Raw genomic sequence first — 56,342 nt, 5'->3', positions numbered from 1 at the left:
CCGACCGTTACTACGGGGTTTAAACACCACCGACGACTGGTGGCGATGGTAGGAAGCCACAAAGCGCCTCGCCATCCCTACCTCTCAGATCTACGACAACGGTTCAAGCTTGTACCGCGTCCCTCGCCCCGTCCCCGTCTGCACCAGCACCCCCATCTCGCACAGCGCCGTGAGTTCGCGGTAGGCCGTAGCACGCGACACGCGGCAAAGGTTCACGTATTTCTCTGTGCTGATGCCGTTGACAAACCCTTCAGGTCCAACGTCATACAGCTTGTTGATCGCCTTGGTTTGCGTGGGCGTGAGTTGCGGGTGTTGCTCGCGCAGTTCGGCCCAAAAGCGGGTTTTCTGCATAGCCGTTTGCATGTGCGCCCAAGTGGCATCGGCAGCTTTGTGTATGCATCCTGCGAACCATTGCACCCAGTGCGTGACATCCATGTTCGCTTGACCCGTGGCCGCTTGCAGTTGGGCGTAGTAGCCCACCCTGTCCAACCACATCTGCTGCGACAAACTCCACAAACGTTTGTCAGTTTTCAGGTCTTGGGCCAAGGCCATTTCGACCAGCGCCCGCCCTACGCGACCATTGCCATCTTCAAACGGGTGAATGGCCTCCAGCCACAGGTGTGCCAACGCAGCACGCACCAAACCATCGGTTTTGCCTAGGCTGCTGTTGAACCAGTCAATCAACCGTGTCATCTGCGCATGCACATCGACTGAATCTGGCGCCTGATAGTGCACGGTGTCGGGCTTGCCCAAGCGCAGCGTGACGATCTGCATGGGCTCGGCATGATCGCGATAGGCGCCCGTGCGTATTTTTTGAATGCCGCTGCGCCCATTAGGAAACAAGGCGGCTTGCCAGCCATGCAGGGTTTCGTGACACAAAGGCTGATGGCTTTGCGCAATGGCTGCTTGCAGCACATCCAGCGTGGCTTCAGTGCGCGCATCGCGCTCCATGGCCTTCGCATCGGCCAACCCCAGCCGCCGAGCGGCTGAGGCACGCACCGAGTTGATTTGTAGGATCTCCCCCTCAATCTGGGCAGTGGCCATGGCCTCGTCGGCCCATCCTTGCAATTGCAAGTCCCCGAAGTCCATCAATTGCAGATGGCTGGCCAAGCCCATGGCTCGCCCTTGTGCATAGCGTGCGGCGGCCAAGACCGGTTGCAGCGCGGCCAGATCAAATTGAAATTCGGGCCATTGGGGGGATTGCCAGATGTACATGAAGCGTATTTTATGGATTTACGCTCCATTTGTGAAGCGCAAATTATGTCCTTGCGCATCTCGCCACGGTCACGGCCAGCTGGGTGACTTGCTACACATGGACTTCGTAGACACTTCACCTTTGAACTGCCAAATGCATTCGCCGTCGCTCTCTTTCGGTCTTTCAACTAGAAGCAAACCATGACTCAAACCACCTTGATCCTTGTGCCCGGCCTGATGTGCGACGACGCCTCATGGGGCGCTGTGCTTCCCGCCTTGTCGGCCCACATGCCTTGCCACGTGGTGTCGCACGGCAACGCCGACTCGCTGGTGACGATGGCGCAGCAAATCCTAGACAACGCGCCTGCACAATTCAACTTAGCTGGCCACTCCATGGGCGGACGCGTGGCCTTGGAAGTGCTGCGTTTGGCGCCCGAGCGCGTGTTGCGTTTGGGCTTGCTGGGCACGGGCTTTCGCCCCAAAGAAGCGGGTGCAGCGGGCAAAGAAGAAGTCAAAAAACGCCAAGCGTTGCTTGACATCGCGCACCACCAAGGCGTGCGTCACATGGCACAGACTTGGGTACAAAACATGGTCGCGCCCTCGCGCCTACAAGATGCGGCTTTGATTGAAGACATCGTGCACATGTTCGAGCGCAAATCGGAAGACGTTTTCAAACGCCAAATCAAAGCCCTGCTAGAACGCCCCGATGCCAGCGATGTGCTGGCACAAACGCAAGTGCCCACGCTGGTGATGGCCGGTGAGTTCGACGCGTGGGCCAGCCCACAACAACACCAACAGATCGCAGACTTAGTGCCAGCGCGCCCCACCGTGGATGTGGTGGCGGGCGCGGGGCACATGATGATGATGGAAAAGCCAGAGGCGGTGACGGCTCGCTTTTTGAGTTGGCTGTCCTAACGGCCACACACGGGGACGTTCTCGCCCCAGCCGTTTGCGTTACTTCACCCCATACCGCTCGCGATAAGCCTGCGTGCGCGCCAAGTGCTCGCCCATGGCGTTGCCGTCTTGCGCATTGAGGTACGTCAGCAAATCGCTCAGCTCGGCAATCGCGCACACCTGCAAGCCCACTTGCTCGCGCACGTATTGCACGGCGCTGTAGGGCACATCTTGGGTGGTGCCATCGGCTTGTTTTTCGGTGGCCATTTCTTGGCGGTCGAGGGCGATCGCCACGGCATGGGGCGTAGCGCCTGCGGCTTTGATGAGGGCGATGGATTCACGGGCAGCGGTGCCTGCGCTCATCACATCGTCGACGATCAAGACGCGGCCTTTGAGCGGCGCGCCCACCAAGCTGCCGCCTTCGCCATGGTCTTTGGCTTCTTTGCGGTTGTAGGCAAAGGGCACGTTTTTGCCCAAACGGGCCAACTCAATCGCCACGGCTGCGCCCAAGGGAATGCCTTTGTAGGCGGGGCCAAAAATCATGTCGAACTCGATGCCGCTTTGCATCAAGCGCTGTGCGTAAAAGCTGGCGAGCTTGCCCAGCTTGGCGCCATCGTCGAACAAGCCGGCGTTGAAAAAGTAAGGGCTCATGCGGCCCGCTTTGGTTTTGAACTCGCCAAATTTCAACACGCCGCAATCCAGCGAAAATTGCACAAACTCTTGCGCCAACGCGTCGTTGGCTGCGGCACTCTTACTCATGGGGAAATTCCTTGTTCAAACTAACCAGCCTCAACCTCAACGGCATTCGTTCGGCCGCCCGCAAGGGCGTGGAAGCTTGGCTCGAAAAAGCCAGCCCTGATTGTATTTGCGTGCAAGAAATCAAAGCCCAAGCGCCAGATGTCGAAGGCGCCTTCGACACCTTGGCGGGCTTGAAAGGCCACTTTCACTACGCCGAGAAAAAAGGCTACTCCGGCGTGGGCGTGTACACCAAGCATGAGCCCAGCGACGTGATCGTGGGCTTTGATGGCGACGAGTTCGATGCCGAAGGCCGCTACGTCGAGCTGCGTTTTGACACGCCGACCCAAAAGCTGTCCATCATCAGCAGCTACTTTCCCAGCGGTTCGTCCGGCCCTGAGCGCCAAGACGCAAAATTTCGTTTCTTGGCCGCCATGTACCCGCACCTCAACGCCTTGAAGCAAGCGCGCGAGTTTGTGCTGTGCGGTGACATCAACATCGCGCACAACGAGGCCGATTTGAAAAACTGGAAAGGCAACAAAAAGAACAGCGGCTTCTTGCCCGAAGAGCGCGCGTGGATGACGCAGCTCACCACAGAAGGCGGCATCGTCGACGTGTACCGCCAGCTGCAGCCCGACACCACCGACGCTTGCTACACCTGGTGGAGCAACCGCGGCCAAGCCTATGCCAACAACGTGGGTTGGCGTTTGGACTACCACTTGGCCACACCCGCCGTGGCGGCCAAGGCGCTTGCGGAGCACATCTACAAAGACGAAAAGTTCTCAGACCACGCGCCCATCACCATCCAGTACAACGGTTTGATGTGATGGCTGCAGCGACAATCGCTGCAATGACTGACTCCACCCAACCCCAAGTCGCCATCATTGGCGCAGGCCCAGCCGGCCTCATGGCTGCTGAAGTTTTAAGCGCTGCAGGCGCCAACGTGCATGTGTATGACGCCATGCCCTCTGTCGGACGCAAGTTTTTGCTAGCCGGTTTGGGGGGCTTGAACCTCACCCACGCCGAGCCGCTGGACTACTTTGTGCAGCGCTACGCCGAACGCAGTGAAGCTTGTGCCGCGTGGCTCAACGCCTTCGGTCCACAAGCTGTACGCGATTGGGCGCAAGGCTTGGGGCTTGACACTTTTGTGGGCAGCTCGCAGCGCGTGTTTCCCACCGACATGAAAGCCGCACCGCTGCTGCGCGCGTGGCTGCACCGCTTGCGCCACCCCACGCAAGGCACGCCCGTCACATTTCACATGCGTCACCGCTGGAATGGCGCCTTGACCCAAACGACAGCGGCCACCGCGCCATCGACGACTGGGTTTGAACTGAGTTTTGACACGCCCAACGGCCTACAAACCACACAAGCCCACGCCGTGGTGTTGGCGCTGGGCGGCGGCAGCTGGGCCAAGCTGGGCTCTGACGGCGCGTGGCAACCGTGGCTGAAAGCCGTTGGCGTGGATGTGGCGCCGCTGCGCCCCGCCAACTGCGGCTTTGACGTGCAAGGTCGCGCCAGCGCAGATGGCAGCGCCACCACCGGCTGGAGCCAGCATTTGGCCAGCCAATTTGCAGGCATGCCCTTGAAGTCGGTGGCGCTGTCGTTCACCGACACGCAAGGCCGCAGCTTCGAACGCAAAGGCGAGTTTGTGGTGACCGCCACAGGCATTGAAGGCAACTTGGTTTACGCCGCGGCGGCCTTGCTGCGCGACGAGATCGAGGGCCACGGCCACGCCACGCTGCACCTCAACCTCAAGCCCGACTTCACGCCAGAGCGTCTGTTGACCGAGGTGAAGCACCCACGCGGCTCACGCTCGCTCAGCAGCCATTTGAAAAGCCGCCTCAACCTCACGGCCTTGCATTTGGCACTGCTGCACGAAGTGCTGAGCAAAGACGCGATGAACGACCCTGCCCAACTCGCAGCGGCCATCAAACACCTGCCCATCACCTTGACCGCGGCACGCCCGATCGACGAGGCCATCAGCAGCGCAGGCGGTGTGCGCTTGGAAGCCTTAAACGACACGCTGATGAGTACCGCCCTACCCGGCGTATTTGTGGCCGGTGAAATGCTGGACTGGGAAGCGCCCACAGGGGGCTACTTGCTCACCGCCTGTTTGGCCAGCGGCCGCTTGGCAGGTCAAGGCGCGAGCGCGTTTTTGTCGAAATAAGCGGGGTGAAAGCGCGCTAGAACCGCGCCTCAAACGCTCAGCACCGGAGGCTTAGACCCGCTTTAAGTAGGCCGTTTAGCCAGCAACTCTGCATTCACCGCTTCGTAAGCGGCAGCCACTTGCAGCAACGCCGCATCGCCTTGCGGGCGGCCCATCAGTTGCAAGCCCATAGGCCACGGCTGCGTGGCATGAAAACCGGCCGGCACGCTGATGGCCGGTAAGCCGCCCAAGGTGGCGTAAATGGTGGACTCCATCCAGCGGTGGTAGGTGTCCATCGTGCGCTCACCAATCTGTTGGGGCCAACGCTGCGCCAGCGCAAACGGCCATACCTGAGCGACGGGTAAAGCGATCACGTCCACGTTGTCAAACAAGCTGAGCAGGTGGTGGTAGAAGCTGGTGCGGGTTTGGCTGGCTTTGGAGAAATCGGTGTAGCTCAAGGTCAGCGAGTGGTCGTACTCCCACAAGGCCTCGGGCTTGATGTGCGCACGCGCATTGGGCAAGGCCATCAGCGCGCCGACACGCGGGCCCACCAAGGCGCGTCGCCACGCGAGCCAGCATTGCCACAAACGGTCCGTGTCAAACCCCAACGACAGCGGCGTGACGATGGCACCTTGGGCTTGCATGCGCTGCAAGGCTTGCTCGCACACCGCCAAAATGCCGGGCTCCGTCGCCAAATAGCCATTCAAGTCCCCCAGCCAACCAATGCGCACGCCTTTCATGCGCGACGCATCGCACACCAACCCGTCGGCACTGAACGACGACGAGAGCGACAACGGCACCCGCGTGTCGTGGCCCGCTTGCACTTGCAGCAAATTGGCCAAGTCGGTGACGGTACGAGCCATCGGGCCTTCGGTGCCGAGTTGGTCCAGCCACACATCGGCGCTGGGGCCAAACGGCACGCGGCCTTGGCTGGGCCGCATGCCGAAAATGTGGTTCCAACCGGCGGGGTTGCGCAGCGAGCCCATGAAGTCTGAGCCATCGGCCACGGGCAACATGCGCTGCGCCAACGCCACGGCGGCACCGCCACTGCTGCCGCCCGCAGTCACTTGGCGGTCCCACGCGTTGGGGGTTGCGCCAAACAAAGTGTTGAAGGTGTGCGAGCCCAAAGCCAATTCGGGAATATTGGTTTTACCCACCACGATGCAACCGGCAGCCTTCATGCGAGCGGACATCACACTGTCTTTTTGCGCCACCGCCCCTTTCAACAATGGACTACCCAAAGTGGTCGGAAAGCCCTGCGTCGCGCCCGTGTCTTTGATGGCTTGGGGCATACCGTGCATCCAGCCGCGTGAGTGGCCCGCTGCCAACTCTGCATCGCACGCATCGGCCTGCGCCAACAACGCCTCATCAGGCGCCATGTTGACGATGGCGTTGTAAATGGGGTTGAGCCGGTGGATGCGCTGCAAATACGCCTGCATCACCTCGCGACACGACACCTGTCGCGCATGAATGGCTTGCGAGAGTGCGTCCGCAGAGAGATCGGTGATGGCGTCGTGTGGGGTCATGAACATTTAAACCTGTGAATGATTCGCACATCGTAGAGGGCAGACCGGCCTTTGCCTGTCACTTCTGAACCAGCGCATCACCCCCGAGGGCGCACTATGATGGCGGTATTGCTTAGTTTCAAACTGTTTTTGCCATGTTTCGTACCCTGCTCAAATCCAAAATTCACCGCGTAGCCACCACCCAGTGCGAATTGCACTATGAAGGCTCCTGCGCCATCGACGAAAACCTGCTGGACGCCGCCAACATTTGTGAGAACGAACAAGTCCACATCTGGAACATCAACAACGGCGAACGCTTCATCACCTATGCCATCAAAGGCGAGCGTGGCTCGGGCATGATTTCGGTCAACGGCTCTGCCGCACGCCGCGCCAGCGTGGGTGACTTGTTGATCATTGCGTCATTTGCGCAAGTGCATGAAGATCAAGTGGCCGGTCATGAGCCGCAACTGGTGTTTGTGGACGAGCACAACCAACAAGTGGGCTTACGCCACCATGTGCCTACGCAAGCGGCACCTGGTCATGGGACGGATGAGTGTTGAACTGAATTAACTCTCTCCCACATAAAAACGCACGATTACAAGATCGTGCGTTTTGCTTTGTGGGCTGCGTAAAAGCTAGTTTGCAAACTAGTTTTGACTGGCGCTGGGTCTAAACTCGCAATTTTGGTAAGCGTAGATTAAATTTACGCTTACTATATTGAGATGAAAACATCTCGTTCATTTTCACTAGCCTTGGTAATCTTGTCCTTGCGCTATCTGGACTTACCGCGGAAGCCAAAGGTGACAGAATTTGCAGCAGACTCCAAGATGACGGGAGTAAACATTCGTCTAGTCACGATGGTCATTACCAAGGTGGCTCTGGAAGAGCTCAGATGGTGCGATGTACGATTTTCCGATGCACGGCTGACTAGCAATAGTTGCAGAATACAAGCTTGATTGCGAGATATAAATGAATATTTTTCTTACTGAATTAAATCTGTGGATTGCATTGATACTAATAACCCCCATAGCATCATTCCTAAACCATCACGGCACAGTAAGACTTTTTTATGGCAAAGCTATAGCCAGTGAGGAAATGCTGGCGATTACGCCAAGAGGACTACAAGATACTCTTTCTGACCCCAATTACAACTGGTTATTTTTTCTTATCCAAATAACTAGGGCTCTTGTAATCTTTGGCCTTTTTTATATTGGAACCATTACACAAGGATTGTTAGCGCTTTTTATAGTATTTATAGTGGCGTTAATTCTTCAAAAGAAAGTACTTCCATCTCCTAACAGTAGGTTTTGGGCATATGGACTGCTAAGAACTATTTCAAATAGAGAGGCCAATTACAAGCTTAAAGGAGATTCGATGCGGAGCGAAGAAATGAAAGCAGCTAAAGAAGCGTTAATTGATTATTTGGAGCGATCTAAACCATAACGATATTTTCCGAAGGAAATGCATCGCATGCGAAAATATAATTGGAACTTTTCTTAGAATACCATATATAAATTTCACCGAAATAACTTCTAAAAATAGCTGATAAATCAGCATCATTCAACTGTTTATCACAGGATCAAAAAATCTAGTTTAGAAGCTGTATTTCTATTGCAAAGATTACCCTAGAAGTTTTCTTTTATGCAATTAAGTTCATTCAACGAAAATCCACTATTGCATGGCAAGAGCTAATTTTCTTATTTAAGAACTACCCCTGCTCGTACTGTTTCGCCTTGGCAAAAAATCAATGGCTTCATCTTCAAACTATAGCCGCTCTTTAAATGATCATTTATCTCAGCAACGGACCATGTACGAAAAACTCCATCACTCATCAGACAGCGCTCCCCGTTGGTTTTATTGATACGTACAGTAACGAAATCGTCGGAAATGAATTGATATTCAGGCTTCGTTCTACTAATAAAGGCAGCAATCAGTATAGAAAATGCGATGACCATACTGGCTTTGAAAATCTCACTAGACATAAAGGCATCCTCATTTCAAAAATTTTTGCTCGAAGAATCTATGGAAATTATTTTATTCGAAGCCAGTATAGGATTTCCGATATTTAACATTTCACATGACACATTTTTTTCTTCCCCAAAATCTAGTGTACTTTTTACCAAGGCTACTACTGTTAATCATGATGGCGCTTGGTAGCGCAGCACAGGCTGAATACAAACCCGCGTTCACCACAGTACAAAACCTCACTCACTTTCATGTGTATTCCAATGGCAGTACCAGCCAAACGATGGAAAGTGCCATCCGCATTGAAACCGAACTTGGCGTCCGCCTCCATTCAGAGCGCGGAATTTACTACAACAGTACTTATGAAACCGTCGATGTCATTGAGGCGTATACGTTGCAGCCAGATGGAATCAAAGTACATCTAGAAGCTGACAAAATTCGTACCCAAGACGAGTCAGCGGATGGCAGCAAGGTTTTAACCGACGAAAAAGTCAAGTTGATGATTTACCCGAAGGTACAAGTTGGCAGCGTGCTTTATTACAAAATAAAGTCACATCAACACACACCAAATTTCCCCAACCACTTTGCTTGGTCAGAAACATACTCCCCTTTTTACGGTCATGAAAACGTTGAAATCGTTATTACCCACGATCCAGCAATAGCACTTCGATTTGCCCACCGAGGCATGCAGGGCGGCGGCGAAGCACTACAGCCAAGTGATATTCCCGGCAGCATTCGGCATCGCTACACCTATCGCCAAACCAATTTTGTGCCGACTGAGAGTGGCGTGGTTGCATTGGATGACTTTGCACCACAATTTTCAGTTAGCAGTTTCAAAAATTATGCCGAGGTGGCGCAGGCGTACCAATCGCGGGCAAAACCTAAAACGGAGATGACACCTGCAATTGAGGCATTAGCCCGAAGCCTGACTCATACGGATCAGACAACAGAGCAAAAAAGCCGACGGCTATACAACTGGGTAAGCAAAAACATTCGTTACTTGGGCGTGTATGTAGGCGCAGGTGGGTATGTACCTCACAGTGCTCAAAGCATCCTTGACAACCGTTACGGTGACTGCAAAGACCACGTAGTGCTTTTAGAAGCTCTGCTGCGGGCTGTCGGCATCGAAAGCAGCCCCGTTCTGATCAACGCAGGTAATTCACATCGTTTGCCTGACTTGGCTACACCTTATGCGTTTAATCACGTTATTACCTTTATTCCTGAACTGAACTTATACCTAGATACGACAGCTGAATTTGCACCATTTGGCATGCTGCCAGAAGCGGTGATGCAACAACCTGCCTTAATCACGGCCACAGGCAATGTAAGCGAAACACCAGCTGTTAATTCGCACCATCAATATTCAGAAACGCATACCCGTTTCGATTTACAAAACGATGGCTCAATCATCGGTACATCCGTAACGCAAACTTTCGGGCATTTGCAAGTTCGCTCACGGGCAACTCAATCAAGGCAAAAAGATAAAGACCCTAATGCAGTTGTTAATCTTCTGCTAAACCGATACCTAGAATCTGGCAGCGGAAAAATGACTGTCCCTGACCCCAAAGACCTAGATGCCCCGTGGGTAATTACAAGTAGCTTTGTACTCGCCCCCATGATCAACTTACCTGGCCCGAGTGCACTAGTCATTCCGGTAGGGCTAGCCCCAGGCAACATTAAGGGCATATCTATGGCCCCCGCTAATCTGAATCGCAAGTTTCCAGAAACTTGCATAACTACACGTCTTGTTGAGCACGCGACCCTCGTTATTCCACGCGGCATTACTATCCGCGCCATTCCTCAAAACGTGAACTTCAAACTTGGTGAAGTGCACTATTCAGCCCACTACAAGCGCATAAGCAATTCTGTCAATGTACGCAGGGAGTTGTATGTGCAGCGAACAAAGCGATTTTGTCAACCTAACAACGAAAAAGAGTGGCAGGCTCTCACCGATGTGATGAAACGAGACTTGCGGGGACAAGTGCTCTTGCGGTGAGGGCGATTGATAACCATAAACACGATCATGTATTGCAGGTCTGCCCTGCTGATAATTATTTTTCACGGCCATCTTGACTTCACCCTCGGTCATCGTGCGCAGCACCGTGAACTAGCCCATGAATTTGCTGTTGTTTTTCTACGCTGTTAAAGCCAACTTTGTCGCGGCGCTGACCATCTGCGACTGTGCTCAAAAAGTCGTGGGAGCATTGACGGAACAGTCACGATATGGTGTCGGAAAGTTCTAAAAATAGCGTCAATCCCCAATGTGAGCTCCATTACGAAGGCTCCTGCGCCATCGACGAAAACCTACTGGACGCCGCCAACATTTGTGAGAACGAACAAGTCCACATCTGGAACATCAACAACGGCGAACGCTTCATCACCTACGCCATCAAAGGCGAGCGTGGCTCGGGCATGATTTCGGTGAATGGTTCAGCGGCTCGTCGCGCGAGTGTGGGTGACTTGTTGATCATTGCGTCATTTGCGCAAGTGCATGAAGATCAAGTGGCCAAGCATGAGCCACAACTGGTGTTTGTGGATGAGAAGAACCAACAAGTGGGCTTGCGCCACCATGTGCCCACGCAGGCTGCGCCGGGGCATGGGACGGATGAGTGTTGAGCTGATTTAGCTCTATTTCTCAACAGCGCACGATTTAATCCATCGTGCGTTTTGCTTTGTGGGGGTAAATAGTCTTGGTGCCTAAATAATTTTCAACGCGTGGCACCCCAAGCCAACTTAGCCGCTAACGCCATCAGCACCACGCCCACCGCGCGGTCTAGCCACACCAGCTTGCCCTTGATCCATGCCAGCACACGGGTGGATGAAAACACCAGAGCCACCAAGCCAAACCACAGCAAAGATTCGCACACCAGCAGCAGCCAAATGGTGGCTGTGTCTGTGGTGCTGAGCTCTGGCGTGAGCACTTGTGACAACACCGAGCTGAAATACAGCATGGCTTTAGGATTGAGCAAGTTGGTGAGCAAACCTGTGACGAACGATTTCGCACTGGGCGCTGTTTGCGTCGCTTCTGGCAGTGCGCCCGTCGAACGTAAGCATTGGATACCCAGCCACGCTAAATATGCGGCACCCACATAGGTCAGCACGTGCGACAAATGAGGCAACGCCGTGATGACGAGTGACAAACCAAATGCGCACACCAGCACGTAAATGCCAATTGAAGCAGCCACACCCGCTGCCGCCCACAAACCCGCGCGTCGACCTGAAACCAACGACATACGCGTGACCACAGCAAAGTCAGGGCCGGGTGAAATCAAGGCCACCGCATGGATGGCCAAGACTATGGCCAATGATTCCAACGTCATGCACATCTCCTAAATGAAGACATGCACTGTGCCACAAAATAGTTACTGAGCCACGGCTTCGATGGCGATGTCGATGCGCACGGTCTAACCCATCGTGCGTTTTTTGTGGGCGATGTAAAAAGCTAGTTTCCAAACTATTTTTGTTTGGCGCATTGGGCGAGTGTCGATTTAATCTACGCTCATAAACCTTAACTTAAGGCTTTGTGCGGGGTTAAAACTGAGCGTTACTGCGGTAACGTTTCTTATCGCGCCTCAGTCTTGAGACTTCTTGCTCAACAGCAAGGTGGCCGTATGAAACAACGAAACCACAACAAAGCAGCCAAGAAAATCACCCAAGGCCATGGCAGCACTGTTGCCCCACTGCGCGTCAATGGCGGTCACGCCCTCCATCAAGTAGGCCACGTTATGCACGATGCCGTTCAGCACACTAGCAACCAATGACAACACCACGATGTGCCAATAGCGCAAGTTGTACAGATCACGGTTAATGCCCAGCAACTTCATCACGCAATAGGAGGCCGTGGCGTAACTGAGCACGCTAGCGATGGCAAAGAAGTACAGCGATACAGTTTGCAGCTCCGTCCACAAACCTATTGATGTGTAAATGCTGGCGATGAACAAGCCCACAATGGCGGGCAAGCGCCCCACCAAAATCGCCAACAATTTGAAGCCCGCGGGTATGAAGATCAAGCTGACACCTGGCGCATACAGCATGTAGCTGTCCAAGTGCTGGTTGAGCTGAAACGAACCCACAAACATCAAAAATGCCACGCCCACCATGGCTAGGTCTGATGGAAGGGGCTTGGGTAGGTTTGGCATAAGTTATTGCTTTTGACAATTTTCCGTCAAAAACAATTCCTTCTTGTAATGACCCCTGTTTTTGTTTGTGTGCAGATGTTCAAAATGACCTGACCTCTGTCAGCCGTACCAAGGCAATGGCAGTAAGTCCGCAAATTTTGGAGAATTTCGGATATGAAGACCACACGATTTACCGATGAGTAAATCATCGTTTTCCTCAAGCAAGCAGAAGCCGGCATGTCTATCAAGGAGCTTTGCTGGTGCAGTCATGGCAGGGTCGCAGCAAGTTAAAGAATTAGCGTCAAATCCAGTGCGAGGGCTCGTGCGCCATCGACGAAAACCTGCTGGACGCCGCCCACATTTGTGAGAACGAACAAGTCCACATCTGACACATCAACAACGGCGAACGCTTCATCACCTACGCCATCAAAGGCTAGCGTGGGCATGGGACGGATGAGTGCTGAGCTGATTTAGCTCTATTTCTCAACAACGCACGATCTAACACATCGTGCGTTTTGCTTCATAGACTGCGCTGCGTGGCCGTCATCAGCTTCGCCATTCCCATCTGTGACGCAGCCGCTGTTCGCTCTTTCACGATGCCAACTCTGCCAACGCCGTAAACCCATTCAAGACATTTGAATGCATGGAAGATATTCTTGCCTTGAATAAGCGCCTTGACTTTGACACCCGTACAAAGCGTCACCTCAGAGGTATAAATTCTTTGGTCGTCCATAGGTCAACTCAACAAGACATAGCCTTTGAGGATCAAGCAATGTCTCAAGTCTGTGATGGCGTTGTTGGACACATACCTATCCCCGTATTGCTTGATGATTTGCTTTTGACAAAGCGCAACATCTGCATGGTATTGACGCAGTTCATCGCCTTCAAGGCGAACATCTGGCATGTAGTTGCCGTTTTGAATAGGCATGCTTGGCTGCCAAGCGTGGCTGCAAGCGGTCAACGTGATGACCAAACCCACGATGACGAGGACCAATGGTTTATGAAATGTGCGCATACAAATTATCAGTTTGATCAAATCATATCATTAAAGTTGTTTATTTGATAACTCGATAAACTTGTCATTTCGGCCTAAGTATTTGGCTTTTCGGTTCGTCACTTAGCATAGCCATGACAGCCTCAGATTTAATTTAACGACTCGCCGCGCATGCATCTTGATACACAGACCACCATCTTCATGATCTGCTTCGTGTACTTGATGCTGCACGGTGCCATTTGGCTTGCGCTCTTGGAGTACCGAAGCTTCCAAGTCAAGCTGTGGTGCGCCTCTGGTTTGATCAGTGGCGTGGCGGTGATCTTGCTGGCCTTGCGTGGCACCGTGCCAGAAGTTATCTTTTTTTATGTTGCGCAGTTTTTGATGTTGATTGGCAACTGGGGGCGCATGGTGGCTTTGCGCTTGTACTTGCGGCCGGCCTCACAAAGTAAACCGTTTCTGGCTTACACCTTGGCGAATGCAACTTACTTTGCCGTCTTTTGCTATCTGATTTATTTCCACCAAGCCGAGTGGGAAGCTTTGCTTTTGTTCAACGGTTTTTACGCGGTGTTGTGCTTTGACTATTTCCGCATAGGCCAAAAGCTCAATGAACGTCAAGCATCACTCGGCTCCAAATTATTAATGTGGGCAGGCCTGAGCTTCACGGTCACGCTGGCCACTCGCACCTTTGGCGTTGCCTTGATTGGTGACATGCACGATATTTATGCGCCGAGTTGGGACCAAGGTGTCATGGTCGCAGGCCAGTTCACCGCCATCACCTTGAGCAACATCGCGTTCTTGCGAATCTTTTTAGAGATTGCAGAGCGCCAAAAGATTGCCATGACGCATGAATTGGCGGTCACCAATGAAAGGGCCGACGCCATCCGACGCACCAGCTTGGAATTGCAAAACCTGCTGCAGGAGCGAGAAGAGATCATTCGGCAACTCGCCATCTTCAACAAAACGGCGGGCATGGGCGCCTTGGTGGCCAGTTTGGCGCATGAGCTGAACCAGCCGCTCACGGCGATGCAAATTAATGCAGAGTTAATTGACTCCGCCTTTTTGAGCACTCAGACTGCGGCCAATTCTGACCATGCGATCAAAGAAGCGATGAGCGACTTGTTGAAGGACAACCAGCGCGCGGCAACCATCATCAAAACGCTGCGAAATATGTTCGGCAATGGCCGCAAGTCTGTGACGACGTTCGACATGAATGAGCTCGTGAACGATGTGTTGCTGATCTGCAAATCTAGACTGCTCAACCAAAACATTGCATTGAAGATTGAATCGCATCCGGATGCAATAAATATCACCGCTGATAAATCTCAACTGCAACAGGTTTTTCTTAATCTCATTAACAATGCGGCGGATGCGTTTGCCAACAAATTATCAAAGCAAAAACACATCACCGTACGCACAGAACTACAAGACAACCAAGCACGCCTGACCGTGGCAGACAATGGCTCAGGCATCAGTCCCGAAATCGTCGAATCGATTTTTGTATTGCTGCGCACCAACAAAGATGAAGGCATGGGCATCGGTTTATGGCTCAGTAAAACCATTGTGGAATCGCATCAGGGCACGATTGATTTTGAAACCAGCGCCAGCACAGGCACCACGTTTACGGTCACGCTCCCCTTCAGCCAAGAGACCTTGATTTATTAACGATTGGCTCGCGCCTCATAGCCAACTTGTCTTCGATGAAATTTGAAGATGTTGGGTATTTTTCGCGAATTCAGTAACTTAGTAAATACACTGACTGGCGTATGAAGCACACGCAGATTCAAGCCGACTAAGCACAGATCAACAGGTACGCCATCGTTTAGCGTTAACACCAACTCAAAAAAACACCCACATCAATTAAATTAATCAGATTAAATTTTTGATGAATGGATGGCACATGACCGCGCCTCAGATACAAAACCTTCTGATCGTGTTACTTCTCATAAGTTACGCCGGCATGGAGTACTTCAGCGGTCGATACAAAGCCACCGTCAAGGCCACGGCCAACGACACCAAGTTGGAACTCTTCATGTTCTTGAGCTTGCTGGCCATCACACAGCCCTTGGCTATTTTGGTCACCAACAAATTGGGCACTTGGCTAGCCCCCGACCTCAAAGGCGCGCTGACAGACTGGCCTTGGTGGGCCATGGTTGGTTTGCTTTTGTTGGTGGACGACATGACCCAATATTGGTGGCATCGCTTGTCGCATTCGCCACTGTTTTGGCCTTTGCACCGTGCGCACCATTCGGCCGAGTACATGAGCATTCGGGTCACTTTCCGGAATAACTTTTTCTATTACCTGATGATGCCGGGTCTGTGGTTTGCCGGCGCCTTGCTGTACTTGGGCGTGGGCGGCTTGGTGTATGCCTTGTACATCGTCGTCAAACTCACAGTGATTGTGGGCGCGCACTGCGCATGGCGCTGGGATGAAGCGCTGTACCGCATACCAGCCATGCGTCCCGTGATGTGGGTCCTTGAGCGAACCATCTCGACACCCGCCACACACTGGGCGCATCACGCCATCACCAACGAAGACGGTGTGGGGCATTACAAAGGCAACTTTGGTAATTTGCTGTTCATTTGGGACATGATTTTTGGTACCGCCAAGATCACACGCCAATACCCTGCACAGGTGGGGTTGATCGATGACAAATTGTTTGGTCAAGAGCGTTGGCAAGAACAGATGTTCTACCCCGTGATGCAGTCTCAGCGCGAGCACTCGGCCTTGAAATTTGGGGGCACCATTTACGAAGAAAACAAGACGCCATCGACGAAGCCCAAAGCAAGGCAATGATCGCCCTGATAATGTTTGCGTACTTGCGGCCCGACCGACCGTGAATCAGCGGCAAGCGTCAGTCGCTGAGATTTCGAAACTTTGTGATCAACCCCTTCTACGCCCCGACATGCTCCATTACGAAACCGTCCCCGTCACGCCCTTCCAACAAAACTGCTCCATCGTCTGGGACGACGAGACGATGCAAGGCGCCATCATCGACCCCGGTGGTGACTTAGAGTTGCTGCTCGGTGCGTGCAAGCAGCTCGGCGTCACGCTTGAGCAAATTTGGATCACCCACGCACACATCGATCACGCGGGTGGCACTGCCGACTTGGCCGAGCACCTGAAGCTGCCCATCGTCGGCCCCCATGTGGGCGACCAGTTTTGGATTGATGGCTTGGCACAAGCCGCTGCCAACTACGGCTTCCCGCCCTCACGCGCCTTCATGCCCACACGCTGGTTGCAAGACGGCGACACGGTGACCTTGGGCCAACACACCCTGCAAGTGCGCCACTGCCCCGGCCACACGCCTGGCCATGTGGTGTTTTACTCACCCGAGATCAAACGCGCATTTGTGGGCGATGTGCTGTTTGCAGGCAGCATTGGCCGCACCGACTTTCCGCAAGGCAACCACGACGACTTGATCAACAGCATCACCCAGCGCCTGTGGCCCATGGGCGACGACACCGTGTTCATCCCCGGCCACGGCCCTGAAAGCACCTTTGGGCGCGAGCGTCGCAGCAATCCCTATGTGGGTGGGACCTGAAGAAGCCACGGCGTGGCCTCAAAAACTTACTTGCTACCTTTACCCCGCTCATACAGCGGCATGACCTTGGGCAAGTTGGTTTGAATCTCTTGAATTCGTGAAGTACCCGATGGGTGGGTGCTGAGCCACTGGGGCGGCGCACCTTTGTTGGCGTCGCTCATTTTTTGCCACAGCGTCACGCCTGCGCGCGGGTCGTAACCAGCACGGGCCGCCAACTCCATGCCCACCAAGTCGGCCTCGGTTTCATCGTCACGGCTGAACTTCAGGTTCAACAAACCGGCGCCTTGCTTGGCCACCAAATCGGTGAGTTGCGGGTTGACGCCAAAAAACACCGAGGCCACCGTGCTGCCAATGGCCGCGAGTCCATTGGTGGCCGTGGCCTTGCCCATGCGCTCACGGGCGTGCTCGCGCAAGGCGTGGGCAATTTCATGACCCATCACCATCGCCACCTCATCGTCGGTGAGTTTGAGCTGGTTCAAGATGCCGGTGTAGAACGCGATCTTGCCGCCGGGCATGCAAAACGCGTTGATCTGGTTCGAGCCGATCAGGTTCACCTCCCACTTCCACTCGCGGGCGCGGGGATTCCATTCGTAGCTGTGCGGAATGATCTCTTTGGCAATGCGGCGCAAGCGCTGCACTTGCGGATGGTCATCGGGGCCGAGTGCATTTTTGCCAGCCGCCTCTTTCAGCATCTGGCCATATTGCTGACGCGCCGATTGCTCCACTTCACCCGCAGGCACCAAACTGGCAAACGCCGATTCTTTGCCCACCTCCACGCCGTCACGCGCCAACAACGCGCCCGAACCGAGGCCGCAGGCGCAGCCAACACAACCATAAAGAAACGCACGTTTGGTGAGCATGAAAAGTCTCTGCTTGAAAGCCTGAAAATAGAGACATGAACGATACAACAAGTCAGCTCGCTGACACGTCCGCGCCCGATAAATCAACACCGCAAACACCCAGTTGGCTGGCTGCGTTCAAGGTGTACTTGGAACCTGCGTCTTGGCGCATGTTGTGTTTGGGGTTTTCGGCAGGTTTACCACTTTTGTTGGTTTTGGGAACACTCAGTTTTCGACTGCGCGAAGCCGGCATCGACCGCAGCACGATTGGCTTTTTAAGCTGGGTCGGTTTGGCCTACGGCTTCAAGTGGGTGTGGTCGCCCTTGGTCGACCGCTTGCCGCTGCCGCTGCTCACGCGGTGGTTAGGACGGCGTCGCAGCTGGTTGCTGTTGGCGCAAGCGTGGGTGGTGAGTGGCTTGGTGGGCATGGCGCTGCTGGACCCGCAACAAGCGCTGGAGCCCGTGGTCTGGTGCGCGCTGCTGGTGGCCTTTGGCTCAGCCACGCAAGACATTGCGCTCGACGCCTTTCGCATTGAATCTGCCGATGCGCAGCACCAAGCCGCGCTCGCCGCCACCTACCAAACCGGTTACCGCCTCGCCATGATTTGGGCCGGTGCTGGCGTGTTGTGGATCGCCGCCCGTGCCGCCACCGGCCCCGAAGCCGACACAGCCTACCAACACGCAGCGTGGCAAGCCGCGTATTTGACGATGGCCGCGTCCATGAGTTTGGGCGTGTTGACCGTGCTGCTGTCGCCCGAACCTGTGCAACGGCCCATGGCCCCCGCACGCAACGCCCGCGAGTGGTTGCAAAGCGCCTTGGTCGCACCGTTTGCCGACTTCATTGGCCGCTACCGCTGGCAAGCCGCCATCATCTTGGGGCTGATCGCCATCTACCGCATCAGCGACGTGGTGATGGGCATCATGGCCAACCCGTTTTACGTGGACATGGGTTACACCAAAGACGAAGTGGCCGCCGTGACCAAAGTGTTTGGCGTGATCATGACTTTGCTGGGCGCGTTCATTGGTGGCGTGTTGTCCATGCGTTTGGGCGTCATGCGCATCTTGATGCTCGGCGCGGTGTTGAGCGCGCTGACCAACCTGTTGTTCGCTTGGCTGGCCACACGGGGGCACGATTTGACGGCCTTGGTGTGGGTCATCTCCGCTGACAACTTGGCCAGCGGCATTGCCTCGGCCGCATTCATCGCGTATTTGTCCAGCCTGACCAACGTCAATTACTCGGCCACGCAATACGCGCTGTTTAGCTCCATGATGCTGCTCGCGCCCAAATGGCTGGCCGGGTTTTCGGGCGTGTATGTGGATGCACACGGCTACGAAGCCTTCTTCACCCACACCGCGTGGTTGGGTGCGCCGGTGTTGCTGCTGGTGTGGCTAGCGTCACGGGTGTTGCCGGTGCAAGAACGTCCGCACTAACGGCACTAACGGCACTAACGGCATGAACGGCATGGGTGCCAGCGCTGAAGCCCCGTATTTACACCGTCTTTACGCAGCAGATAAGTTCAGGCCTAAGTTCACCCCGCATGATCGAAACACCATGAACACACTCTTATTGATTGAAGACGACCACCGCTTAGCCCACATGGTGGGCGAATACTTGCGGCAGTCAGGCTTTGACGTGCAACACGCCGCCAACGGGCTGACCGGACTGCGCATGTTGCAAGAGGCAGACAGCCAAAATCAAGCCATGTCGTTGGTGCTGCTCGACTTGATGCTGCCCGACATCGACGGCTTGGAAGTCTGCCGCCGCATCCGCGCCCTGCCCAGCCACTTGGCACAAACCCCCGTTCTGATGCTGACCGCCAAAGGCGACCCGATGGACCGCATCGTGGGCCTAGAAATCGGCGCAGACGATTACCTGCCCAAGCCCTTTGAGCCCCGCGAGTTGTTGGCTCGCATCCGTGCGGTGCTGCGTCGCCACGGGCCCAACGAATCACCAAGCGGTGTATCGGGCTCAGTGCATCAACAGCTCAAATTCGGCTCGCTGGAGCTGGACCGCGATGCCCGTCTTGTCACCGTTCACGGCAAAGCCTGCGAACTCACGTCTTACCAATTTGACTTGCTGTGGGTCTTGGCCGAACGCGCGGGCCGCGTGCTCAGCCGCGATCAAATCATGGAGGCGGTGCGCGGGCGCGAACTCGAAGCGTTTGACCGCTCCATCGACGTGCACATGGGCCGCATCCGTGCCGCCATTGAAGACGACGCAAAAACCCCCAAACGCATCTTGACCGTGCGTGGCGTGGGCTACGTATTTGCCAAGCAACAAGACTGACACCATGCCCTTTTCTTCCACGAACAGCCGTGCGCTACGCCTGCCTTTGTACGTCCGCCTTTGGCTCGCTGTGGTGTTGGCCGTGGCCACGCTCACGCTGCTGGCCGGTTGGATCATGCGCATGACCGCCGAACCTCCTTTGCGAGAGGTGGTGGTGCGCAACGTAGCAGGCGACATGGTGGGTAGAGGCCAAGCGCGACTGCGCCCACACGATGGTTTGCCCATCGAAGCGCCACCACTACCGCCGCCCGGCATGCCGCACCCGCCAGGGCACTTTGGCACAGGCCCAGAATTCATGGTGCACATGCACAACGGCGAGTTGATGCACATCCATTTGCCGCGTCCACCGCGCAGCTTTTGGAGCCGTCCGCCCTACGGCTTTTTCTGGACCCTCGGGCTCGTGGGCCTGGCGGTGGCGCTGGGCACCTACCCCATCGTGCGACGACTCACGCGGCGCTTGGAACATTTGCAAAAAGGCGTGGAGCAATGGGGCACGGGCAACTTGTCAGCGCGCGTGGCCGAAGAGGGCAACGACGAAGTGAGTTACCTCGCCCAACGCTTCAACCATGCAGCGGCGCACGTGGAGCAACTGGTGACCTCGCACAAATCGTTGCTGGCCAATGCCTCGCACGAGTTGCGCTCACCACTGACACGCATCCGCATGGGCTTGGAGTTGATGGGCGACACGCCCTCGCCCGCCATGAAGGCCGAAATCTCGCGCAGCGTGGGCGAGCTCGACCAATTGATTGACGAAATTTTGTTGGCCAGCCGCCTTGACGCCAAAGAGGTGGACGTGGGCACCATCGAACAGGTCGACCTCACCGGCTTGGCCAGCGAAGAGTGCGCCCGCTTCAACGCCTCGCTGGATTTGGGCGACAACCCCCAATGTCTGAGCGTGCCGGGCGTGGCCAAGCTGCTGCGCCGCATGCTGCGCAATTTGCTCGAAAACGCGCGGCGCTACGGCACCTCAGACATTCAGGTGGGGCTCGCACATGTCACCCGTGACGGCCAAGCTTGGCTGCGACTGAACGTGGCCGACCGTGGCCCCGGTGTGCCGGTGGATTTGCGCGAACGCATTTTTGAACCGTTTTACCGCCTGCCCGGCGCCAGCGAACGCGAGGGTGGCGTGGGCTTAGGCTTGGCGCTGGTGCGCTCTATCGTGCAACGCCATGGTGGTGAGGTTCACTGCGAAGACCGTGCAGGTGGCGGCGCTAACTTTGTGGTGATGCTGCCGGCTTAAAGCATTGGCACATCGGTTGGCGCAAGCTCAGAGCAGTTTGTAAACGCGCTCGGCGGACACGTCTTCCAAGCAGCGCATGTGGCCTAACGGGCAGGTGCGCTCGTAGCAAGGCGCACAGGCCAACGGCGGCTGATAGTTCGCGTCCACGCGCAGCCACACCACGCGGGCACGGTCGTTCAACGGCGGGGTGTGTTCTGGGCTGGACGAGCCATACACCGCCACTTGCGGCACGCCGAAGGCGGCAGCCACATGCATCAAACCGGAGTCGTTGCTGACCACGCGGTGCGCATTGGCGATCAAGGCAAAGGCCTGTACCAAGTTGGTGTTGCCTGCCAAGTTGTGGCAATGACCGGGCTGCTGCGCGTTGGCGATGCGGGTGATTTCTTCGGCGATGTCGTGCTCTTTGGCGGAGCCCAACACCAACACGGGACGGTCAATTTTGAGGGCCAATTCGGCAAAGTGCTTGGCGGGCCAGCGCTTGGCAGGACCGTACTCGGCACCTGGCGCAAACACCACATAGCTGTTGCGCGCCAACACCGGCAAGCTGGGGATGCGGCTCAGCTCCTCCAGCGCTTGGTCCATCAACTGCGGTGGCATTTTGAGGACGGGGCGCAAATCGCCGGTCAGCTGCATGGGCTGCTCGGGCTGCGCATGGGTCTGGCCGACCAAGCTCAGCGCGGCATACCACTCCACCATGGGCGGGCGCTCTTCAAGTTGGGGGTTGTCCAGCCGGTCGGTCAACAAACCAAAGCGCATTTCGCCGGTGTAGCCCATGCGCTTGGGGATGCGGGCTAACCAAGGAATCAGCGCGCTTTTGAGCGAGTTGGGGCACACATAGGCCGCCTCAAAGCGACCGCGCAGTTGGCGAGCCAACTTCCAGCGGCCCTTGAGCTGCAAGCCGCCGTGTTGGAACGGCATCTCAATCACTTCCGCCACACCGGGCATGGCGCGGTAGACCGGTGCAATCCAAGGCAAAGCGGCGACGGTGAGGCGCTCACCGCGCGCTGCCAAGCGGCGCAGCAAAGGCTCTGTCATCACGGCATCCCCAATCCATTGGGGGGCGATGATCAGGGCGTTTTTGGCCAGTGCTTTTTTAATGGTGCCCGCCAACGTGTTCGCCGGCTTTGAGTTTGTACACGGTGCCGCAATACGGGCACTTGGCTTCACCGGTTGAGGCCACATCCAAGTAGACCTTGGGGTGGCTGTTCCAGAGCTTCATGTCGGCTTTGGGGCTGGGGCAAAACACGCCGCCTTGACCGTTGAGGTCGCTGGCCAAGAGTTCAATGGGTTGGCTCATTGTCTGATCCTGAAAAATTTCAATCCGCGGCTTAAACCAAGGTCAACCAGTGGGCGTACTTGGGGTTGCGGCCGTTGACGATGTCAAAGAACGCGGCTTGGATTTTCTCGGTGATCGGGCCACGGCTGCCTTCGCCCAACTGGATGCGGTCGAGTTCGCGGATAGGCGTCACTTCAGCGGCGGTGCCGGTGAAGAAGGCTTCATCGGCGATGTAGATTTCGTCGCGGGTGATGCGCTTTTGCACGATCTCCAGGCCCAAATCTTTGGCGATGTGGAACACCGTGTTGCGGGTGATGCCGTTTAAAGCGCCAGCCGACAAGTCGGGGGTGTAGATCACACCGTCTTTGACGACAAAGATGTTTTCGCCAGCGCCTTCGGACACAAAGCCCGAGGTGTCGAGCAACAGGGCTTCGTCGTAACCCTCGTCGGTCACTTCCATGTTGGCCAAGATGGAATTGGTGTAGTTGCTCACCGCTTTGGCTTGCGTCATGGTGATGTTGACGTGGTGGCGTGTGTAGCTAGAGGTCTTCACGCGGATGCCGCGCTTCATGCCTTCTTCGCCGAGGTAGGCACCCCAAGTCCAAGCCGCGACCATCAAGTGGATGGTGTTGCCTTTGGGCGAAACGCCCAATTTCTTGTCGCCAATCCAAGTCAAGGGGCGGATGTAGCCGCTTTCCAGCTTGTTCTCACGCACCACATCGCGTTGCGCTTGGTTGACTTGGTCTTTGGTGAAGGGGATCGCCATGCGCAAGATCTTGGCGCTGTTGAACAGGCGGTCGGTGTGCTCTTGCAGGCGGAAGATGGCGGTGCCTTGCTCGGTTTTGTAAGCGCGCACGCCTTCAAAAGCGCCGCAACCGTAGTGCAGGGTGTGGCTCAGCACATGGATCTTGGCGTCGCGCCAATCGACCATCTGGCCGTCCATCCAGATTTTGCCGTCACGGTCAGACATGGAAGAGGGAATCACGACGCTCATGGGGTTTCCTTTGGACTTGTAAGTTAGGTCGCCAATTTGGCTGATCGACACATTTTAGCGAGCCAGCCAAGGGGTTTGGCTGACGGTCAATCGTTGGCGGACACGGTGGTGGGTTCCACGTCTTCGGCTTGGAACGGGCGATCCAGCGTCCAGCTTTGCAGCTTGCCACTCACCAAGGTGCAGCGCACCACCGATTGGCTGCCATCGCGCCAGCTGAAAATTTCGGGTTGCGCATCTTTTTCGGTCTCTGGCTGCCCCAGAGCGCGCGTCATCGCCACGATGTGCATGAGGCTCATGCCCGGTTTGAGCTTGGCGTTGAGCATGACCGCGCTGTCCACAAAGCCAATCGGGCGGTTGTTGGCGCGCTTCAAGATTTGCACCAAACGGGTGAAATACATCAGCAGCCACATGACGCCGCCGGTGAAGACCATGATGACGCCCATCCAACCCCAGCTTTGCCACGCCCAAGCGGTCAGGCCCACGGCGCCAATGGGCACCAAATATCTTTGAAAGTTCATGGGCCTTATTGTCTCAGGCTCTGCACACGATCTTCAGCGGTGTGGGTAACGCAAGGTCACCTGCAAGCCGCCCAAGTCAGCCGATCGACCCACTTGCACATCGATGTGCTGCAGGGCCGCGATGTGGCGCACGATGGACCAGCCCAAGCCACTTCCGGTGGCGACGGTACCCAACACGCGGAAAAATCGCTCGCCCAAGCGTGCGGTGTCTGCGGGGGAGAGGCCTGGCCCACTGTCTTGAACTGTCACCGTCACTTGACCCCTCGTCATGCGCTCGATTTGGATACGCACCACAGCGCCATCGGGGCTGTAACGCAAGGCGTTGTCAACGAGGTTGCGCAGCAAGATGTGCCACAAAGTGCTTTGACCGTTGACTTGCAAGGCATCAGGCGCCAGCAGCTCTAAAGTTTGGCCGCGCCGCAGGGCCTCGGGGGCAAGGTCGGCCAAGATGTGTTGTGCCAACTGGTCCAAACGAAACGGCTCAGAAGCCACATCTTGCGGACCGTCCACACGCGCCAAGGTGAGCAGCTGCTCAACCACGCGGGAGGCACGGTCACAGCCCAGCAGGGTGTCTTGCAAGGCGTGTTGGCGAACTTGATCGTTGCTGGCCGATGTGAGCGCCACTTGAGCTTGGGCGCGAATGGCGGCAATGGGTGTGCGCAGCTCGTGCGCGGCATCGGCGGTGAAGCGCCGCTCGGTTTCCATGCGCTGAGCCAAGCGTTGCAGCAAATCGTTGAGCGCATCCAACATGGGCTGCACCTCTTGCGGCGTGTCGGGCAGGCTGACGGGCGTGAGGGTTTGGGTGTCGCGCTTCAACAGCGCTTGGCGCAAGCGCTGCAAAGGCTGCAGGCCTGAGCGCACGTTCCACCACAAACCCAACAACAAAAGAGGCAGCGCAACAGTGAGCGGCGGCAAAAAGCCGCGCAGCACCGCCCGCAAAATTTCGTCACGGCTGTCTACTCGCTCGGCCACATAAATTTGCACATCGCGAGCGCGGCCCGGTGCCGCAAAGATGCGCCACGATTGGCCATCGGCCAAAGTCAGGGTGTCAAAGCCTTGCGTGTGCTTCGCCATAGGTGTGTGCGCCACATTGGGCGAATGCATGACCAAACGGTCTTCGTCAAACACTTGGTAGGCCACGCGGTGTGCGTATTTGTGCAGCGTAGGCGCTTCGAGCAAGGGCTCGTCATCGTCGGGCGTGGCGTTTTGTTGCACCACCAGCAAAGCGGCCGATTGGGCCAAGTGGGCGTCTAGCAGCTCATCTACTTCGTGTTGGGCTTCAAACCACACATACGCAGCGGTGATGACCCAGACCACCAATACCGCGCCCAAGGTGCGTGTGAGTAGGCGTTGTTGTAATGAAAATTTGGGGGGCATGGTGCTCAAACGGTTGATGTTGGCATCACGATGTAACCCACACCGCGCACGGTGTCGATCAAGCCAGCGCCCATCTTGCGACGCAGGTGGTGAATGTGAACTTCAATGGTGTTGCTCTCAACCTCGTGGCCCCACCGGTACAGATGCTGCTCCAGTTGCTCGCGCGAGAGGACGCGACCTGCGTTGAGCAACAAAGCTTGCAGCAAATCAAATTCGCGGGTGGAAAGGCTGATGGCTTCGCCCGCGCGGGTGACTTGCCGCGCGCTGGAGTCCATGATCACCTCACGCACTTGCAGCAGCGTTTGTGTTTTGCCATGGGCGCGGCGCACCAGAGCATGCAGGCGGGCAGCAAGCTCGTCCAAGTCCACAGGTTTGACCACGTAGTCGTCGGCGCCGAGGTTGAGGCCCTCGATGCGTTGGGCCACGGCATCGCGTGCCGTCAACACCAACACAGGTGTGTCGATGCCGCGCGCACGCACGGTCTTTAAGACCGCCAAACCGTCTTGGCGCGGCAAGCCGATGTCCAGCACAGCGGCTTGGTGTTGTGCGCTGAGCAACTCGCGCTCGGCAGCTATGCCATCGCGCACCCAATCGACTTGGAAGCCGCGCTGGTCTAAGCCCGCACGCAGCCCGCTGCCTAGCAGCTCATCATCTTCGGCCAGAAGTATTCGCATAACCTCGCCACATAGGTCGCAGGGCTTGTGGGCCGCGCCACACGCGCAACATCACCACCAACCCCACATGCACGCACACCACAGCCATGGCCGCGTTGCCCAAGCCTTCGTGCAATTCTTGCAGGGCATCGTTCAACCAACCATCGCCTAACAGTTCATTGTAGGTAGCCCACCCGCTGGCGATGGCCACCGCACAAAACGCATAGATGCACAGCACCGCAACGCTCAATACCCAACTGCTAGCACCCACCCAAAAGTTGCGACTCAGCCATTCGCCCTGTTTGAGTTTGTTCAGCCACACGCGCCACATCGCCACGCGTCGCAATAGCAGACCCCAGCGTGCCGAAGCCGGCCCTACCCAACCCCACACCCAACGAAATGCCAACACAGCTGCCAAGCTGTAGCCGCTGTACACATGCACCAAACGCCAATACTCTGACTCAGACGTGACATACGAAATCAAAAACGCCAACGCCATGCTGGCGTGCGCCATGCGCGTGCCCAAGTCGACCACGGGCTTCATTTTGGAATCCTCACGCGGTCTTCTTCAAAGTCGCCTTGCGCGGCATCGCGGTGGCATGCCGTGCAGTTAGCGGGGCTTTTGATGGACACACGTTTGAACGTGGCTGCACTCACCTCGCGGTGCTTGCGCTCGAACCAAGCTGAGCGGGTGATGCGGTCTTGCGGCGGTTCTTCGCGGGCGCGTTTGCCTTGCCCACCGTAGGTTTGTAGCCAGGTGTTGATTTGCTTTTGTGTGGCGGCGTCTAACGAGGCATCACTGCCGTAATGTTTGTCCAGCCCATTCATCACGCGTTGCCACGACGCCTTGGGCAACAAGTTAGGTGAGAAGGCCAAGTGGCAGCCGCCGCACTCTTGGGTGTACACCGCAGGCGGTGTGGGGCCTTTATAGCTGTCGGCCCAGACGGGTACAGCCACCCACAAGCTGGCGGCGACCGCACAGCGTATGAGGGGTGTGAAACGTGAATGCATATGAACTCCCATCAGCGTAAAGAAATGAGCCACGCCAACACATCGGCTTTTTCAGCCGCCGTGCACTCACGCGCCAGCACATCTTTGCAATTGCGGCGAAACCACTTTTCGGATTTGGCGCTGTCGGTGAAACGTTTGGCGTTGGCCGCAGGCGCGAGGGGCTCAATCGCCTTGTCGGTGCTGGCATGACGCCCACCCGACATGGGCGCTTTGCCGTGACAACTGGTGCACTCCCACTCTTGGCCGTGGCTGGCTTTGAACAACGACTCACCTTTGGCAGCATTGGCTGGCTGGCCGGCTTGGGCGGTGTAGCCCGCCAGCAACTCGGCAGGTGTGGCGGCCATCGCGTGGAGCGATGCAAAGAGCAAGAGCGCGAAGAACTTGTGAAGCATGGGTTTGTGCCTTTCAAAACCGATGCTAGTGAGCGCGTCTTAGGGTTTTCTTAAGACTGCTTCGCTTTGTCTTAAGGCTGTCTTAATGTGAGGCAGCCACACTTTCACCATCCTTTATGAATGGAGCTCGTATGTCACATGTCATCTTTAAACCCAAATTACTTGCATGGCTCATGGCTGCAACAGGTCTGTTGTCAGCCTGTGGGGGCGGCGGCACAAGCGCCAGCATCACACCCAATACAGCCGCGCTCAGCGCCGGCACCATCAGCGGACTGGGCTCCATCATCGTGAATGGCGTGCGTTACGAAACTGTGGGCTCGCAGGTGTTAGATGCAGACGATGACAGCACAGCCATCACCACCCCACTGCGCATTGGCATGACGGTGAGCGTTGAACAAAATGGCATCGACAGCGTGACCCTGCGTCCTATTGCAGGAAAAATCTGGGTGCAAAGCGGCATCCAAGGCGTGGCGAGTTACGCAGGCTCAGCGCTGACCGTGGCAGGCATGCCCATCACCACCGACACGTCCACCATCTTGCTGGACACCACCGGTGCGTTGACCAGCTTGGCTGCGCTGAACAACCAAGCTGTGGAGGTTTACGGTTTGCCGCAAGCGGATGGTTCATTCTTAGCCACCTTGGTTGAGGTCGAAACTGGCGCAACGAATGTGCAAATCGTCGGCACCGTGCAAAGCATGGACAACACCGCCAAAACGTTGGTGCTAGGCACTGCAGCCGTGCCCATTACGGTGAACTACGCGAGCATCACCCCTCCCCTCGGATTAGCAACTGGGTCTGTGATTGTTGTGAAGGCCGCCACCAGCAGCACGGCCAACGCTTACACCGTCAGCAGCCTGCAAATTCGCAGCGGGACGGCCAGCACTTACACCAGCTATGCCAGCAACTACAGTGGCACCACCCGCGTCCACAACGAACGCAATGAGTTATACGGTGCAGTGTCGGAAAAATCCTTAATTTCTAACGGCGGCAACGTCACCGGTTGCACACTGAAAGTGCAAGGCATTCAAGTGCAAGCCACCAGCGCAGCCCTGTGCGCCAGCATCATCAACGGCACCTACGTAGAAGCCAAGGGCACGCTGACCAACGGTGTATTGAACGCAACAAAAATTGAATTTGAGGGCAGCCAAGCCAATGGCTATTCAGACGATTGGAACGACAACGATTCGGACGGTTTGCACCACCGCAGCCTGTCCACCCTCAGCACGCCCACAGAGCTTCAAGTCTCTCGCAGTTTTGAAATGTATGGCGCACTCAGTTGCTCTGCTGTGAATGTGGGTTGCACGCTCACACGCGGCGCCATCACTTACAGCGCTGACATGTCGACTGCACGTTGGGATGAACATCAAGCCATCACCAACGGCTATGTAGAAGCCAAAGGCTACTTGACGGGCAACACGTTCAAAGTCATCAAGATCGAATCCAAAGACCGTCGCTACGGCGCCGGCCATGGGGACGACGACTGATCGCGATCGCGATTGCGAGAACGTTAAAGACCGCGCACCAAGTTGATGGCCTCATCCACGCGCTCCACGGCATGCACGGTCATGCCCTCAATCGGTTTTTTGGGCGCGTTGGCTTTGGGGATCAAGGCCACGGTGAAGCCCAGCTTGGCGGCCTCTTTCAAGCGCTCTTGCCCGCGCGGTGCAGGCCGCACCTCGCCCGCCAAGCCCACTTCACCAAAGGCGATGAAGCCTTGGGGCAGCGGCTTGCCGCGCAAGCTGCTTTGGATGGCCAGCAGCACGGCCAAGTCAGCGGCCGGCTCACTGATGCGCACACCGCCCACGGCATTCACAAACACGTCTTGGTCCATGCACGCCACGCCTGCGTGACGGTGCAACACGGCCAACAACATGGCCAAACGGTCGCGGTCCAAGCCCACGCTCAAACGACGGGGCGACGGGCCACCACTGTCCACCAGCGCTTGAATTTCGACCAGCATCGGGCGCGTGCCTTCAAGCGTCACCAGCACGCAGCTGCCGGGCACGGGCTCGGAATGTTGGCTCAAAAAGATGGCGCTGGGGTTGGTCACGCCCTTCAGGCCTTTTTCGGTCATGGCAAACACGCCAATTTCGTTGACGGCACCAAAGCGGTTTTTGATGGCGCGCACCAGTCGGTAAGTGGAATGCGTGTCGCCTTCAAAGTACAGCACGGTGTCGACCATGTGCTCTAACACACGCGGCCCCGCCAACGCGCCTTCTTTGGTGACGTGGCCCACCAACACCACCGCTGTGCCGGTGGACTTGGCCATGCGCGTGAGGTGGGCCGCGCATTCGCGCACCTGCGCCACAGAGCCCGGTGCGCTGGTGAGTTGGTCGGAATACACGGTTTGGATGGAGTCCATCACCACGATGGAGGGTTGCAGTTTGTCCACCGTGGCCAGCACTTTTTCGAGCAAGGTTTCGGCCAGCACCTGCACTTGGCTGTGGTCCAGCCCCAAGCGACGCGAACGCAGTGCCACTTGCGCGGCCGACTCTTCGCCCGTCACATACAAGGTGCGCATGCCGCTGCGCTGCAAACCGTCCATCGCCTGCAACAACAAGGTGGATTTGCCAATGCCGGGGTCGCCACCGATCAGCACCACACCCCCTTCAACCATGCCGCCGCCCAGCACGCGGTCTAACTCTTCTTGACCCGTGGGCGTGCGTGGCACTTCGGCTGCTTCAATGTCCGACAGCGTGGCCACTTCGGCACTGGGCGCGAGGGCCGCCATGCCTGCGTAGCGGTTTTTGGTGGGGCCGGTGGCGTCCACCACGCTCTCGACCAAGGTGTTCCAAGCGTTGCAACTCGGGCATTTACCCAGCCATTTGGGGCTGGTGCCGCCGCATTCGGTGCAGATGTAATGTGTTTTTTCTTTGGCCATAGGGGCTCAAGTGTGCCTGATTGCCACAACTTTTCCCCTCTCCCTTAGGCGCCGCTGTTCCCCTCAGAAACCAGATCCAAGGCCGAGGCCTGAGGCACGGGCTTGGCATTGGGCTCAGGCGTCATGACGCCTTGAATTTCCAGTCTGAGCGCGTCAAACGAAATGGGCTTGGACACATAGCCATCGACGCCCGACGCCATGTAATGTTCGCGGTCGCCTTTGAGCGCATTCGCCGTCACGGCAATGATGGCTGTGCGGGGTATCTGACGTTCCGTCTCCACATCACGAATGATCTGCGCGGCCTCCAAGCCACCCATTTCTGGCATCTGAATGTCCATCAAAATCAAATCAAACTCACCGCCTCGAAAGGCCTCAACCGCCTCCAAACCGTTGTTGGCAATGGTGACTTCGTAGCCCATGCGGTTGAGCAAAATGGTTTGCAAGGTTTGGTTGATCGGCGTGTCTTCTGCCAGCAAAACGCGCTTGGTGTCCATCTGCCCAGACTCATCGGGCGCACCTGCCGACGTCAGCGCAGGCGTCGCCTCAGTCACGCTGGGCAATTCGTTGGACTGACTCAACACCGCCACCAACTCTTGCGAATCCACCGGCTTGACCAAAAAGCCTTGGATGTCCAAACGATCTAGTTCGTCTTGTCCCAGCTGCTCGCTCAAAGCCCCCAACATGATGATCTGCAACTGCTCCGCCGTTCGCGTCTGGCGCAATTGGGCGGCAAACGCATAGCCATCAATGTCGGGCATGTTCACATCCACCATCACAAACCGCGCTTGGGCCAGTTGCGGGCTGTGCAAAGCCTGGGACGCGCTGTCGCAAGCGACGGCATGCATGCCCGCACACGTCAATCGTTTGGTCAACACCAAACGGCTGCTGGCGTTGTCATCGACCACCAAAACCGTCTGTCCGGCCAAACGCGCAGGCACCTGAGCTTGCGGTGTCTGTGAACTTCTCACACCTTGCAATTGAATGTCGAAGCTGAAGTTGCTGCCCTGCCCCAACTTGCTGGTCACCGAAATATCGCCGCCCATGAGTTGCACCAAATTGCGACTGATGGCCAAGCCCAAGCCTGAGCCACCAAAACGACGTGCCGTGCTCGAATCGGCTTGGGTGAACACGTCAAAAATCAGGGCTTGTTTGTCATCGGGAATACCGATGCCCGTGTCTTTGATCTGAATCGCCAACAAAACGCCCTCGTCGTTCGGTGGGTTTTTCATGCAAGCCACCTTGAGCATGATTTCGCCCTTGGCCGTGAACTTGATGGCGTTGCCCAGCAAATTGGTCAGCACTTGTTGCAAGCGCAAAGGATCGCCCACCACTTGGTCGGGCACATCGGGTGCCAAATCGCACACCAGCTCCAACTCTTTTTCGGTGGCCCGCAACGACAAGGTGCGCGTGGCCTGACGCAGCAAGGCATGCAACGAAAACTCATGCGGGTCTAAATGAAGTTTTTGCGCCTCGATCTTGGAGAAATCCAAAATGTCGTTGATCACTGCCAGCAAGGAGTTAGCCGACAACGACACCATTTCTAAGTAGCTGCGTTGTTCGACCGTCATTTGGGTCTGCAAACACAGCTCGGTCATGCCCAAGATGCCGTTCATGGGCGTGCGAATTTCATGGCTCATGTTGGCCAAGAAATGGCCCTTAGACGTGTTGGCCGCTTGCGCGGCATCGCGGGCCAGCAGCAGCTCGCTTTCGGCATGAATTCGGGCATCCACAAATTCATTAAAAGCCAGCACCACCGTCTTGATTTCTTTGCCCCCCACCTCCGGAATGGGCGCTACCACTTGGCCCGCCTTCATGCGTGTCGCTGTGTCCAGCATGGCGTTGGCGAGTTGTCCCAAAGGCCAAATTAACCGAGAAATAAAGCCCCACATCAAAGGCGCGAGGGTCATCATCAGCAACACGGTGACCAAGGCCATTTTTTGGTACAGATCAGTAATCGGGGCAAACGCTTCAGCGGATGGGATGACCGACGCCATGATCCAGCCCGTGGTTTCAAGCTGTTTGAAAGTGAACAGCCCCTTCAGCCCGCGCGCCGTCACACCCTCTTGCGTCCCCTCAAAACCAGCTAACGCGTTTTCAAGCGGTCGGTTGGCGCTGGCTGGGGGAATGACCTTCAAAATCAAACTCGGATCAGGATGCGAAATGCGAACACGGTCTTTCGTCACCAAGTAGAAATACCCGTTTTGGCCATTTTTCTGATTGGCAATAGCGCCCAGCAGATTGGCTTTGAACAGATTCAACACCCCGCCCATGATGCCCACCAGCTGGTTGTTTTGGTCAAAGATGGGGGCGGCCACAACCACAATCGGTTGTTTGGTCGCTTTGCCCAGAATAGGGCTTGAGATCACGGCTTCGCGGGTATCAATCACACCCTTGATGTAATCGCGCGACGACATATCCAACGTGCGACGTCCCGGCTTCATGGGCCAATCGACCTGCAACACGCCGTTGGCGTCAAAGATATACAGGTCGTCAAACACCGTGAGCAAGGCATGCTCGCGCTGCAAAAAGCCCTCTAACTTCGCCAGATCACCCATGTCTTTCACGGGTGCATTCAACGCGACCGTCGACAGCATGCCCATGCTTTCTTGCAGTTTGTCGTCCAAGTGCGCGGCATATTTGGACAATTGCGCGAACTCATGCTTTTCAATGCGTTGAACAATGTCACTGCGCAGCACGTAGAACTGCAGCCCCAATTGCGCCAGCAAGAGCACAAACCCCATGGCCAGGGCGGTCAGTGACAACTGCAGCTTGATACTCAAATTTTTCATGGGAGGGGCGGTCTACGCGGCAAAGCCCATGCACCGAAAGGTGGCGTATCCAAAACGTCAAAAAGAACGATATGGTAAACCTTTTTACTAAATATATGAATACTTAGATATTCACTTTACTTAGTAATTACGGGAAAGTGATGTAGTACTCAAAAGGGTAAACCCCGAAAAATCTGGCGTTGCAAGCATTTAACATGTTAAATAAATGAGCGCCAATACCCCCTTCATTCACCGCAATTTGCCGCGTCTGTTGCTTCAAGCCCGTGAAGCAGTGATGGCGCACACCCGCCCCAGCCTGCGCGATCAAGGCTTGAGCGACCAGCAATGGCGCGTGCTGCGCGTGTTGGGCGAAGACCACGGCAACGGTGGCACGGGGGTCGAGACCGGCCGCATCGCCCGCGAAGCCTTCATCATCGGCCCCAGCCTGAGTGGGGTGTTGACACGCATGGAGCGCGATGGCTTGATTCAACGTGCGCGCGCTGCCACCGACCAGCGCCGCACCGTGGTGCAAGCCACCGAACTCGGCCTCGCACGCGTCGCCACACTGTCCGCCACCATCGAAGCGCATTACCAGTGGATGGAACAGCACTTGGGCAAAGCCAAGCTGCAAGCCCTTTACGAACTGCTCGACGGCGTGATTGCGCTAGAAGCCCCTGCTGACAGCACCGCCACCGCCCTCACCGAATAACTCACCCGCCCGCCTATGACCACTCACGAACTCCCCATTCACGGCACCGTCTATGGCGTGCTGTTGAATTCAAACGCCGAATGGCAAAGCGCCAGCCCACACATGCACGAGGCGCCCTACAAAGCCCCGCCCGCCGCGCCCGTGCTGTACGTCAAAACCGCCAACACCTGGTCGATCAACGACAGCACCATCCCCGTCCCCGCGGACGTGCCCGAGGTCGAAATCGGGGCCACCTTGGGCGTGGTGATGGGCGCGCCCAATGCCGCAGGCACCCCGCATCTGCGTGGGTTTGTGTTGCTCAACGATGTTTCGGTGCCGCACAGCGTGCAAGGCCAAGGCTTTTACCGCCCCCCCGTCAAATACAAATGTTTAGACGGCTTCTTGGGCGTCGGCCCCGCGCTGGTGCCCGCCAGCGATGTGGCGCACCCCAACGCCTTGCAACTCGAAGTGCGCATCAATGGCGTGCTGCGCCAAACCGTTCACCTCGCCGACATGCGCCGCCTGCTGCCCGACTTGCTGGCCGATGTGAACGACTTCATGACCCTGCAAGCCGGTGACGTGTTGATGCTGGGCCTGGGCATTTGCCAAGACGGCCCCGAGGCTGGCCACCGCCCTCTCGCCCGCGTGGGCGATGTGATCGACATTCAAGCGCAAGGCCTACCCGGTTTGGGTGTCTTACGCCACGCGCTGGTGACCGCCCCCGCTTTGGAGATGCCCGCATGACCCGCCCAGCCGCCAACACACCCACAGCCACGCAAAAACCCACGCGCCACGCCCGCGTGCAGTTTGAAGGCCACACCTTCGACGCCACCGAACACGACGGCCAACTGCTGCTGGCCGATGGCCGCTTGGTCGCCTTTGACCGCGTGCAATGGCTGCCCCCCTTGGCCCCCGTCGCGCGGCCTCGCACCGTCATTGCTTTGGGCCTGAACTACGCCGACCATGCCAAAGAACTGGCCTTCAAAGAGCCGCCCAAAGAGCCTTTGGCGTTTGTCAAAGGCGAAGCGTCATTCATCGGTCATCAACAGCTCACGGTGCGCCCCGCCGACGTGGCCTACATGCACTACGAATGCGAGTTGGCGGTGGTCATCGGTCGCACAGCACGCCGCGTGAACAAAGAAGACGCCTACGACTACGTGCGCGGCTACACCGTGGCCAACGACTACGCCATCCGCGACTATTTAGAGAACTGGTACCGCCCCAACCTCCGCGTGAAAAACCGCGACACCTGCACCCCCATCGGCCCTTGGCTGGTGGACGCCGTTGACGTGCACGCCCAATACGGCGGCCCCATGAACTTGGCGCTGCAAACCACCGTCAACGGCAAAGTCACCCAAAGCGGCAACACCCGCGACATGATTTTTGACGTGCCCACCCTCATCGCCTACTTCAGCCGCTTCATGACCCTGAACCCCGGCGACGTCATCTTGACCGGCACCCCCGACGGCGTGGTGGACTGCCAGCCCGGCGACGTCATCGTCACCGAGATCGAAGGCCTTGGCGCGCTGACCAACACCATCACGCTGGCCCCCCGCTAAGCAGTACGGCCACCCTACACCGACATCCCACAAACACGACCACCTCAGACGGACACACCGCCATGTCACACATTCAACACCTCATCAACGGCCAACACGTCAGCAGCAGCCAGACGTTTGAGACCATCAACCCCGCCACCCAAGAAGTGCTGGCCAACGTGGCCGCGGGCGGCACGGACGAGGTCAACGCAGCCGTGGCTGCGGCCAAAGCAGCGTTTCCAAAATGGGCCAACACCCCTGCGCCCGAACGCGCCAAACTGATGCACAAACTCGGCGACTTGATTGCCCAGCATGTGCCCGAGATCGCGCAAACCGAAACCAACGACTGCGGCCAAACCATCTCGCAAACGGGCAAGCAACTCGTCCCCCGTGCGGCCGACAACTTCCATTACTTCGCCGAAATGTGCACCCGCGTGGACGGCCACACCTACCCCACGCCCACGCACCTGAACTACACGCTGTTTCATCCCGTGGGCGTGTGCGCGCTGATCAGCCCGTGGAACGTGCCGTTCATGACCGCCACGTGGAAAGTGGCCCCCTGCTTGGCCTTTGGCAACACCGCCGTGCTCAAGATGAGCGAGCTGTCGCCCCTCAGCGCCGCCCGTTTGGGCGAGTTGGCGTTGGAAGCCGGCATTCCCGCCGGCGTGCTCAACCTCGTGCACGGCTACGGCCAAGACACGGGCGAGCCGCTGGTGGCACACCCCGATGTGCGCGCCATTTCGTTCACCGGCTCCACGGCCACGGGCAACCGCATTGTCAAAACCGCAGGCTTGAAAAAGTTCAGCATGGAGTTAGGCGGCAAATCGCCCTTCGTAATTTTTGAAGACGCCGATTTGGACCGCGCCTTGGACGCCGCCATCTTCATGATCTTCAGCAACAACGGCGAACGCTGCACCGCGGGCAGCCGCATCTTGGTGCAACAAAGCATCTACGCCGACTTCGTGGCCAAGTTCACCGAACGCGCCAAACGCATCACCGTGGGCGACCCGTTGGACGAAAAAACCATCGTCGGCCCCATGATCTCCAAAGCGCATTTGGCCAAAGTCAAAAGCTACATCGAGCTCGGCCCCAAAGAAGGCGCCACCTTGCTGTGCGGCGGCTTGGACCGCCCCAGCTACGCACCCGAGTTGTCAGCCCGCGTCAAAAACGGCAACTTCGTGTGGCCCACCGTGTTTGCCGATGTGGACAACCGCATGAAGATCGCGCAAGACGAAATCTTCGGCCCCGTCGCCTGCCTGATTCCGTTCAAAGACGAAGCCCACGCCATTGAATTGGCCAACGACATTGCCTACGGTTTGAGCAGCTACGTGTGGACCGAAAACATTGGCAAAGCCCACCGCGTGGCCGCCGCGGTCGAGGCGGGCATGTGCTTTGTGAACAGCCAAAACGTGCGCGACCTGCGCCAGCCCTTCGGCGGCACCAAGGCCAGCGGCACCGGCCGTGAAGGCGGTACGTGGAGCTACGAGGTATTTTGCGAACCCAAGAACGTCGCGGTCAGCTTGGGCGACCACCACATTCCACACTGGGGAGTTTGAACATGGGCCACGTTGCACTCGCCGCCAAAATCACCCACGTTCCGTCGATGTACCTCAGCGAGTTGCCGGGGCCGCGCTTTGGGTCACGCCAAGACGCGATTGACGGCCACCACGAAATCAGCCGTCGCTGCCGCGCACTGGGCGTCGACACTCTGGTGGTGTTTGACACGCATTGGTTGGTGAACGCGAGTTACCACATCAACTGCGCGCCCCACTTCAAAGGCACGTACACCAGCAACGAGCTGCCGCACTTCATCAGCAACCTCGGCTACGAATCACCGGGCAACCCCGCGTTGGGCAAGTTACTGGCCAAAACCTGCAACGACTTTGGCGTAGACACCTTGGCCCACGACGCCACCACGCTCGCGCCCGAATACGGCACGCTGGTGCCGCTGCGATACATGAACGCCGACCAGCACTTCAAAGTGGTGTCGGTGTCGGCCTTGTGCCAAGCGCATTACTTGAACGACAGCGCGCGTTTGGGCTGGGCCATGCGGCAAGCGGTGGAGCAGCATTACGACGGCACGGTGGCGTTTTTGGCCAGCGGCTCTTTGAGCCACCGCTTCGCCCAAAACGGCTTGGCGCCTGAATTTGCCTTCAAGGTGTGGAGCCCGTTTTTAGAACAGCTCGACCGACGCGTTTTAGAAATCTGGGAACGCGGCGACTGGGCCACCTTCTGCGAGATGCTGCCCGAGTACACCAGCAAAGGCCACGGCGAAGGCTTCATGCACGACACGGCCATGCTCCTGGGCGCTTTGGGCTGGAAGGGTTACGACGCGCCCGCCGAAATCATCACGCCGTACTTTGGCGCGTCGGGCACGGGGCAACTCAATGCGGTGTTTCCGGTCACGCCACAAAGCGGCGAACACATTCCGGCGGCGCAAGCCAGCGCGGCCCAAGGTTTTCAAGCGGTGAACCGCCTTTAACAAGGAGACGCACATGCCGCACTTGGTCATTCTCTACACCGGTCAACTCGACCGCGAAACCGACATGGGCCTGCTGTGTCGCCGCTTGGCCGACGCCATGCTCACCATCAAAGACGAGGCGGGCAAGCCCGTATTTCCCACCGGCGGCACACGCGTGCTGGCCTACCCTGCCGCGCACTACGCCGTGGCCGATGGGGGTACAGCGGGACGGGAAGCCGCGCAGTTCAACAGCAACCCACACAGCGGCCCCAACGGGTCGGGCGACTCCAGCGACTACGCCTTTGTGTACCTCAACCTGCGCGTGGGCCGAGGCCGCACAGAAGCCACGCTGCAGCGCGCAGGCCAAACGCTGGCCGACGTTGCCCATGCGCACTTGGCCGACGTGTTTGGCCAACGCCACATCGGCATCACCTTCCAAGTGGACGTGGGCAACGAGGTGTTCGACAACAAGCACAGCAACCTGCACCCGCTGTTCAACAAGTCCTGATTCCTTCTTTGCAAAGGCTTTCCATGTTTGCTGATTCCTTGATCCAACAACTCGCCGCTGAGTTGAACCAGTCCGAAAAATCGGGCGTACAAATTGAGCACTTCTCCAAGCGTTTTCCTGGCATGACCATCGAAGACGGCTACCGCATCAACCGCGCGTGGATGGAGCTGAAGCTGGCCGAAGGCCACCAAGTGATGGGCCACAAAATAGGCCTGACCAGCCGCGCCATGCAGCAGGCCAGTCAGATTGACGAGCCCGACTACGGAACCTTGCTGGAGCACATGCGCTACACCTGCACGCCCGGTCAAGTGCTGAACATTCCGGTGAAAAACTTCATCGCCCCACGCGTGGAAGTGGAGCTGGCCTTTGTGCTCAAACACGAACTGCGCGGCCCCAACGTCACCGTGGCCCAAGTGCTGGCCGCCACCGACTACGTGACGCCCGCGATCGAGATCATCGACTCGCGCATTGAGCAATTCGACCGCCACACGAAAGTGATGCGCAAAGTGTTCGACACCATCAGCGACAACGCGGCCAACGCGGGCATCGTGCTGGGCGGCGCGCATGTCGACCCCAACACCACCGACCTGCCGTGGTGCGGCGCGGTGCTGCGCCAAAACGGCGTGGTGGAAGAAACCGGACTCGCCGCAGGCGTGCAAGGCGACCCCGCCATTGGCGTGGCCTGGCTGGCCAACAAACTCGCGCCCTGGGGTGAACACCTGCAAGCCGGCGAGGTGGTGCTGGCAGGCTCGTTCACGCGTCCCGTGGGTGCCAAAGTCGGCGACCTCTTTGAGGCAGACTACGGCCCCTTGGGCTGCTTGCAATTTCGCTTTGTTTAATCCCTCTTCAACCCTCTTTTATTCAAACGGTCACACCATGCAAACACCTGTCAACGCTTTCAAACAAGCCCTTCACAACAAGCAAGCCCAAATCGGTTTATGGATGGGCTTGGGCAACGCCGTCGCCGCCGAAATTTGCGCCGGCGCTGGCTTTGATTGGCTGGTGCTCGACGGCGAGCACGGCCCCAACGACCTGACCACCTTGCTCTCGCAGCTACAAACCGTGGCTGCCTACCCCGGCGCCAACCCCGTGGTGCGCGTGCCGCACGACCACCCCGCGTTGCTGAAACAAATCTTGGACATTGGCGCGCCCACCGTGTTGGTGCCCATGGTCGACACGGCCGAGCAAGCTGCGGCCATCGTCAAAGCCTGCCGCTATCCGCAAGACGACGGCAAAGGTGGCATCCGCGGCATGGCGGGCACACGCGCCGCACGCTGGGGCCGTTACCCCAACTACGGCAAAGAAGCCAACGCACAGGTGTGCGTGCTGGTGCAAGCCGAAACCCGTGAAGCCCTGAAAAACCTCGACGCCATCGCCGCCACCGAAGGCGTGGACGGCGTGTTCATCGGCCCTGCCGATTTGTCGGCCTCCATGGGCCACATCGGCAACCCCATGCACCCCGAAGTGCAAGCGGCCATTGAAGACGCGATTTCGCGCATCCGCAAAGCGGGCAAAGCCCCCGGCATCTTGATGGGCGACGAAACCTTGGCTCGCCATTACCTCTCGCTCGGCGCTTTGTTTGTCGCCGTGGGCGTGGACGCGGTGATCTTGGCGCGTCAAACCTCGGCGCTGGCCGCCAAGTTCAAAGACAGCTTGCCAACGGCCAACCCCGCCAACGACAAAGGCCGTGTGTACTGATTGCACGGCACACCACGCATTGCATCGCTAGGAGTTCGCCATGACACAACACCGCTTTCACCCTGACGAGTGGGCTGCCCGCGTGCAGCTCGCGGCCTGCTACCGCATCTTTGCCATGCTGGGCTGGACCGAGATGATCTACAACCACATCACGGTGCGCGTGCCGCACAGCGTGAGCGGCGATGACAAGCAGTTTTTGATCAACCCGTTTGGTTTGCATTACAGCGAAGTGACCGCCAGCAACTTGGTGAAGATCAACCTCCAAGGCGAGGTGCTTGACGGCTCCACCCACCGCGTGAACCCTGCGGGCTTTGTGGTGCACGCCACCTTACACGCGGGCCTCGACGGCGCGCACTGCGTGATGCACACCCACACCACCGCGGGTGTGGCGGTGGCCTGCTTGCAAGGCGGCTTGTCGCAGAGCAACTTTTACTCGGCGCAGCTGCACAACATGGTGGCGTACCACGACTTCGAGGGCATCACCATCCACGCCGACGAGGGTCCGCGCGTGCTGCAAAGCATTGGCCGCAAACAAGCCGTGATCTTGCGCAACCACGGCCTGTTGGCGTGGGGCAGCACCGTGCCCGAAACCTTCGCCATTTTGTGGACCCTACAACGGGCCTGCGAAATTCAACTGGCGACCTTGAGCATGGGCGCGCCTATTGCGGTGCCCGAGCCCGTGGCTGCCAAATGCACCCGCGACTCGCTGCAATTCGACAACCAACACGGCGGCGCAGGCGTGGACGTGTTTGACGCGCTCGTGCGTCAAGTCAACCGCATCGACGCGAGCTACCAACAATGACGTTTTCCAAAGTTTGTATTTACGGCGCAGGCGCCATTGGCGGCTGGATCGGTGCCCGACTGGCGCAGCAGCCTGGTGTGAAACTCTCGGTGGTCGCACGCGGCGCGACGCTGGCAGCGTTGCAGCAGCATGGGCTGCGCTTGCACATGGCGACACCCAATGCGGCGGGTGCTGTTGGTGCAGCTGGCAACGCTTCAGCATCGCCAGCAAACACGCTTCCCCTCTGCGTGCCCGTCAAAGCCAGCGCGCAGCCTGCCGATTTGGGCGTGCAAGACCTCGTGGTCATTGCCGTCAAAGCGCCCGCGTTGGCCGAGGTCGCGCAACACATCGCACCGCTGATTGGCCCGCACACCGTGGTGCTGACGGCGATGAACGGCGTGCCGTGGTGGTTCTTGCAAGGCTTTGGTGGCGCCTATGCCAACACGCCCCTCGCCAGCGTGGACCCGCAAGGGCGCATCGCCCAAAACATTCCCGCACAACACATCATCGGCTGTGTGGTGCACGCCAGTTGTTCGCTGCGTGGCCCCGCCGAGGTGCAGCATCACTTTGGCAACGGCCTGATCGTGGGTGAGCCTTCGGGTGAGGTCAGCCCACGCGTGCAAGCGCTGCATGCCCTGCTGCAAAGCGCAGGCTTTGACGCCACGCTGTCGCCGCAGATTCAAAAAGACACTTGGTACAAGCTGTGGGGCAACATGACGGTCAACCCCGTCAGCGCTTTAACCGGCGCCACCACCGACAAGATTTTGAATGACCCGCTGGTACGCGGCTTCATCTCGCAGGTGATGTTGGAGGCCAAGGCGATTGGCGCGGCCATCGGCATTCCCATCGACCAGCAACCGGAAGACCGCCACGCCGTCACCCGCAAGCTGGGCGCGTTCAAAACCTCGATGCTGCAAGACGTGGAAGCCAAGCGTGCTGTTGAGCTGGATGCGTTGGTGGGGGCGGTGCGGGAGTTGGGGCAGATCGTGGGGGTGGCAACGCCTTTTACCGATGCTCTGCTGGGGTTGGCTAGGTTGCAGGCACAGGAGCTGGGGCTTTATCCGGCTGCTTGATTCTTTGCGCTGGCCTTGGCCCCGCGAAGGGGCGCAGCCGGCGCTCGCTGCGATGTTTGAGTGGCTGACTGTTCGTGTGACGGAGTGTTCCGTTTTCTTGCTTGCTTGTTCGCGTGTTGGTGCACTTGCGCTGTTTAACGTGCGTCAATTTTTGACGGCTTGGCGTTCTTGCCAATGCGGCCACAACACGTTCAGCGCCAAGCCGGTCATGACCAAGCCTGCGGCGATGAGTTTCCAGGCGGGCAAGGGTTCGGCGAGCAACAGGGCTGAGGCGCCCATGCCAAAAACGGGCACGAGCAAGGCCATGGGGGTGATGGTGGAGGCGGGGTTACGGGCGAGTAACCAGCCCCAAGCGGCGTAGCCAAAGAGGGTGTTGCCAAAGGACTGCCAAGCCACGGCCAGCCAAGTGCCCCAGGTGGCGCGGGCGAGTCCGGCTTGCATGGCGGGGGCGCCTTCGACCAGCCACGACAAGACGAACAAGGGCAGCACGGCAAAGCCGCTGGACCAGACCACATAGGCCAGCATGTTCACTTGGCCGGCTTGCTTGCCCACCATGTTGCCGATGGACCAACCCAAGGCAGCGAGGAGCACGAGGCCCAAGCCAAGAACGGTGGTGCTGGCGTCGGTGTGCGCGCCAATGACGGCAATGCCTGACACCGCCAACGCCAACGCCACCCACTGAAAACGGCGCAAGCGCTCTTTGGCCACATACATGGCCAAGCCAATGGTGAAAAACACCTGCGTTTGCACCACCAGCGACGCCAAGCCAGGCGCGATGTGCCCATTGATGGCCATGTACAGCGAACCAAACTGCACCAAGCCAATCAGCAAGCCATAGGCGGCCAAATTGCGCCACGGCACATTGGGTTTGGGCAAAAAGAAAGCGGCGGGCACGAAGGCCAACGAAAACCGCAAGGCCGCAAACAGCAGAGGCGGCAAATCGGCCAAGGCATTTTTGATGACTACAAAGTTGCTGCCCCACACCGCCACCACGGCAAGCGCCAGCAGACCGTGACGCAGGGGCAGGTGTTGACTCATGGTCTCAAGCTTTCGACTCGGTTTCAGCAACAAAGCCCACGCGGGCAGACACGGCACACATCAGCTCGTAGCCCACGGTGCCTGCGGCTTGAGCCACCTCGTCGATGGGCAACACGGCGCCGTTGGCAGCGCGGCCCCACAGGGTGACCTCGCTGCCAAAGTCAGCGTCGGGGCACGGGGTCAAGTCGACGGCGATCATGTCCATGCTGACGCGGCCCAAGGTGCGGGTGCGCACGCCGTTCACCAACACAGGCGTACCCGTCGGGCAGTGGCGGGGGTAGCCGTCGGCGTATCCGCAGGCCACCACGCCCAAACGCAGCGCAGATTCCGCTTTGAAAGAAGAGCCGTAACCCACGGTGTCGCCCGCTTGCAGCTGCTGCACTGCGATGATGCGGCTGCTCAAGGTGAGCGTGGGCTGCAAGTCCCAATGCATGATGTCGTGTTCAGGAAAATCGGGCGAGCTGCCGTACAACGCAATGCCGGGGCGCACCCAATCTGCGGCGACGACGGGGTCGGTGGCGTGACGCAGCAATGCCGCGCTGTTGCAGGTGCTGCGCTCGCCAGGTAAATCTTGGGTGGTGCGGGCAAACACAGCCATTTGCTCGGCCAAGCCTTTGGGGCCATCGGCGTCGCTGAAATGGGTGATGAGCGAAATTTCGTCAACTTGGGGCAACAGGTTCAGCCGCGTCCACGCCGATCGGAAGCGCACGGGTGTGAACCCCAAGCGGTTCATACCACTGTTCATTTTGAGAAACACCCGGTGGGGCACTTGGGTCTTGTGACGGCTGAGCATGTCAATTTGCGCGTCGCAATGCACGGTGTGCCACAGGTCGAGACGCGAGCACAGCTCCAAGTCACGGGGCTCAAACACGCCCTCTAGCAAAAGGATGGGGCCGCGCCAGCCCAAGGCCCGCAGGCGCTGTGCCTCGTCAAGGTCAAGCAAGGCAAAGCCATCGGCAGCCCGCAAGCCCTCAAACACCCGCTCAATGCCGTGGCCATAGGCATTGGCTTTGACGACGGCCCACATGCGTGCATCGGGTGCTGCAGCGTGCATGCGCTGCAGGTTGTGACGCAGAGCGTCGGTATGGACATGGGCTTGAATCGGGCGGGGCATGGCCAATATTGTGGCACCCGCGTGATATAACCTTGGCCGTTATCACTAGAAAGAAGTCACGGCAACGCTACTCCGCACATTCATGTGCGCGTCTTGCTCCACTCCCCCCATGAAGCGCGGTTTCTACACCATCATGTCGGCTCAATTTTTCAGTTCGTTGGCCGACAACGCACTGTTTGTCACAGCCGTCGAATTACTCAAATCAGACGGCGCTGCCGAATGGCAACGCGCGGCTCTGGTGCCCATGTTTGCCTTGTTTTACGTGGTTTTGGCCCCGTTTGTTGGCGCCTTCGCCGACTCGCGCCCCAAAGGCGAGGTGATGTTCATGAGCAACTCCATCAAAGTGGTGGGCTGCTTGATGATGCTGTTTGGCGTGCACCCTTTGGCGGCTTATGCCGTGGTGGGCTTGGGTGCTGCGGCGTATTCGCCAGCCAAATACGGCATCTTGACCGAGCTGCTGCCCTCCTCTCAGCTGGTCAAGGCCAACGGTTGGATCGAAGGCTTGACCATTGCCTCCATCATCTTGGGCGTTTTGCTCGGCGGCCAACTGGTGGGTCACAACCTCTCCGCTTGGCTGCTGTCGTTTGACTTGCCTTTTGTGACCACAGGCATCGACTCTTCGGCTGAAGCCGCCATCTGTTTGCTGATCCCCTTGTATGCCTTGGCCGCGTGGTTCAACACCCGCATCCCCAACACCGGCGCTACCTTGACGCCCATGCAAGCCGATCCCGAGAAAAGCATGGCGCACAACCTGTTGGCCTTGGTCCCCGACTTTTGGGATTGCAACAAGCGACTGTGGCAAGACAAATTGGGCCAAATCTCGTTGGCCACGACCACCTTGTTCTGGGGCGTGAGCGGCAACTTGCGCTACATCGTGCTCGCGTGGAGCGCCGCAGCTTTGGGCTACAGCACCACCCAAGCCTCAAGCTTGGTGGGCGTGGTGGCCATTGGCACAGCGGTCGGCGCCGTGGTGGCATCGATGAAGATGAAGCTCGACCACGCCACCCGCTTGATGCCCTTGGGCATCGCCATGGGCGTGTTTGTGGTGGGCATGAACTTCATTGACAACCTGTGGCTGGCCGTGCCTTTCTTGATCGTTTTAGGTGGCTTGGGTGGTTTCTTGGTTGTCCCTATGAACGCGTTGCTGCAACACCGTGGCCACAACCTGATGGGCGCGGGCCGCTCCATCGCCGTGCAAAACCTGAACGAACAGCTGTGTATTTTGGGACTGGGTGGCCTCTACACCTTCTCCACCAGCATCGGCCTGAGCGCATTTGGCGCCATCACCGCCTTTGGCGTGCTGGTGGGCTATGTGATGTGGCTGATCAAACTCTGGCATGCCCACAACCATGTGCACCACCGCGAAGAACTCGCGCGCTTGATGCACATCGCCCGCAACGACGACTTGCACGGCTAAGGTGAACAAGCCTTTGCTACCTGCGTTGGGCTTGGTGCTCAATGCCTTGGTGTGGGGCTTGTCTTGGTGGCCTTTGCGCCAACTTCAGATCGAAGGGTTACACCCTTTGTGGGCCACCGCCGCGGTCTTTGCCGTGGCTTGGATGGGCCTCATGGTGGCCTACCCGCGCGCTTGGCAACACCTCCGAACACACCCCGAACTTTGGTGGCTGATGGCGGCCTCGGGCCTGACCAACGTGGGCTTCAACTGGGCCGTCACCACCGGCGATGTGGTGCGCGTGGTGTTGCTGTTTTATTTGATGCCCACTTGGGCGCTGTTGTTGGCGTGGTGGCTGCTCAAAGAACGCCCCACCCGCGGCGCTTTGGCGCGCATGGGTTTGGCATTGGCGGGCGTGGTGCTCGTGCTCAAAACCCCCGACACGCCGTGGCCCATTCCGCAAGACTTGCCTGACATGTTGGCCCTGCTGGCGGGCATGTGCTTCGCGTTAACCAATATTTTGTTGCTGCGTTTGCAGCACACGCCAGACGCGACACGCATGGTGGCCATGTTTGGCGGCGGGGCCTTGATGGCTGTTGTATGCGCCACATTGGCAACGGTCACGGGCATCGTGCCTGCGTTAACGATGCCCTTGGCGCACGCGCCGCAATGGGCCCCTTGGGTGCTGGGCTTGAGCGTGGCGTTTTTGGTGTCGAACTTCGCCTTGCAATATGGTGCAGCCCGTTTGAGCGCGCACACCACCGCCATGCTGATGATGTCGGAGGTGGTGTTTGCCAGCGTGTCCTCGGTCGCAGCAGGGGCATCGGTGCTGACGTGGCGCTTGGGGCTGGGTGGGGGCATGATTGTGTTGGCTGCGTTGCTGGCATCACAAGTGCACACGGACAAGCCCCCCGCTTGATGAACTTTGACGTGCCAAGCATTCACACGTTGGCACATGCTTTGAAAGACACCCCCCATGACCACGTTGACCGACTTCACCGCCACCCGCATCGACGGCACGCCCTTGGCCTTGGCCGACCTGAAGGGCAAAGTTTTGCTCATCGTCAACACCGCCAGTGCCTGCGGCTTCACGCCGCAATTTGAAGGCTTAGAGGCGCTGCACAAAACCTACGGCCCGCAAGGCTTGGTGGTGATGGGCTTTCCGTGCAACCAATTCGGTGCGCAAGACGCGGGGACAAACGCCGAGATTGGCGCGTTTTGCCAAAAAAACTACGGCGTGAGCTTCACGATGATGGAAAAAGTGAACGTCAATGGCGCAGACGCCCACCCGTTGTTTCAGTGGCTCAAAGCAGAAGCACCGGGGCTGCTGGGCAGTGAAGGCATCAAATGGAACTTCACCAAGTTCTTGGTCGGCAAAGACGGACGCGTGATCAAACGCTATGCGTCGATGGATGCGCCAGCCAAACTGGCGGGGGATATTGAGGCGGCATTGGGAGCTTGAGATTGACGACTTAAAAGCTGCACACAAAGTCGCATTTAATCTCGCAAAAAATCTCTCAAAAATTGAAAAATCCTTTGCGTGACATAGCGTTATGCCAATCTTCAATCTCGCACAATTTTCAGTTCAACGCCGCGTCCAACACCTCCACCCAATGCTTCACCGGCACATCGGTGCCGCTTTGCAAGTGGGTGATGCAGCCGACGTTGGCGCTCAGGATGGCTTTGGGTTGCAGCGCATCTAAGTGGCCCAATTTACGGTCGCGCAAGGTGGTGCTGATCTCAGGGTTCAACACGCTGTAGGTGCCCGCCGACCCGCAACACAAATGCGCTTCGGTGTTGGCCACTTGAATGGCAAAGCCCAATTCGGCCAGGTGCTTTTCAACGCCGCCCTTGAGTTGCTGGCCATGCTGCAAGGTGCAGGGCGGGTGGAAAGCTTGCATGCCCGCGTTGGCCAAGGCTGCAGGATTGAGTTTGGGTTTGAGCACGGGCACCAAGTCGGGCAAGAGCTCGCTCAGGTCTTGGGTGAGTTCGCTGATGCGCTTGGCTTTGGCGGCGTAGGCAGCATCGTCTTTCAGCACATGGCCGTAGTCTTTGACCATCACGCCGCAGCCTGAGGCGTTCATCACGATGGCCTCAACTTCATTAGGACTACCTTGTTCGACAAAAGGCCACCACGCGTCGATGTTGGCGCGCATGTGGGCCATGCCGCCGTCTTGGTCGTTCAAGTGGAATTTCACCGCACCGCAACAACCCGCTTTGGGGGCGACCACGGTTTGAATGCCTGCGGCATTCAACACGCGTGCGGTGGCGGTGTTGATGTTGGGCAACATGGCGGGCTGCACGCAACCAGCCAGCATCAACACTTTGCGGGCGTGCGTTTGCGTCGGCCAGGCGCCAGCAGCTTGCGGCGCAGGCACTTTGGCTTTGAGCTTGGCCGGCAGAACGCCGCGCACGGCTTGGCCCAACTTCATGGCAGGGGCAAACAGCGGCGAGGGCAAGCCTTCTTTCAGGGCCCAACGCAGCACGCGTTCGCCCAAGGGGCGCGGCACTTGCGCATCGACCACTTTGCGGCCGACATCCACCAAGTGGCCGTATTGCACGCCGCTGGGGCAGGTGCTTTCGCAGTTGCGGCAGGTGAGGCAGCGGTCCAAGTGCTGTTGCGTGGCGCGTGTGGGCGTGGCACCTTCAAACACTTGCTTCATCAAATAGATGCGCCCGCGTGGGCCGTCTAACTCGTCGCCCAAGAGTTGGTAGGTGGGACACGTCGCGGTGCAAAAACCGCAGTGCACGCACTTGCGCAAGATGGCTTCGGCTGCTTCACCTTCGGGCGTGCCGACGTATTGGGGGGCCAGGTTGGTTTGCATGTGTGGCTCTGAGGTTTGGTCTGGGTATTAAGCGCGACCGGGGTTGAAGATGCCCGCTGGGTCAAACTGTTTTTTGAGTTCGTTTTGAATGCGTTGTTGCACGGCATTGAGCGGGGTGTAGACGCCCACTTGCTTGTCGACATCGCCCAAAGTTTGTCGGCTCGCAGCGCTGGTGCGGAACAAGGTGGCATGGCCGCCCGCCTTTAGCGCAGCCTCGCGCACGGAATTCACAGCGGATGCCGGTGCCCACAACCACCGCTGCGCGCCGTGCCATTCGATGTATTGCGCGCAGGTTGTGCCGTTCACACGCACGTCGAGCACAGGGGCGGTTTGCGGCACGCTCAAGCGCCACAAGCAATCTTGCTCGGTGGGGGCTTTGAAAAAGTCCAAGGTTTGCTCGCCACTGGCATGCCAGTCGGCGGTGACTTGTGCGCTGTCCATGCGCGTGACGTGCGCGCCCAAGGCTTGCACCTCAGCGCTCATCTTGGTCACCGCCGCGTCGACGGCAGCAACAGCACCGCGCAGGCGCACAAAGAAAAAGTCTTGCGCGGGGTTGGCCGTGGTGTCGTGTACCCACGCGCTGGCATTCAAGGGCAGGGGCTGACCGCCCCATTGGTTGATCAGCTTCAAGGCTTGCGCTTGGCTCACACCTGCGCACACCAAAGTGGCTTCGCCGGGCGCCACAGGCAACACCTTCAAAGACACTTCGGTGATGAGGCCCAGCTGGCCCCAACTGCCCGCGAGCAAACGCGACACGTCGTAGCCCGCCACGTTTTTCATCACCTGACCGCCGAAGGTGAGGTGCTCGCCTTTGCCGTTGATCACGCGGGCGCCCAGCACAAAATCGCGCACCGTGCCCACACTGGCACGGGCGGGGCCGCTCAAACCCGCGGCAACCATGCCGCCAATCGTCGCGCCAGCACCAAAATGCGGTGGCTCAAAGGCAAAGCTCTGACCTTTTTCTGCCAAGGCGGCTTCCACCGCAGCCAAGGGCGTGCCGCAGCGCACGGTGATCACCAGCTCACTCGGCTCGTAACTCAAGATGCCGCTGTAGGCCGTGGTGTCCAACACCTCGCCTTGCAGGCTTTGGCCTAAAAAGTCTTTGGTGCCACCGCCGCGCAAGCGCAAAGGCTGGCCGGTTTGGGAGGCTTGAAGAATGCGATCGGTGAAATCTTGGAGGGTGTGTTGCAGGGTGTCTTGCATGGGGTTCATGGTAGCCGCTGCCTTGAGGTCCTCATTTGAATTTTTTGAACAACCCCGTCAAAAATCGCTGCGCGTGCGACACCTGCCGCCGACGCACAGACGAAAAAAAGCCCGCCGTGAGGCGGGCTAAAAGTCCAAGGAAAACTTGAAATAAACCTTGATTTTTAACGGTGGTAGGCGGTTTCGCCGTGTGAGCTGATGTCCAAGCCTTCGCGCTCTTCTTCTTCCGTCACACGCAGACCGATCACCAGATCAACCAACTTGTAAGCGATGAAGGAGACCACTGCCGACCACACGATGGTGGTGGCGATCGCTTGGAACTGGATCCAAACTTGGCCAGAAATCGAGTACTCAGGGTTCACAGCGTTGGCCACGTAGTCATACACGCCAGTGCCGCCCAACGATGGCGCAGCAAACACGCCGGTCAACAAAGCACCCAAGATACCGCCCACGCCGTGGACACCGAAGACGTCCAAGGAATCGTCAGCACCCAACATGCGCTTGAGACCATTCACGCCCCACAAGCAGATGAAGCCTGCCAACAAACCGATCACGATGGCACCCATGGGGCCGACGAATCCGCACGCTGGGGTGATGGCCACCAAACCAGCAACCGCACCGGACGCAGCGCCCAACATCGAGGCCTTGCCTTTGGAGAGGCCTTCGCCAGCAATCCAGCTCAAGGTCGCGGCAGCGGTCGCCACCAAGGTGTTCATGAAGGCCAGTGCCGTCACGCCGTTGGCTTCGAGGTTAGAGCCAGCGTTGAAGCCGAACCAACCCACCCACAGCAAGGCAGCGCCCACCATGGTCAATGTCAAGCTGTGAGGGGCCATCGATTCTTTGCCGTAGCCTGTGCGTTTGCCGATCACGTAAGCGCCGACCAAACCTGCCACAGCAGCGTTGATGTGCACCACAGTACCGCCTGCGAAGTCGAGCGCACCTTTGGCCCACAACCAGCCAGCAGCGGCCGTCACAGCGTCAAGGGAAGCAGCGTCGGTGATCGCATCTGGGCCGTCCCAGTACCAAACCATGTGCGCGACTGGCATGTAGCTGAAGGTGAACCACAGAGCGCAGAACAACAACACAGCCGAGAAGCGAGCGCGTTCAGCGAAAGCACCCACGATCAAGGTGCAAGTGATGGCCGCGAACGTGGCTTGGAAGGCCGCAAAGGTCAACTCAGGAATCACAACGCCTTTGCTGAACGTGGCAGCAATGGAGTCAGGCGTGATGCCTTTGAAGAACAGCTTGTCCATGCCACCAATGAATGGTGAGCCGCCCGTGAAGGTGAAGGAGTAGCCGTAGATGACCCACAAGACGTAAATCAGCGCGGTGACCACGAAGACTTGCATCAAGACAGAGAGCATGTTCTTGCTGCGGACCAAACCGCCGTAGAACAAGGCCAGACCAGGGATGGTCATCAAGATCACCAAGATGGTGGAGATGGTCATCCAAGCGGTGTCGCCCTTGTTAGGGACGGCGACCGGTGCGGCAGCAGCGGGGGCTTCAGCAGCGGCTGCGGGGGCAGCCACTTTGGCTTCGGCGACGGGCGCCGCAGGGGCAGCGGTCTGCGCCATGACGGCCGCGCCGCCAAACAGCAGACCCAAGCCTAGGGCAAGGGAAGCGAGCAGTTTTTTCATGATGGATCTTCTTTCGAAAGGACGATGGGGCGCTGCGATCAGAGGGCTTCCGGACCGGTTTCACCGGTGCGGATGCGAACCACTTGTTCGAGGTCGTAAACAAAAATCTTGCCGTCGCCGATCTTGCCGGTGCGGGCTGCGCCCTCAATGGCTTCGATGGCACGGTCCACATGCTCGGCGTCAACCGCAGCTTCGATCTTGACCTTAGGCAAGAAGTCAACCACGTACTCAGCACCGCGATACAACTCGGTGTGACCTTTTTGACGACCAAAGCCTTTGACTTCGGTCACGGTGATGCCCTGCACCCCAATTTGCGACAAGGCCTCGCGGACCTCGTCCAACTTGAAGGGTTTGATGATGGCGGTGATGAGTTTCATGGTTGCTCCAATAAAAGACGTTGCGCTTGGGGCTTAGAAGCTGTACTTCACGCCGACGACAACGATGCTCTTGCCACCGTTGTAGCCATTAACGGCGTTGGTGTAAGCCGATTTGACGTTGGTGCTGATGGCGGAAACGCTGGCAGACAAACCATCACCCAAATCTTTCGCAGCGGTCAAAGATACGTCTGTGTAGCTATAGATGGTGTTGTTTTTGACGGCTTGACGACCGGCATGTGGTGTGAGTGTGTAACCGTTGCCCAAGTCAAATGTGGCGCTTGCTTCCAAATAGCTGCTGCCTTTGGAGTTGATATTGCCGAACAAGTCGCTCAAGCTGTATGAATACTTCACAGTAGCAGGACCTGCCGTCACAGCAGCGTAAGCCTCATTGGTGTTGGCATTGGTAAAACCAGACACATTTTTGAGTTTGTTGCCCACGTATTCGTAACGCAAGAAACCCACGTCATAAGCCAAACCAGCGGCTTCAAATTTGTAACCGCCATAGAGGTCCAGCTCGGTCGAACCGTCTGTTGCGCCTGCGTCTTTGATCCACTTGATGGTCGAACCCCACGCACCTGCATAGAAACCATTGCTGTGTGCGTAATCGACACCGCCTTGCAAAGCTGGCTCACCGCGTGATTGGCCAATGGCACGGTAACGGTACTCAGAAGCCACACCCACGTTGTAGCCCAGTGTCGACTCAGGTGCAGCAGGTGCGGTTTGAGCGAAAGCTGCCGAAGAAGTGGCCAACAGGGCCAAGAGCAATTTGGACTTGAGTTTCATAGTGTTCTCCATTGAAAAATTAAAAAGGGATACACCTACTTAGCAGGGTCCGTGCCAGCGCAGAAGTCCACAAAAGTGGCCCCAACACCTGCCCTAAGACCCAAAGTGATGCAGTAGCCTGAACGGCGCCTCATTTTGATGCACTCAACTGGTGCGCGAATACCTCTAAATCGCCCCGCAATGGGGATAAATCATCAGAAAGCGAAGTTTTATGGCCCTCGCCTTGATTCACAGCCGCGCACTTTTGGGTTTACAGGCTCCTGCCGTGACCGTTGAGGTGCATTTGGCAAACGGTTTGCCCAGTTTCACCTTGGTCGGGTTGGCAGATACCGAGGTGAAAGAAGCACGTGAACGGGTGCGCTGCGCCATTCAAAACGCGGGTTTGGACTTTCCAAGCAACAAACGCATCACGGTCAACCTCGCCCCTGCCGATCTGCCCAAAGATTCGGGGCGGTTTGACTTGCCCATTGCCTTGGGCATCTTGGCCGCGCACGGTCAACTCGACGAAGCCGCGTTGGCCTTGCACGAGTTTGCGGGGGAGCTGTCGTTGTCGGGCGAGTTACGCCCAGTGCGCGGGGCTTTGGCCATGGGGCTGGCACTGCACAGCGCGGGTTTGCGAACACGTTTGGTCTTGCCGCCGGGCAGCGCCGAAGAAGCCGCATTGGTGCCCACGGCCGAGGTGTACCGCGCCCAGCATTTGAGCGATGTGGTGGCGCACTTTGCCAAGCCGGGGCTGACCACCGCCACACCACCGCTCAGCGATGCCAGCGGTTGGTGCCGCATTGCCTCGCCTGTTCACCAGAACACAGCGCATGTGCATGGCCTTGATTTGTCTGAGGTGAAGGGCCAAGCAGCCCCCCGACGTGCTTTAGAAATTGCAGCGGCGGGTGGCCACTCTCTGTTGTTGGTAGGACCACCCGGCACCGGCAAATCCATGCTGGCCCAACGCTTTGCCGCCCTGCTGCCGCCCATGACGCTGGACGAGGCACTGGAGAGTGCCGCCATCGCCAGCTTGGCAGGGCGCTTCGAGCTGAACCAATGGCAGCAACGGCCGACGCGGAGTCCGCATCACACCGCGACATCTGTCGCGTTAGTGGGCGGGGGCACGCCCCCGCGCCCGGGTGAGATCTCATTGGCGCACCACGGCGTGCTGTTTTTGGACGAACTGGCTGAAGTGAACCGCAGCGCGCTAGAAGCCTTGCGCGAACCGCTAGAGAACGGGCACATCACCATTTCACGGGCGGCACGGCAAGCGCGTTTTCCGGCCAAGTTTCAGAAGATTAGTTAGTTAGCATGAACCTATATTTTGTTCCCTTTGGTGCTTGCACATAGTACTTATTCATCATTTATTGGTTTACATCACAATTTATTAATGTTTCAATAACAGTTCGAAACCGTCAATGTAACAATTTACTATCAATAAATATACAATTTATTTAAATATATTACTCATATAAGTTTCAAATTTGACTTTTCTTAATTTGTACACTACAATATAGGTATAAAAATTAGCATTTAATGTGCTCATAACGGACCACTGGTTTATTCCAGCTTGGTCCTTTTTTACGCCTATTGAAACCTGAAGATTTATGTATATCCAATTTAACGACAGAACAGTTGCAAACCTTGAGCAACTTAAAACAATTACAGGCATGGGGGTCATGCACTTGCTAAACATCGCGGTGCAAGAACTACTAACTAACCAACTCAAGAACAGGGAGAAAGAATTTGCCCAAACAGAAAGAATCACTAACCTACATTAGTAACTCCAATAATTACTTAAAGTGTCCATATTGTAATGCTAATTTTGTAGGTAATAACTACAAACAAATCTACTGCTCTAGAGAACACAAGGATAAGCAGCAAGCATCTGATAGGAAAATTCTACGTAGAAGAAAAACTAAAAGCAGAAAAGATAGATTAACCAAGAAATTTAACCAGCTAAAGAAATCGTCTTACGGATTGTATCTATTTAACCAAATTAGACGTTCTGGCACAGTTGAAATTCTTAGAGGGTTTACGTCTGAAATGCTGCACGAACTAAATCGAATTAAACGCAAAGCTACCAGATACAGTGCCGTTAAAGAAGGTACACCCCAAGAGGACTACCATTTAAGTCACGTATTTTCAGCAAAAGGTAATGAGACTTCAATTGGTACGATTCATCCTGAAAATCTAGTAATTACACCTGCAAAATGGAATCTGAAACATAAGTCTATTGCAACTGAAGGTACAGGCAGGCACATACTTAAAAGCAGCTTATCTCCTAAATGGACTGTAAAGACTAACGATAGCCCAGCTGAAATACTTGGTAAAGCTAGAGCCTACTTAGGTGATGAATTCAATAAATTCCTTAGTGCTGTCCAGCTAACAAATCAAAGAGAACAATTGCTTAAGAAGCTAACAGGGCTCACGAGCATACCTGCTACAGCCACCTTAAGTATGATTAAAGAAATTGCCGTACATCATGGTATTTCGACATTTAATAAAACATCAAGTGCAGCAACTGTGACTGAAGTCTTAAAGCATGAAATAGAACGCTTAAATAAAACGGACCATTGGACTTATTGGCTTATCAATCAACTGCATTATGAATGCTACTTTGGAATTAAGATATACGCGCTAAAAGAATTAGATACACCTAGCGGCTACGAAGACTTCATAGTTGAGCAAGCATTAAACTGGCTCCACGACTGCAAAGTTGACATTGTCTTCGAAGGTAAACCAGCGCCTGATTACTATGCTGTTCCTATTGAATGTAAAGAAAAGATTACTCTTTTAGAAAATGAACTAACACCGCTAGATTCATTCTGTATGTCAATGCATCGATATCAAAGCAGCGCTAATTTAAAGTGCCAAGAATTTGCTTCGTTCTAAAGCTATGGCTAACAAGCTGTAACTTTCTTGCCAACGGCTATCAAATGGCTATTGACCATCTTTTTATCTAGCTATAAAATCACCCTATCTTTATAGCTCACTTAAAAAATGTCTAAACACTTCGCCTACTTCAGAGTCAGTACCAATTCCCAAACTATTGAAGCTCAACGCCAAGCCATTGGCAGCAACTTTGATGCGGAGTTCATTGATTCAGGAATAAGCGGCAGTGTTATGGCTAAGGATAGAAAAGGGTTATCAGAGCTGATGCTCGTTGCCAGAGCTGGAGACTTAGTCAGTTGTTATGCAATCGACCGCCTTGGTCGTGACTCAATCGACGTTCAGCTAACCGTCAAGCAACTGCTAGAAAAGGGGGTAGAACTGGATATCCACGGTATCGGCAGGATTCATGGCGATATCGGGAAAATGATAGTTGCCCTGTTAGCTCAAGTAGCAGAAATGGAAAGAAGCAAAATTAGAGAACGCACAGCCGCAGGTCGTGCAGTCGCTAAAGCTAGCTTCGAAGCTACTGGTAAGACCCATAAAGGCAAAATACGATTAGGTCGTCCTGAAGCCGCCAATCAAGTACAGGTTAAAGCATGGCGAGAGTTGAACAGCGCCAGCATTAGCCAAACGGCTAGACAATTCAAAATCAGCGAAGCTACTGTTAAGAACTACTGTCGAGCCTAATTGCCGCTACTGACGTACGTTTAGCAGCTTATCGGGCGTGTCCTAGATTTTGTGTAAACGGTCTAATGGCAGGAAACTGCCTTCATCTTCAAAGGAAGAGAAATGACCGTAAGCAACGAACTGATAGACCGCCTGTTGGCGGATTACAAAAAGCCTGAAGACCTCATCGGAGAAAACGGGCTTCTCAAACAATTGACCAAACGCTTGGTCGAGCGAGCCCTTGAAGCCGAGATGGCTGAGCACCTTGGGCACGGCAAGAACGAACCCGTTGCCAATCCCAAGGGCAACACCCGAAACGGCAAGAGCCGCAAAACGCTCAAGGGCGAGTTTGGC

58 protein-coding genes and 2 pseudogenes (1 of these 60 running past the window's edge) are annotated in these 56,342 nt (G+C 57.0%); 33 read left to right on the top strand and 27 right to left on the bottom strand.

Annotation, left to right across the window (positions count from 1 at the left end; genetic code table 11):
- On the top strand, positions 1-23 hold the 3' end of the coding sequence (locus C5F52_RS28055; RefSeq protein WP_255416410.1) for a YitT family protein. 604 nt of this gene lie to the left of the window's left edge; only the last 23 of its 627 coding nucleotides appear in the window; its start codon lies off the left edge, out of view; the stop codon is at positions 21-23.
- Between the two features lie 67 nt (positions 24-90).
- Here the strand turns inward: C5F52_RS28055 and C5F52_RS28050 are convergent, their stop codons facing one another.
- Positions 91-1,215, bottom strand: coding sequence for a Fic family protein (locus C5F52_RS28050; protein WP_104801671.1), 1,125 nt, complete (start codon positions 1,213-1,215; stop codon positions 91-93).
- Between the two features lie 180 nt (positions 1,216-1,395).
- On the opposite strand from C5F52_RS28050, the gene C5F52_RS28045 reads away from it, so the two are divergent.
- Positions 1,396-2,109 (top strand): alpha/beta fold hydrolase, encoded by a 714-nt coding sequence (locus C5F52_RS28045; RefSeq protein ID WP_104801670.1) that lies wholly within the window; start codon positions 1,396-1,398, stop codon positions 2,107-2,109.
- Between the two features lie 39 nt (positions 2,110-2,148).
- Here C5F52_RS28045 and pyrE read toward each other — a convergent pair whose 3' ends face one another.
- Positions 2,149-2,847 (bottom strand): orotate phosphoribosyltransferase, encoded by a 699-nt coding sequence (pyrE, locus tag C5F52_RS28040; RefSeq protein WP_104801669.1) that lies wholly within the window; start codon positions 2,845-2,847, stop codon positions 2,149-2,151.
- Positions 2,848-2,858: 11 nt separating this feature from the next.
- Here pyrE and C5F52_RS28035 point away from each other — a divergent pair, with 11 nt between their 5' ends.
- Both C5F52_RS28035 and C5F52_RS28030 read left to right on the top strand, forming a co-directional pair.
- Positions 2,859-3,650 (top strand): exodeoxyribonuclease III, encoded by a 792-nt coding sequence (locus C5F52_RS28035; RefSeq protein ID WP_104801668.1) that lies wholly within the window; start codon positions 2,859-2,861, stop codon positions 3,648-3,650.
- A 23-nt stretch (positions 3,651-3,673) separates the two neighbouring features.
- A complete protein-coding gene (locus C5F52_RS28030; protein WP_104801695.1) occupies positions 3,674-4,990 on the top strand; it encodes a TIGR03862 family flavoprotein in 1,317 nt (438 codons plus the stop codon).
- Between the two features lie 62 nt (positions 4,991-5,052).
- On the opposite strand, the gene C5F52_RS28025 is transcribed toward C5F52_RS28030, so the two are convergent.
- Positions 5,053-6,495, bottom strand: a complete 1,443-nt coding sequence (locus C5F52_RS28025) for an amidase (protein WP_104801694.1) — start codon at positions 6,493-6,495, stop codon at positions 5,053-5,055.
- Between the two features lie 134 nt (positions 6,496-6,629).
- Here C5F52_RS28025 and panD (C5F52_RS28020) point away from each other — a divergent pair, with 134 nt between their 5' ends.
- Entirely contained in the window at positions 6,630-7,034 is a 405-nt protein-coding gene (gene panD / locus C5F52_RS28020; protein WP_104801667.1) for an aspartate 1-decarboxylase, read from the top strand.
- Positions 7,035-7,443: 409 nt separating this feature from the next.
- Complete coding sequence (locus C5F52_RS28015) at positions 7,444-7,917, top strand: hypothetical protein (RefSeq protein WP_104801666.1); 474 nt, start codon at positions 7,444-7,446, stop codon at positions 7,915-7,917.
- 254 nt (positions 7,918-8,171) lie between these two features.
- Here the strand turns inward: C5F52_RS28015 and C5F52_RS28010 are convergent, their stop codons facing one another.
- Entirely contained in the window at positions 8,172-8,456 is a 285-nt protein-coding gene (locus C5F52_RS28010) for a hypothetical protein (RefSeq protein ID WP_104801665.1), read from the bottom strand.
- Between the two features lie 95 nt (positions 8,457-8,551).
- On the opposite strand from C5F52_RS28010, the gene C5F52_RS28005 reads away from it, so the two are divergent.
- Both C5F52_RS28005 and panD (C5F52_RS28000) read left to right on the top strand, forming a co-directional pair.
- Positions 8,552-10,435, top strand: coding sequence for a DUF3857 and transglutaminase domain-containing protein (locus C5F52_RS28005; RefSeq protein ID WP_104801664.1), 1,884 nt, complete (start codon positions 8,552-8,554; stop codon positions 10,433-10,435).
- A 227-nt stretch (positions 10,436-10,662) separates the two neighbouring features.
- Complete coding sequence (gene panD / locus C5F52_RS28000) at positions 10,663-11,055, top strand: aspartate 1-decarboxylase (RefSeq protein WP_104801663.1); 393 nt, start codon at positions 10,663-10,665, stop codon at positions 11,053-11,055.
- Positions 11,056-11,147: 92 nt separating this feature from the next.
- On the opposite strand, the gene C5F52_RS27995 is transcribed toward panD (C5F52_RS28000), so the two are convergent.
- Together C5F52_RS27995 and C5F52_RS27990 are read right to left on the bottom strand one after the other, a co-directional pair.
- Entirely contained in the window at positions 11,148-11,759 is a 612-nt protein-coding gene (locus C5F52_RS27995; RefSeq protein ID WP_161499781.1) for a LysE family translocator, read from the bottom strand.
- 252 nt (positions 11,760-12,011) lie between these two features.
- Positions 12,012-12,578: a hypothetical protein gene (locus C5F52_RS27990; RefSeq protein ID WP_146100183.1), complete on the bottom strand. Its 567-nt coding sequence runs from the start codon at positions 12,576-12,578 to the stop codon at positions 12,012-12,014.
- A 284-nt stretch (positions 12,579-12,862) separates the two neighbouring features.
- Here C5F52_RS27990 and C5F52_RS30460 point away from each other — a divergent pair.
- Positions 12,863-12,943: pseudogene (locus C5F52_RS30460) on the top strand (aspartate 1-decarboxylase); the annotation flags it as partial.
- 134 nt (positions 12,944-13,077) lie between these two features.
- On the opposite strand, the gene C5F52_RS27980 reads toward C5F52_RS30460, so the two are convergent.
- Together C5F52_RS27980 and C5F52_RS27975 are read right to left on the bottom strand one after the other, a co-directional pair.
- The gene (locus tag C5F52_RS27980; protein WP_104801660.1) at positions 13,078-13,290 is read right to left on the bottom strand and encodes a hypothetical protein; all 213 of its coding nucleotides are present in this window, start codon (positions 13,288-13,290) and stop codon (positions 13,078-13,080) included.
- 3 nt (positions 13,291-13,293) lie between these two features.
- Positions 13,294-13,572 (bottom strand): hypothetical protein, encoded by a 279-nt coding sequence (locus C5F52_RS27975; protein WP_104801659.1) that lies wholly within the window; start codon positions 13,570-13,572, stop codon positions 13,294-13,296.
- A 150-nt stretch (positions 13,573-13,722) separates the two neighbouring features.
- Between C5F52_RS27975 and C5F52_RS27970 the strand changes: the two genes are divergently transcribed.
- The 3 genes from C5F52_RS27970 (at position 13,723) to C5F52_RS27960 (ending at position 17,093) form a co-directional block, all read left to right on the top strand.
- Positions 13,723-15,213 (top strand): sensor histidine kinase, encoded by a 1,491-nt coding sequence (locus C5F52_RS27970; RefSeq protein ID WP_104801658.1) that lies wholly within the window; start codon positions 13,723-13,725, stop codon positions 15,211-15,213.
- Between the two features lie 220 nt (positions 15,214-15,433).
- A complete protein-coding gene (locus C5F52_RS27965) occupies positions 15,434-16,345 on the top strand; it encodes a sterol desaturase family protein (protein WP_104801657.1) in 912 nt (303 codons plus the stop codon).
- 109 nt (positions 16,346-16,454) lie between these two features.
- On the top strand, positions 16,455-17,093 hold the full coding sequence (locus C5F52_RS27960; RefSeq protein WP_104801656.1) for an MBL fold metallo-hydrolase: 639 nt from the start codon (positions 16,455-16,457) through the stop codon (positions 17,091-17,093).
- Positions 17,094-17,119: 26 nt separating this feature from the next.
- Here C5F52_RS27960 and C5F52_RS27955 read toward each other — a convergent pair whose 3' ends face one another.
- Entirely contained in the window at positions 17,120-17,953 is an 834-nt protein-coding gene (locus C5F52_RS27955) for a M48 family metallopeptidase (protein ID WP_104801655.1), read from the bottom strand.
- A 35-nt stretch (positions 17,954-17,988) separates the two neighbouring features.
- Between C5F52_RS27955 and C5F52_RS27950 the strand changes: the two genes are divergently transcribed.
- The 3 genes from C5F52_RS27950 to C5F52_RS27940 all read left to right on the top strand — a co-directional run bounded on the left by C5F52_RS27950 (position 17,989) and on the right by C5F52_RS27940 (position 21,458).
- On the top strand, positions 17,989-19,362 hold the full coding sequence (locus tag C5F52_RS27950; RefSeq protein ID WP_104801654.1) for an AmpG family muropeptide MFS transporter: 1,374 nt from the start codon (positions 17,989-17,991) through the stop codon (positions 19,360-19,362).
- A gap of 121 nt (positions 19,363-19,483) precedes the next feature.
- Complete coding sequence (locus C5F52_RS27945; RefSeq protein WP_104801653.1) at positions 19,484-20,218, top strand: response regulator; 735 nt, start codon at positions 19,484-19,486, stop codon at positions 20,216-20,218.
- A 4-nt stretch (positions 20,219-20,222) separates the two neighbouring features.
- On the top strand, positions 20,223-21,458 hold the full coding sequence (locus C5F52_RS27940) for a HAMP domain-containing sensor histidine kinase (RefSeq protein WP_104801652.1): 1,236 nt from the start codon (positions 20,223-20,225) through the stop codon (positions 21,456-21,458).
- Between the two features lie 27 nt (positions 21,459-21,485).
- Here the strand turns inward: C5F52_RS27940 and waaF are convergent, their stop codons facing one another.
- The 9 genes from waaF to C5F52_RS27895 all read right to left on the bottom strand — a co-directional run bounded on the left by waaF (position 21,486) and on the right by C5F52_RS27895 (position 27,679).
- Positions 21,486-22,568, bottom strand: coding sequence for a lipopolysaccharide heptosyltransferase II (gene waaF, locus C5F52_RS27935; RefSeq protein ID WP_255416409.1), 1,083 nt, complete (start codon positions 22,566-22,568; stop codon positions 21,486-21,488).
- Entirely contained in the window at positions 22,552-22,755 is a 204-nt protein-coding gene (locus tag C5F52_RS27930) for a zinc-finger domain-containing protein (protein WP_104801650.1), read from the bottom strand. The genes waaF and C5F52_RS27930 overlap by 17 nt, the downstream gene beginning before the upstream one ends.
- A gap of 31 nt (positions 22,756-22,786) precedes the next feature.
- Entirely contained in the window at positions 22,787-23,728 is a 942-nt protein-coding gene (locus tag C5F52_RS27925) for a branched-chain amino acid transaminase (protein WP_104801649.1), read from the bottom strand.
- Positions 23,729-23,814: 86 nt separating this feature from the next.
- Positions 23,815-24,246: a glycerate kinase gene (locus C5F52_RS27920; protein ID WP_104801648.1), complete on the bottom strand. Its 432-nt coding sequence runs from the start codon at positions 24,244-24,246 to the stop codon at positions 23,815-23,817.
- Positions 24,247-24,279: 33 nt separating this feature from the next.
- Positions 24,280-25,623 (bottom strand): ATP-binding protein, encoded by a 1,344-nt coding sequence (locus C5F52_RS27915; RefSeq protein ID WP_104801647.1) that lies wholly within the window; start codon positions 25,621-25,623, stop codon positions 24,280-24,282.
- A 5-nt stretch (positions 25,624-25,628) separates the two neighbouring features.
- On the bottom strand, positions 25,629-26,297 hold the full coding sequence (locus C5F52_RS27910; RefSeq protein WP_104801646.1) for a winged helix-turn-helix domain-containing protein: 669 nt from the start codon (positions 26,295-26,297) through the stop codon (positions 25,629-25,631).
- A complete protein-coding gene (locus C5F52_RS27905; protein ID WP_104801645.1) occupies positions 26,272-26,820 on the bottom strand; it encodes a cytochrome b/b6 domain-containing protein in 549 nt (182 codons plus the stop codon). The genes C5F52_RS27910 and C5F52_RS27905 overlap by 26 nt, the downstream gene beginning before the upstream one ends.
- Positions 26,817-27,287, bottom strand: a complete 471-nt coding sequence (locus tag C5F52_RS27900; protein WP_236658037.1) for a diheme cytochrome c — start codon at positions 27,285-27,287, stop codon at positions 26,817-26,819. Before C5F52_RS27900 ends, C5F52_RS27905 begins: the two co-directional genes overlap by 4 nt.
- 11 nt (positions 27,288-27,298) lie before the next feature.
- Positions 27,299-27,679, bottom strand: a complete 381-nt coding sequence (locus C5F52_RS27895) for a DUF1924 domain-containing protein (protein WP_104801643.1) — start codon at positions 27,677-27,679, stop codon at positions 27,299-27,301.
- Between the two features lie 131 nt (positions 27,680-27,810).
- Between C5F52_RS27895 and C5F52_RS27890 the strand changes: the two genes are divergently transcribed.
- Positions 27,811-29,163 (top strand): DUF5666 domain-containing protein, encoded by a 1,353-nt coding sequence (locus C5F52_RS27890; RefSeq protein WP_104801642.1) that lies wholly within the window; start codon positions 27,811-27,813, stop codon positions 29,161-29,163.
- Positions 29,164-29,186: 23 nt separating this feature from the next.
- On the opposite strand, the gene radA is transcribed toward C5F52_RS27890, so the two are convergent.
- Complete coding sequence (gene radA / locus C5F52_RS27885) at positions 29,187-30,560, bottom strand: DNA repair protein RadA (protein WP_104801641.1); 1,374 nt, start codon at positions 30,558-30,560, stop codon at positions 29,187-29,189.
- 44 nt (positions 30,561-30,604) lie between these two features.
- On the bottom strand, positions 30,605-33,349 hold the full coding sequence (locus C5F52_RS27880; RefSeq protein ID WP_104801640.1) for a response regulator: 2,745 nt from the start codon (positions 33,347-33,349) through the stop codon (positions 30,605-30,607).
- A gap of 205 nt (positions 33,350-33,554) precedes the next feature.
- Here C5F52_RS27880 and hpaR point away from each other — a divergent pair, with 205 nt between their 5' ends.
- From hpaR to C5F52_RS27830, 10 genes are all read left to right on the top strand, one after another.
- Complete coding sequence (gene hpaR, locus C5F52_RS27875) at positions 33,555-34,037, top strand: homoprotocatechuate degradation operon regulator HpaR (protein WP_104801639.1); 483 nt, start codon at positions 33,555-33,557, stop codon at positions 34,035-34,037.
- A 15-nt stretch (positions 34,038-34,052) separates the two neighbouring features.
- A complete protein-coding gene (locus tag C5F52_RS27870) occupies positions 34,053-34,760 on the top strand; it encodes a fumarylacetoacetate hydrolase family protein (RefSeq protein WP_104801638.1) in 708 nt (235 codons plus the stop codon).
- Positions 34,757-35,575 (top strand): fumarylacetoacetate hydrolase family protein, encoded by an 819-nt coding sequence (locus tag C5F52_RS27865; protein WP_104801637.1) that lies wholly within the window; start codon positions 34,757-34,759, stop codon positions 35,573-35,575. Before C5F52_RS27870 ends, C5F52_RS27865 begins: the two co-directional genes overlap by 4 nt.
- A 62-nt stretch (positions 35,576-35,637) precedes the next feature.
- Entirely contained in the window at positions 35,638-37,110 is a 1,473-nt protein-coding gene (hpaE, locus tag C5F52_RS27860; RefSeq protein ID WP_104801636.1) for a 5-carboxymethyl-2-hydroxymuconate semialdehyde dehydrogenase, read from the top strand.
- A gap of 2 nt (positions 37,111-37,112) precedes the next feature.
- Positions 37,113-38,036 carry a 3,4-dihydroxyphenylacetate 2,3-dioxygenase gene (gene hpaD / locus C5F52_RS27855; RefSeq protein ID WP_104801635.1) on the top strand — a complete coding sequence of 308 codons (924 nt, stop codon included), beginning with the start codon at positions 37,113-37,115 and terminating at the stop codon, positions 38,034-38,036.
- A gap of 13 nt (positions 38,037-38,049) precedes the next feature.
- On the top strand, positions 38,050-38,523 hold the full coding sequence (locus C5F52_RS27850; protein WP_104801634.1) for a 5-carboxymethyl-2-hydroxymuconate Delta-isomerase: 474 nt from the start codon (positions 38,050-38,052) through the stop codon (positions 38,521-38,523).
- A gap of 23 nt (positions 38,524-38,546) precedes the next feature.
- Complete coding sequence (hpaH, locus tag C5F52_RS27845; RefSeq protein ID WP_104801633.1) at positions 38,547-39,362, top strand: 2-oxo-hept-4-ene-1,7-dioate hydratase; 816 nt, start codon at positions 38,547-38,549, stop codon at positions 39,360-39,362.
- 37 nt (positions 39,363-39,399) lie between these two features.
- Positions 39,400-40,221 (top strand): aldolase/citrate lyase family protein, encoded by an 822-nt coding sequence (locus C5F52_RS27840; RefSeq protein WP_104801632.1) that lies wholly within the window; start codon positions 39,400-39,402, stop codon positions 40,219-40,221.
- Between the two features lie 40 nt (positions 40,222-40,261).
- A complete protein-coding gene (locus C5F52_RS27835) occupies positions 40,262-41,023 on the top strand; it encodes a class II aldolase/adducin family protein (RefSeq protein ID WP_104801631.1) in 762 nt (253 codons plus the stop codon).
- Positions 41,020-42,075 carry a 2-dehydropantoate 2-reductase gene (locus tag C5F52_RS27830; protein ID WP_104801630.1) on the top strand — a complete coding sequence of 352 codons (1,056 nt, stop codon included), beginning with the start codon at positions 41,020-41,022 and terminating at the stop codon, positions 42,073-42,075. The genes C5F52_RS27835 and C5F52_RS27830 overlap by 4 nt, the downstream gene beginning before the upstream one ends.
- A gap of 144 nt (positions 42,076-42,219) precedes the next feature.
- Here C5F52_RS27830 and C5F52_RS27825 read toward each other — a convergent pair whose 3' ends face one another.
- Together C5F52_RS27825 and alr are read right to left on the bottom strand one after the other, a co-directional pair.
- Positions 42,220-43,101 (bottom strand): EamA family transporter, encoded by an 882-nt coding sequence (locus C5F52_RS27825; RefSeq protein ID WP_369954630.1) that lies wholly within the window; start codon positions 43,099-43,101, stop codon positions 42,220-42,222.
- Positions 43,102-43,117: 16 nt separating this feature from the next.
- Positions 43,118-44,227, bottom strand: coding sequence for an alanine racemase (alr, locus tag C5F52_RS27820; protein WP_104801628.1), 1,110 nt, complete (start codon positions 44,225-44,227; stop codon positions 43,118-43,120).
- 109 nt (positions 44,228-44,336) lie between these two features.
- Here alr and lplT point away from each other — a divergent pair, with 109 nt between their 5' ends.
- Genes lplT through C5F52_RS27805 form a run of 3 tightly spaced genes read left to right on the top strand, consistent with a single transcriptional unit; the run spans position 44,337 to position 47,082 of the window.
- Positions 44,337-45,644, top strand: coding sequence for a lysophospholipid transporter LplT (gene lplT, locus C5F52_RS27815; protein ID WP_104801627.1), 1,308 nt, complete (start codon positions 44,337-44,339; stop codon positions 45,642-45,644).
- 1 nt (position 45,645) lies between these two features.
- Positions 45,646-46,539: a DMT family transporter gene (locus tag C5F52_RS27810; protein WP_104801626.1), complete on the top strand. Its 894-nt coding sequence runs from the start codon at positions 45,646-45,648 to the stop codon at positions 46,537-46,539.
- 57 nt (positions 46,540-46,596) lie between these two features.
- Positions 46,597-47,082, top strand: a complete 486-nt coding sequence (locus C5F52_RS27805) for a glutathione peroxidase (protein ID WP_104801625.1) — start codon at positions 46,597-46,599, stop codon at positions 47,080-47,082.
- Positions 47,083-47,200: 118 nt separating this feature from the next.
- On the opposite strand, the gene glcF is transcribed toward C5F52_RS27805, so the two are convergent.
- From glcF to C5F52_RS27780, 5 genes are all read right to left on the bottom strand, one after another.
- Complete coding sequence (gene glcF, locus C5F52_RS27800; protein ID WP_104801624.1) at positions 47,201-48,445, bottom strand: glycolate oxidase subunit GlcF; 1,245 nt, start codon at positions 48,443-48,445, stop codon at positions 47,201-47,203.
- Between the two features lie 27 nt (positions 48,446-48,472).
- Positions 48,473-49,657 (bottom strand): glycolate oxidase subunit GlcE, encoded by a 1,185-nt coding sequence (glcE, locus tag C5F52_RS27795; RefSeq protein ID WP_236658036.1) that lies wholly within the window; start codon positions 49,655-49,657, stop codon positions 48,473-48,475.
- A 155-nt stretch (positions 49,658-49,812) separates the two neighbouring features.
- On the bottom strand, positions 49,813-51,285 hold the full coding sequence (locus C5F52_RS27790; protein ID WP_104801623.1) for an ammonium transporter: 1,473 nt from the start codon (positions 51,283-51,285) through the stop codon (positions 49,813-49,815).
- Between the two features lie 38 nt (positions 51,286-51,323).
- On the bottom strand, positions 51,324-51,662 hold the full coding sequence (locus tag C5F52_RS27785) for a P-II family nitrogen regulator (RefSeq protein WP_100133666.1): 339 nt from the start codon (positions 51,660-51,662) through the stop codon (positions 51,324-51,326).
- A gap of 33 nt (positions 51,663-51,695) precedes the next feature.
- Complete coding sequence (locus C5F52_RS27780; RefSeq protein WP_236658035.1) at positions 51,696-52,445, bottom strand: TorF family putative porin; 750 nt, start codon at positions 52,443-52,445, stop codon at positions 51,696-51,698.
- A 211-nt stretch (positions 52,446-52,656) separates the two neighbouring features.
- Here C5F52_RS27780 and C5F52_RS27775 point away from each other — a divergent pair.
- The 4 genes and pseudogenes from C5F52_RS27775 to C5F52_RS27760 form a co-directional block, all read left to right on the top strand.
- A pseudogene (locus C5F52_RS27775) lies at positions 52,657-53,730 on the top strand (YifB family Mg chelatase-like AAA ATPase); the annotation flags it as partial.
- Positions 53,731-54,173: 443 nt separating this feature from the next.
- Positions 54,174-55,322 (top strand): hypothetical protein, encoded by a 1,149-nt coding sequence (locus tag C5F52_RS29805; RefSeq protein ID WP_146100182.1) that lies wholly within the window; start codon positions 54,174-54,176, stop codon positions 55,320-55,322.
- A 108-nt stretch (positions 55,323-55,430) separates the two neighbouring features.
- Entirely contained in the window at positions 55,431-56,009 is a 579-nt protein-coding gene (locus C5F52_RS27765; protein WP_104801619.1) for a recombinase family protein, read from the top strand.
- Between the two features lie 102 nt (positions 56,010-56,111).
- The coding region (locus tag C5F52_RS27760) for a transposase (RefSeq protein ID WP_146100181.1) at positions 56,112-56,342 on the top strand (231 nt) is incomplete at its 3' end.

It is taken from the genome of Limnohabitans sp. TS-CS-82 (assembly GCF_002943475.1).
Note: the sequence above shows the minus strand (reverse complement) of the source record. Positions and strands in the feature narration are given on the sequence as shown.

Bases quoted from the DNA above. Each gene is read 5' to 3' on its own strand.
- C5F52_RS28050 (WP_104801671.1), bottom strand. From the start codon at position 1,215: ATGTACATCTGGCAATCCCCCCAATGGCCCGAATTTCAATTTGATCTG.
- C5F52_RS28045 (WP_104801670.1), top strand. From the start codon at position 1,396: ATGACTCAAACCACCTTGATCCTTGTGCCCGGCCTGATGTGCGACGAC.
- pyrE (WP_104801669.1), bottom strand. From the start codon at position 2,847: ATGAGTAAGAGTGCCGCAGCCAACGACGCGTTGGCGCAAGAGTTTGTG.
- C5F52_RS28030 (WP_104801695.1), top strand. From the start codon at position 3,674: ATGACTGACTCCACCCAACCCCAAGTCGCCATCATTGGCGCAGGCCCA.
- C5F52_RS28025 (WP_104801694.1), bottom strand. From the start codon at position 6,495: ATGACCCCACACGACGCCATCACCGATCTCTCTGCGGACGCACTCTCG.
- panD (WP_104801667.1), top strand. From the start codon at position 6,630: ATGTTTCGTACCCTGCTCAAATCCAAAATTCACCGCGTAGCCACCACC.
- C5F52_RS28015 (WP_104801666.1), top strand. From the start codon at position 7,444: ATGAATATTTTTCTTACTGAATTAAATCTGTGGATTGCATTGATACTA.
- C5F52_RS28010 (WP_104801665.1), bottom strand. From the start codon at position 8,456: ATGTCTAGTGAGATTTTCAAAGCCAGTATGGTCATCGCATTTTCTATA.
- C5F52_RS28005 (WP_104801664.1), top strand. From the start codon at position 8,552: ATGACACATTTTTTTCTTCCCCAAAATCTAGTGTACTTTTTACCAAGG.
- panD (WP_104801663.1), top strand. From the start codon at position 10,663: ATGGTGTCGGAAAGTTCTAAAAATAGCGTCAATCCCCAATGTGAGCTC.
- C5F52_RS27995 (WP_161499781.1), bottom strand. From the start codon at position 11,759: ATGACGTTGGAATCATTGGCCATAGTCTTGGCCATCCATGCGGTGGCC.
- C5F52_RS27990 (WP_146100183.1), bottom strand. From the start codon at position 12,578: ATGCCAAACCTACCCAAGCCCCTTCCATCAGACCTAGCCATGGTGGGC.
- C5F52_RS27980 (WP_104801660.1), bottom strand. From the start codon at position 13,290: ATGGACGACCAAAGAATTTATACCTCTGAGGTGACGCTTTGTACGGGT.
- C5F52_RS27975 (WP_104801659.1), bottom strand. From the start codon at position 13,572: ATGCGCACATTTCATAAACCATTGGTCCTCGTCATCGTGGGTTTGGTC.
- C5F52_RS27970 (WP_104801658.1), top strand. From the start codon at position 13,723: ATGCATCTTGATACACAGACCACCATCTTCATGATCTGCTTCGTGTAC.
- C5F52_RS27965 (WP_104801657.1), top strand. From the start codon at position 15,434: ATGAATGGATGGCACATGACCGCGCCTCAGATACAAAACCTTCTGATC.
- C5F52_RS27960 (WP_104801656.1), top strand. From the start codon at position 16,455: ATGCTCCATTACGAAACCGTCCCCGTCACGCCCTTCCAACAAAACTGC.
- C5F52_RS27955 (WP_104801655.1), bottom strand. From the start codon at position 17,953: ATGCTCACCAAACGTGCGTTTCTTTATGGTTGTGTTGGCTGCGCCTGC.
- C5F52_RS27950 (WP_104801654.1), top strand. From the start codon at position 17,989: ATGAACGATACAACAAGTCAGCTCGCTGACACGTCCGCGCCCGATAAA.
- C5F52_RS27945 (WP_104801653.1), top strand. From the start codon at position 19,484: ATGAACACACTCTTATTGATTGAAGACGACCACCGCTTAGCCCACATG.
- C5F52_RS27940 (WP_104801652.1), top strand. From the start codon at position 20,223: ATGCCCTTTTCTTCCACGAACAGCCGTGCGCTACGCCTGCCTTTGTAC.
- C5F52_RS27930 (WP_104801650.1), bottom strand. From the start codon at position 22,755: ATGAGCCAACCCATTGAACTCTTGGCCAGCGACCTCAACGGTCAAGGC.
- C5F52_RS27925 (WP_104801649.1), bottom strand. From the start codon at position 23,728: ATGAGCGTCGTGATTCCCTCTTCCATGTCTGACCGTGACGGCAAAATC.
- C5F52_RS27920 (WP_104801648.1), bottom strand. From the start codon at position 24,246: ATGAACTTTCAAAGATATTTGGTGCCCATTGGCGCCGTGGGCCTGACC.
- C5F52_RS27915 (WP_104801647.1), bottom strand. From the start codon at position 25,623: ATGCCCCCCAAATTTTCATTACAACAACGCCTACTCACACGCACCTTG.
- C5F52_RS27910 (WP_104801646.1), bottom strand. From the start codon at position 26,297: ATGCGAATACTTCTGGCCGAAGATGATGAGCTGCTAGGCAGCGGGCTG.
- C5F52_RS27905 (WP_104801645.1), bottom strand. From the start codon at position 26,820: ATGAAGCCCGTGGTCGACTTGGGCACGCGCATGGCGCACGCCAGCATG.
- C5F52_RS27900 (WP_236658037.1), bottom strand. From the start codon at position 27,287: ATGCATTCACGTTTCACACCCCTCATACGCTGTGCGGTCGCCGCCAGC.
- C5F52_RS27895 (WP_104801643.1), bottom strand. From the start codon at position 27,679: ATGCTTCACAAGTTCTTCGCGCTCTTGCTCTTTGCATCGCTCCACGCG.
- C5F52_RS27890 (WP_104801642.1), top strand. From the start codon at position 27,811: ATGTCACATGTCATCTTTAAACCCAAATTACTTGCATGGCTCATGGCT.
- radA (WP_104801641.1), bottom strand. From the start codon at position 30,560: ATGGCCAAAGAAAAAACACATTACATCTGCACCGAATGCGGCGGCACC.
- C5F52_RS27880 (WP_104801640.1), bottom strand. From the start codon at position 33,349: ATGAAAAATTTGAGTATCAAGCTGCAGTTGTCACTGACCGCCCTGGCC.
- hpaR (WP_104801639.1), top strand. From the start codon at position 33,555: ATGAGCGCCAATACCCCCTTCATTCACCGCAATTTGCCGCGTCTGTTG.
- C5F52_RS27870 (WP_104801638.1), top strand. From the start codon at position 34,053: ATGACCACTCACGAACTCCCCATTCACGGCACCGTCTATGGCGTGCTG.
- C5F52_RS27865 (WP_104801637.1), top strand. From the start codon at position 34,757: ATGACCCGCCCAGCCGCCAACACACCCACAGCCACGCAAAAACCCACG.
- hpaE (WP_104801636.1), top strand. From the start codon at position 35,638: ATGTCACACATTCAACACCTCATCAACGGCCAACACGTCAGCAGCAGC.
- hpaD (WP_104801635.1), top strand. From the start codon at position 37,113: ATGGGCCACGTTGCACTCGCCGCCAAAATCACCCACGTTCCGTCGATG.
- C5F52_RS27850 (WP_104801634.1), top strand. From the start codon at position 38,050: ATGCCGCACTTGGTCATTCTCTACACCGGTCAACTCGACCGCGAAACC.
- hpaH (WP_104801633.1), top strand. From the start codon at position 38,547: ATGTTTGCTGATTCCTTGATCCAACAACTCGCCGCTGAGTTGAACCAG.
- C5F52_RS27840 (WP_104801632.1), top strand. From the start codon at position 39,400: ATGCAAACACCTGTCAACGCTTTCAAACAAGCCCTTCACAACAAGCAA.
- C5F52_RS27835 (WP_104801631.1), top strand. From the start codon at position 40,262: ATGACACAACACCGCTTTCACCCTGACGAGTGGGCTGCCCGCGTGCAG.
- C5F52_RS27830 (WP_104801630.1), top strand. From the start codon at position 41,020: ATGACGTTTTCCAAAGTTTGTATTTACGGCGCAGGCGCCATTGGCGGC.
- alr (WP_104801628.1), bottom strand. From the start codon at position 44,227: ATGCCCCGCCCGATTCAAGCCCATGTCCATACCGACGCTCTGCGTCAC.
- lplT (WP_104801627.1), top strand. From the start codon at position 44,337: ATGAAGCGCGGTTTCTACACCATCATGTCGGCTCAATTTTTCAGTTCG.
- C5F52_RS27805 (WP_104801625.1), top strand. From the start codon at position 46,597: ATGACCACGTTGACCGACTTCACCGCCACCCGCATCGACGGCACGCCC.
- glcF (WP_104801624.1), bottom strand. From the start codon at position 48,445: ATGCAAACCAACCTGGCCCCCCAATACGTCGGCACGCCCGAAGGTGAA.
- glcE (WP_236658036.1), bottom strand. From the start codon at position 49,657: ATGAACCCCATGCAAGACACCCTGCAACACACCCTCCAAGATTTCACC.
- C5F52_RS27790 (WP_104801623.1), bottom strand. From the start codon at position 51,285: ATGAAAAAACTGCTCGCTTCCCTTGCCCTAGGCTTGGGTCTGCTGTTT.
- C5F52_RS27785 (WP_100133666.1), bottom strand. From the start codon at position 51,662: ATGAAACTCATCACCGCCATCATCAAACCCTTCAAGTTGGACGAGGTC.
- C5F52_RS27780 (WP_236658035.1), bottom strand. From the start codon at position 52,445: ATGAAACTCAAGTCCAAATTGCTCTTGGCCCTGTTGGCCACTTCTTCG.
- C5F52_RS27765 (WP_104801619.1), top strand. From the start codon at position 55,431: ATGTCTAAACACTTCGCCTACTTCAGAGTCAGTACCAATTCCCAAACT.